The sequence below is a fragment of the Planctomycetota bacterium genome (assembly GCA_016125255.1).
In the GTDB taxonomy this organism is placed as follows: Bacteria; Planctomycetota; Phycisphaerae; order Phycisphaerales; family Zrk34; genus RI-421.
In genome coordinates this window covers 57,672-115,342 of the sequence record WGMD01000029.1, presented here as the reverse complement: position 1 = coordinate 115,342, position 57,671 = coordinate 57,672, and the positions used below count along the sequence as shown (strand labels likewise).

Sequence of the window (57,671 nt, the reverse complement as noted above, 5' to 3'; positions counted from 1 at the left end):
TACTTGGGCAGGTAACGGTCGATGTCCTTGAAGGGGTCTTCGCCGCGCGGATCACGGTCCTGCCCCTTGGTCATGACGATCAGGAGCCGCAGGTCTTGCGATCCGAGCCGGAAAATGCCGGCCGTCGGGGCGTAACCGTTGGCCCGCACCAGCACGCCAAGCTCGTAATCCAGCACGCCCGCCCCGAATTCCTGCACGGGAATCTGAAACTGCCCATCCCCATACGCGGCGTTCGTCGACAGCACCCGCCGCCCCAGACTCCGCGGATCGAGCGTCAACTCGATCGTCGCCGACTCCACGCCCGGCCCCGCAAGCCGCGGATCATCCGCCGGCACGATGCTCACCAGCGCCTCCGGCCCGGTGACGACCTTCCCGCGCAGCGTGTAACCCGACGAGCAGCCCGCCGAAAGCGCAGCCAGAGCGCTGATGAAAAACATCATCACCACGCATCGCATCATGGCTTGTTGAGTTCCTCCGCCTGCGGCAGATCTTTGAGCGTCGCGAGCCCGAAAACTTCCAAGAACGTCTTGGTCGTGCCGTACAACATGGGCCGACCCAGCTCCTCGGCGCGTCCGACGATTTTGACAAGGTGCCGGTCCATCAGCGTGCGGATCACTTCGCCGGCGCTGACGCCGCGGATCGTTTCGATGTCGGCCCGGAGGATGGGCTGCTTGTAGGCGATGATGGCGAGCGTCTCGAGCGCCGCGGGGGAGAGTTTGTTGTCGATCTTCGTCCGATGCAGCGCCGCGACCGTGTCCTTGTAGCGCGGGAGCGTGAGCATCTGATACCCGCCGGCGACCTGCTCGATGGTGAAACTGCGGTCGTGCTCCTTGTAGAAATCGTTGAGCGCGGCCAGCGCATCCTTGATCGGCTTGGTCGCCTCAAGCCCGCAGGCCTCGGCGATTTTGCCCAGCGTGATGGGCCGCTCCACACTCATGAGCACCGCTTCGACGTGCCGCTCGAGCGTCGGCATGTCGATCTCGCCGGCGGCGGCGTCAGGTTGTACTTCCGGGGCTTGCGGGGGTTCGGTCTGGTTTGTCATACGCTTCATTGTACACTTGGCAAAATGGCGATGCACGTTGCGATCATCACCGCCCCGTACGACCGGCTGATTCTCGAAGGTAAGAAGACCATCGAGTGTCGGCTGACGAAACAGGCGCGCCCGCCGTTCGGCTGCATCAAGCCGGGCGAACGCATTTTCATCAAGCGCTCCGGCGGACCGTTCGTGGCGGAGGCCGTGGCGGATCGCGTGTGGATTGCGGATCAAATGACGGCCAAGGGCATCGCCAATCTGCGAGAGCAGTTCGATGCACAGATTCATGGTGACGCGGGCTACTGGCGCAGTCACCGCGCCTGCCGCTACGCCACGCTGATCTGGCTGCGCGATGTGCGGCCCAGTTCGCACCGCCCGCTGTACAAGCCACAGAACATGCGGGCCTGGTACACGCTCGACGACGAGCCGGTGACGCTGGACGACCGCGGCGCGGCCTTCGATATCACCCTCACCGCCGGTTCGCTGCGGCAACATCAGGTGCGTCTCGCGACCGTGATGAACCACTTCGACCGCCGGCACATCGGCGGGGCGACGAAGCGGTCGATCGGCACGCCGCTGACGCTGCGACTTTTCGGCGGGGCGACGATCGAGACGGACATCGTCGGCGACAAGAAGATGTTCCGCTGGCGGGGGTGGAAACCGTGGTTTGAACAATGTGGCCTCTCGGCGGGGGATCGCTTACGATTCACGCCCCGCGGCGGAAGCATTTATGATGTGCGCCCCGTGCGGAGCGAATGAGCCGACCCACCATGAAGCGCAGCCAGCTTGCCTTTTCGACCAACGCCTTCAAGAAGACCGACGTCATCGACGCCGTGCGGACGATCGCGCGGATCGGATACGCCGGCGTGGAGATCATGGCGGATAAACCGCACATGCGCCCCGACACGTATACCGACGCGGAGGCCAACGAGCTTCGCAAGATCATCGAAGACGCCGGACTCGTCGTGTCGAATGTCAATGCGTTCACCGGGTTCTGCTTTTCCGACGGCGACACGTATCACCCGACCTGGGTCGAAGCGGACGCGAAGAAACGTCAGCAGCGGATTGATCACACCCTGCGGGCGATCGAGTTGACGGCTCGCATCGGGGGCAATCACATTTCGCTCCAGCCCGCCGGGCCGTACATGGGGCGGGATGTTGATGCGCTGTACGAAATGTTCGCGGAGGGGATCGACGCGTGTCTGAGTCAGGCGAAGGCATGCGGCGTGACGCTCGGCGTCGAACCGGAGCCGGGTCTGCTCATTGAGCGGTCCGATCAGTACGAGCGGCTCAAGCAGGGCTTTTTCGCGGATGAACCATTCGTGAAGATGAACAGCGACTTGGGTCATTTTTACTGCGTGCGGCAAGACCCGGTCACGGTGCTGCGCGAACATGCGGCGGAGATTCGGCATGTGCATATCGAGGACATCACCGCCGAGCGCGTGCATCAGCATCTTGTGCCGGGCGAAGGCGTGATGGACTTCGCGGCGATCTTCCGGACGATCGACGCGATCGGGTATCACGGGATGGTTACGGTGGAGTTGTATCCGTACACGACGTCGGCCGCGGACGTGGCCCAGCGGGCGTATGATTATCTTTCACCGCTGCTCACTGCCGATTGAGGCCTCCATGCAGACCCTGCCGACCGATGTCAATTCGCTGCCGCTGGATCAGGCGTTCGCCCGCCTTGTCGATCCGTCGGCGCTCGATGTGCTCATCGAGATGGCGGCGGCGGAGGACCTCGATCAGGCCGGCGACATCACCTCGATGGTCTGCATCGACGCATCGGCGAGCGCGACGGCGACGTTTCACGCCCGCAAGCACGGCCGCCTCGCCGGGGCGGTCCTGCTGGCACGCATTGCGCGGCACTATGGCGATCATCTGACCGTCACCGACTGGATTGCCGACGGCGAAGCGCTTTCGCCCGGCGACGCCATCGCTTCGATCTCCGGCCCGCTGCGCGATCTGCTCAGTGCCGAACGCGTCATGCTCAACTTCGTCTGCCGCCTGTCGGGCATCGCCACGCTGACCGCGCGGTATGTCGAAGCGGCAGCGGGCACGCGGGCGAGGATTTTCGACACGCGCAAGACGACCCCCGGCTATCGCGGGCTTGAAAAGTACGCCGTGCGCTGCGGCGGGGGGCACTGTCATCGCATCGGGCTTTACGATGCGGTGCTCATCAAGGACAACCACGTCGCGCATCTCGCCGCCGCGGGGTTCGACAAGCCGCTCGACGAGGCGATTCGCCGGGCGCGGGCGCTCAAACCCCCGCCGGCGTTCATCGAAGTCGAAGTCGATCGGCTCGATCAACTCCGCAGCGTGCTGACGAAGGACGTCGATATGGTGCTGCTGGACAATATGGATCGCGCCACGATGCGCGAGGCGGTGAAGAGGCGCGATCAGACGAAGCCGGGCATCGAATTGGAGGCGAGCGGCGGGGTGAACCTCGACACGGTGGGCGCGATCGCCGGGACGGGCGTGGACCGTATCTCCGTCGGCGCCCTGACGCACTCCGCCCCGGCGCTGGACATCGGATTGGACATGGCATGATTCACGTCGCCAAGGAATATACGCCGCAGCAGGAACATCGCATGCTCGCCATCGCGCGGCAGACGATCGTCGATGTGCTCAGCGGCCGCGACCCCGCCAATCCGCGGGTCGACGCGGCGACGGAGACGTACCTTGTCGTGCCGCGCGGCTGCTTCGTCACGCTGCGTCATCGCCACGGGCGGCTGCGCGGATGCATCGGGACGTTCGAGCGGAAGGAGCCGCTGTGGATGACGCTCATGAGCATCGCCGCTTCGGTGACGCGCGATCCGCGCATCGTGCGGACGAACCCCGTCGTGCTGGCGGAGGCCAACGATCTGGTCATCGAGATTTCCGTGCTCACGCCGATGCGCCGCATCGACGACCCGATGAGGATGCGGCTCGGGATCGACGGGATCTGCATTCAGTGTCCGGGCGATCCGGCGATCGGCAACGGCGTGTTTTTACCGCAGGTGCCGATCGAGCAGGGGTGGGATGTGGAGCGGACGCTCAATGAGGTGTGTCAAATGAAGATGGGTTTGCCGGCGGATGCGTGGCGGCATCGCAAGGATTTGGAATTTTACCTTTTCGAGTCGATCAAGTTCGCGGAGACGCCGACGGATGTGATGCGATGACCACCCCCGGAACCCCCGGAACCCCCGGAAACGAAGCAGGCATGTTGGCGCCGACGGCGGCGTTCACGCAGGGTTGTGCGACGATCGGCGTCGTGCTCCCCGATGAGCAGGTCGCGCTGTTGGGGCGATATCTGTTTGAGCTATTGGAGACGAACAAGCTGTTCAACCTGACGGCGATTCGCGAGCCGGAGGCGGCGTGGATGCGGCATGTGCTCGATTCGCTGTCGGTAGTGCCGCTGCTGGAGGGCGTGCATCGCATGATCGATGTGGGCAGCGGGGGCGGGTTGCCGGGCATGGTGCTGGCGATCGCCCGGCCGCAGGTGAAGGTCACGCTGCTGGAGGCGACGGGGAAGAAGGCGAAATTTCTTCGTGAAACCGCGGGGAAATTGGGGCTCGGCAACGTCGAAGTGGTGAACGAACGTGCGGAGACGGCGGGGCAGGACAAGCGGTATCGCGAGCGGTTTGACATGGCGGTCGCGCGGGCCGTCGGGCCGCTCAATGTGCTGCTCGAACTGACGCTGCCGCTGGTGCAGGTCGGCGGGCGCGTGGTGGCGATGAAGGGCAAGCGGGCGGAAGAGGAATTGCAGGCGGCGGGCGATGCGCTGATGGTGCTTGGCGGCGGCGAGGTCAATGTGTACGAAGCGCTGCCGGGGCTCGAAGATGATGCGGATCTGATCGAGGTGGTGAAGGATCATGCGACGGGGAAGACGTACCCGCGGAGGCCGGGGGTGCCGAAGACGGAGCCGTTGTGATGAACACTATCAAACAATTCCGACCGTCATCACCCGCGATCCTTTTCCAACTCACGTAAGCGGACGGACCACTCTTTTGCCTCTTCCAACCGGTTCAGTTTCCGGCAGATATATCCAAGTTTTCGGTATGCATCCTTATCACGGGGACGATGTTCATTTGCTCGCTTGTAGAACTCGTATGCTTGCGGGTACTCCTTGCGAACCGTTCGGTAGAAATCGCCAAGTTCAAGCAACAACAAATAGTCGGACTGCACCGCAATCGCGCGCTCGGCAACGTCACGCCATTCATCGGCCTTGTTCGACAACACGTCGGCCAACCCTTTAAGCGCTGCAAAATGATTTGGATTGACCTCCAACGCCCGGCGATAATACTGCTCAGCGCTGGCGCGATCGCCTTGAAAGACCAGCTTTAACGCTCCGCCCGCAACGTTGATCGGCTCCTTGATCGTATTGATGTTGAGGTAGCAATGGCCGATCTTCGCATATGCGGTTGCCGCCTCGTCCGGAACGGCATCGGCGTGACGGAGGTAGTGCTTGATTGCTCGTTCGTAATTCTTCGCGACGAACCACTGATTGCCGCGCTGCAAATGTGTGAATCGGCGAAAGAACCAGCCCATGTGCACCCGTTCTGATGGAGTTCGTGCCGAGTCAGCATGATATTGCAGTGGGCAATTTCGTCAAGAAAGTAGTTCGCTACAATCACGACATGACGCTGAATATTACGGATATGTTGGGGCCCGGCGGCGCGATCGCGCGGCGGTTGGGCGTCGGGTATGAGCCGCGCCCGCAGCAGATGGAGATGGCGGCGGCGGTGGATCGGACGTTGTCGCAGGGGCGGACGCTGGCGATCGAGGCGGGGACGGGCGTGGGCAAATCGTTCGCGTACCTCCTGCCGGCGATTCGGCGGATCGTCGAGCACAAGCAGCGCGTCATCATCTCGACGCACACGATCAGCTTGCAGGAACAGCTCATCGAAAAGGACATCCCGCTACTGCGGGCGGTGCTCGATCGCGAGTTCAGCGCGGTGCTCGTCAAGGGGCGGAGCAATTACGTGTCCGTCCGCCGGCTCGCGCTGGCGTCGACGAAGCAGGACCAGATGTTCCATCACGAAGCGGAGCTGCGCAGTCTGCATGAAGTCGAGGACTGGGCGTACGGCACGGACGACGGCACGCTGAGCAGTCTGCCGGTCATCGAACGCATGGGCATCTGGGACAAGGTGCGGTCGGATGTGGGCAACTGCATGGGTCGCAAGTGCCCGACGTATGAGATGTGCTTCTATCAGGCGGCGCGGCGGCGCATGGAGAACGGCGATCTATTGATCGTCAATCATGCGCTGTTCTTTTCGGATCTCGCGCTGCGGGCGGCGGGGGCGGGGCTGCTTCCGCCGTATGATTATGTCATTCTCGACGAGGCGCATACGATCGAAGACGTCGCGTCGGATCATTTTGGCGTGAACATCAGCGACTTTAGCGTCTATCACCTGCTCGGCACGCTCTACAACACGCGCCATCACAAAGGATTCCTCACCACCATTTCGCTCAAGGACGCGGCGGACCGACCGCTGGTGACGCGCGCGATCGAACTGGTGCATGACGCCACGACCGCCGCCGACTACTTTTTCAATGCCGTCCTGGACTATCAACAGCGCCGCGGCCGATCCAACGGGCGCGTCGATCAGCCGGACGTCATCGAGAACACGCTGGGCCCCGTGCTGCGCGAACTGGTCGTGATCATGCGCCTGCTCGCCGGGAAGGTCAAAAGCGAACCCGATCAGTATGAATTGAACGGCTACATGCAGCGCGGCGAAGCGATGAACGGGTCGCTGACGGCGTGGCTCGCGCAGCAGATTCAGGATGCGGTTTACTGGATCGAAGTCGAGGAGGGGCGGCAGCAGCATGTCAAACTCTGCTGCGCGCCGGTCGATGTGGGCCCGATCCTGCGCGAGCACCTTTTCAACAAGACCAACAGCGAAGGCGACCCCGTCGGCGTCGTGCTCACCAGCGCCACGCTCGCCACCGGCCAGGGTTTCGACCACTTCGCCAAACGCGTCGGCTGCGAAGAGGCGGACACGATGCAGCTCGGCTCGCCCTTCGACTACGCGCAGGCGGTCGAGCTGATGATCGAAGCGGACATGCCCGACCCCGCGGCGCCCCAGTACGCCAAGGCGCTGGGCCCGCGCGTGCTCGAACACATTGATGCGACGGACGGCGGCGCCTTCGTGCTGTTCACCAGCTACGCCATGCTCGGCAAGATCGCCGACTGGCTGCGCCCGCATCTGGCCGACCGGGGCATGCTGCTGCTTGTGCAGGGCCAAGACGGCCCGCGCTCGCTGCTCCTTAAAAAGTTCAAGGCCGACGGTCACGCCGTCCTGCTCGGCACCGACAGCTTCTGGGCCGGTGTCGACGTGCAGGGCGCGGCCCTTCGCAACGTCATCATCACCAAGCTGCCTTTCGCCGTGCCGGACCGCCCGCTGGTCGAAGCGCGGATCCAGCGCATCCGCGAAGCGGGGGGCCAACCGTTCATGGAGTATCAGCTTCCCGAAGCGATCATCAAATTCAAGCAGGGCTTCGGCCGACTCATCCGCTCGCACACCGACCGCGGCCGCGTCGTCGTCCTCGACCGCCGCATCGTCTCCAAGGCCTACGGCAAGATGTTCATCGAGGCGCTGCCCGAGCTGAACGTGCAGATCATCCGCCGCGATTCACACGCTGACGAATCGCCCTGAAGCGCGCCAGGGCGTCGGCATCGACGCGCTGAGCGAGCGTCGCTTCGTCGATCGACATACGCTGCACGATTTCCGAAATGTCATAGTCATCCTGCGGCCGGTCGGCGCGGAGCTTCATGGCGATCAGATCGTGCGCCTCCGCGACGCGCACGTCGCGTCCGGCAAGCTCGACCGACACCGCGCGGGCGACGATGCCTTCGACATGCTCATCCTTCCAGAGATCGATTTCGAGCCCGGAGTCATGGTAGAGTTTCCATGTGCATGACGGATCGAAATGATGGCGGCGCATCGCATCGGGATGTTGCTTGAGTGCCGCTTCGTGTCCGGCGGCGGCGACGAAGTCGATGTCCTCGGTATATCGCGCCCGGCCCCACACCATCGCCGCCACGCCGCCGATCAGCGCGTAGCCGATGTGAAGCTCATCGAAAAGAGCGACGGCGTCGAGCAGCGGGGCCGCGTAGCCGCCGAAACGATCGTCCGCTTCCATGCGCAGCTCCCGTGTGCGGCGTCGACCCCGATCCATGCGCGATAGACATCCGCGCAGGTCCGTCGCGCCGCTGTTGGACACCCGTCCCAAGGTCATGGCTTATTTTATCGGGTCGCGGGCGGGTGTCGATCAGACGTCCGGCCTTTTGATTGCCGCGCGGCGTTGGATTATCCTGTGCCCCGGACGCTCGAGTGAGATGGTTTCACCCGTTACCGGAAAGGACGCTGGCATGCTCAGCAAGGTTTTCAAGGCGTACGACATCCGCGGCATTTATCCCGATCCGCTCAATGAAAAAGTGGCGTGGAAGGTCGGCTATGCCACCGCCAAGTTCCTCAAGCAGAAACTCTCCGGCCGCGACGCCGTCGATCCGATGCTTCAGCACATCGTCGTCGGGCGCGACATGCGACCGCACTCGCCCAAGCTCGCCAAGGCCCTCATCGACGGCATCCGCGCCGCCGAGATGAACGTCTTCGACGTCGGCATGGTCGACACCAGCTTCATCTATTTCGCCATCAATCATCTGGGCTGCGGCGGCGGCATTCAGACCACCGCCAGCCACAATCCCATCGAATACAACGGCTTTAAAATCTCCGGCCAGCACGCCTCGCCCATCGGGTCCGCCACCGGACTCGTCGAAATCCAGCGACTCGCCGCCACGATCGAGGACACCAACATGAAGCCCGTCGGCCGCGTCGAAGAGCGCGACCTCTGGGCCGATTACGTTGCGCATGTCCGCAAGTTCCTCAACCTCAAGCGCCCGCTCAAGGTCGTCGTCGATGCCTCCAACGGCATGGCCGGCGCCTTCGTCCCGCGCATCTTCCAAGGCATCCCCGGACTCGAAATCATCCCCATCAACTTCGAGATCACCGGCAAGTTCACGCATGATCCCAACCCGCTCGTCCCCGAGAACATGCAGCCGACCGTCGACGGCGTGCTCAAACACAAGGCCGACCTGGGCTGCTGCTTCGACGGCGACGCCGACCGCTGCATCCTTTGCGACGAGAACGGCAAAATCATCGGCTGCGATCTGCTCGGCGCGCTCTTCGCCATTCACTTCCTCAAACAGTCGCCCGGCAGCGCGATCATCTACGATCTCCGTTCCAGCAAGGCGCTGGAGGAAACCATCAAAGAGCACGGCGGAAAACCCGTCCGCGGGCGCGTCGGGCACGTGTTCCTCAAACAGCTCATGCGCGAAAACGACGGCGTCTTTGGCGCCGAGCTGTCCGGCCACATGTACTACCGCGACAACTTCTACACCGACTCCGGCGCGATCACCTTCGCCACCGCCCTGAACATCCTCTCGCATTCGGATCAGACGATGAGCCAGCTCATCAAACCCCTCTCGCCCTACACGCAGTCGGGCGAAATCAATTTCCGCGTCGACGACAAGGACGCGGCGATCGACGCCCTGCGCAAGAAACTCGACGGGCGCGCCAAGTTCGATGAGCTCGACGGGATCACCGCCGACGCGTGGGACAAGGAGGGCTGGTGGCTCAACGTCCGAAAGAGCAACACCGAGCCGATGCTCCGGCTGAACCTCGAAGCCAGGACCCGCGACACGGAGCACAAGGTCTACGACGAAGTGCGCCCCATCCTCGGCGAGCCGGCCAAGGGGCATTGATCATGCGATGGGCGCTGCCGGCGATGTTGCTGCTCCTCGCGCTGGGCGGATGTCAGACGATTCCGCTCATGCCTGATGCGAAACTCTCCTCCGGTTACGCGCTGCTGTATGACCTTCTGGATCAGGAAGCGAATGTCGACAAGCTGCTGATCGTGCGCGACGCGTCGGAGCCGACCAAGACGCTGATCAAGAACATCGCCGAGGCCGCCCGCTCGGCGCGCGATCAGATCAAGCAGTTCGCCGACGCGGATGCGCATTTGTCGCTGGGCGATCCGGGCCTGCCGAGCGTCGAGTCGCAAACGCGCGCGGCGATCAAGTCGGAGATGACCAAAGAGCTTCTGACCGGCGACCATTTTGAATTGAACCTGCTTGTCGCGCAGGTCAAGGCGACGCAGTACGCGGCGTATCTGGCGCGGGTCCTCTCGAAGGCGGACGGCGATGCGAAGCGCAGTGCGTTTTTCGCCGACACCGAAAAGAAGTTCAACGACCTGAACCTCGCCGCGATGGCCCGCCTCGCACCGCGGTGAAGCAGGGGTTTGTGGTTGGGGGTCGGGATGAGTATTCTTTTGGCCGACACGATCGTTTAGCCGCGAGCCGAAGGCGAGCGTTTCCTTGAACGTCGCGCTCGCCTGCGGCTCGCGGCTAAACGGAGATTTTTACGAGGTAACCTTTATGGCCTTTCTGCTGGGCATCGATATCGGGACATCGGGGACCAAGGCGCTCGTCTGCGACACGAAGGGCAAAGTCCTGGCGACGGCGACGTCGGAACATGACATCGCGTCGCCCAAGCCCGGTTGGAGCGAACAGGATCCCAAACAGTGGTGGAGCGCTGTGTGTCTGGCGACGCGGGCGGTCCTCAAGAAGGCGAAGGTGTCCGCGGCGGCGTGCAAGGGCATCGGCCTGAGCGGGCAGATGCACGGCTCCGTCTTCCTCGATGACGCGGGGCACGAAACCGGCGAACCGCTGCGGCCGGCGCTTTTGTGGAACGATCAACGCACCGCCGCCCAGTGCGCGGAAATCGAAAAGAAAGCAGGCGGACGCACCAAGCTCATCGACATGGTCGGCAATCCCGCGCTGACCGGGTTCACCGCTCCGAAGATTCTCTGGGTTCGCCAACACGAGCCGGCGGTGTTCGAGAAGACCAAACACATTCTCCTGCCCAAGGACTACATCCGCTTCCGCATGACCGGCGAGTACGCCACCGAAGTCTCCGACGCGGCCGGCATGCTCCTGCTCGACGTCCGCAAGCGCCAATGGCACACGGGTCTGATGAGCAAACTCGGGCTGGATAAGAAGCTCTTCGCCCATTGCGTCGAGTCGCATATCGTCACGGGCAAGCTCACCAAGTGGGCCGCCGAAGCGCTGGGCCTCAAAGCCGGCGTGCCGGTCGTTGGCGGAGCGGGGGACAACGCCGCCGGCGCCGTCGGCAATGGCATCGTGCGGCACGGCGTGGCGATGGCGTCGCTGGGGACGAGCGGTGTCGTCTTCGCGCATGCCGACAAGCCCGTGCTCGATCCCAAGGGCCGGGTGCATACGATGTGCTCGGCGGTCGAGGGCAAATGGTGCGTCTTCGGGTGCATGCTCTCCGCCGGCGGATCGCTGCAATGGTTCCGCAATCACATGGCCAAGGACGAAACCGCCCGCGCCAAACGCAAGGGCGTCGACGTCTACGAACTGCTCATGAGCGAAGCCGCCGCCGCCGCCCCCGGAAGCGAAGGCCTCGTCTTTTTACCCTACCTGACCGGCGAACGCTGCCCGCACCCCGATCCGTTGGCGCGCGGCGGATGGATCGGCCTCACCGCCCGACACAACCGCGCCGCCATGATCCGCTCCGTCATCGAAGGCATCACCTTCGGCATGACCGACGCCCTCCGCATCATGCAGAACATGGGCATCGACATCCAAACCATCTGCCTCACCGGCGGCGGCTCCCGCAGCCCCTTCTGGCGACAGATGCAGGCCGACATCTACAACGTCCCCGTCGCATTGACCAACTCCCAGGAAGGCGCCGCCTACGGCGTCGCGCTTTTGGCTGGCGTCGGCACCGGCGTCTGGAAATCCGTCCCCCAGGCCGCCGCCGCCATCATCAAAGAAACCGAACGCCGCACCCCCGACGCGGATTCCGCCAAGTTCTACGCCAAAGCCCACCGCGTCTACGACGGCCTGTACCCCACATTGAAGACCACGTTCCCAAAACTCGCGAAGCTGGTGTAAACACGGAGGCGGGGAGACTTAAGTCTCCCCGCCGCGCGAAGGGCCGCTGGACCGATGCGACTACAGGACTCGCCGCCGCAAGGCGATGCCCGCCAGCAGTGCGAGTCCTGCGGGCAATGCCGCCGGCGTCGGGACCGGAGCGATGTACGTGAGGCGAAGCACCTGATCGCCGCTGTCGTCGATGATGCTGTAGGTGAATCCCATCCTGCCGGTCAGCGTCAATGCGCTCGCGTCGATCGTCGTCGCCCGCAGGACGTCGAACGTCGTCAGGTCCGGCGGAACGGAGGCGTTGAGGAACGAAAGATTCATCATGCCCGACAGCGTCGCCACGCCGGTGATGTCATAGAAATCGAAATCGACCCCCGCGACGCCGCCGATGCCGGCCAGTTCGACCTCGATCGTCCCGGCGTTGAGCGTGTAGTCGCCGGTGATGTTCATGATCCCCGGCGAGTTGCCCGCCGCGAGCGTCCCGCCGTTCTGGACGAGGTCGAAGTCGAACGTGCCCACGTTCTTGAGCGTGCCGCCCGTGAAGTTGAACGTGGCGGTGCCGCTGCCCTTGAAGATGTTGTTGCCCTGCATGTCGAGCATGCCGCCGAGCAGGTTAAGAGTACCGCTGCTACCTGGGTCGTATCCGATCTGTAGGGGCCCGCCAACATCGACGTGCCCGCCGTTTTGGATATTCAGCGTGCCGTTGCCGGAGTTGCCGATGCTGAGATAACCGCTGTTGGACCATGTCGCCGCGTCCACGGTCACCACACCCGTCGAGCCGTCTCCAATGCCCACCCAGCCGGCTTGATCTGAAACACTTGCGCCATTGTGGATGTTCAGTGTGCCGTCGCCAACGACGCCGACGTACAGGTTGCTGCTGTTGGTCCACGTCGCCGCGTCCACGGTCACCACGCCGGTCGAGCTGTTGTCGACGCCGATGTACCCTATAGTATTGGAAACACTCCCGCCGTTCTGGATGTTCAGCGTGCCGGCGCCGGAGTAGCCGACGGAGAGCCCAACATTGTTGGTCCACGTCGCCGCGTCCACGGTCACCTCGGCCGTTGAGCCCGCTCTGTAGCCCACGTATCCGTACGAATTGGTAACACTCCCGCCGTTCTGGATGTTCAGCGTGCCGTCGCCGGAGTAGCCGACGAAGACGCTCCCACTGTTGGTCCACGTGGCCGCGTCGACGGTCACCATGCCCGTCGAGCCCGCTTTGTAGCCGAGGTAGCCATCTGTCGAGTTCAGGGCGAGCCCATCGGCGATCGAGAGCGAACCCGCCGCCGCGTAGCCGGCGCCCATCGCGGCAGTGCCGTCAACCTGGAGGTTGATGCTGATGGTCTGGCCCGGCTCCGAGTTGAGCACGACCGTCTGCGTCAAGCCGTGGGTCGCGTCAAAGACAAGATCGGTGTCCGTGACGAGCCCGTGCGCGTTGATCGTGCCGACGCCGGTGAGGTTCGCCGCAGGGGCAAGCAGGCCGCGCGTGGTGAGCGTGCCGTTATCGAAGTCGATGAGACCTGCTCCCCCGGCGTATCCGACCCATGTATCGCCCGCAACATTGACTTGACCGCCGTTCTGGATGTTCAGCGTGCCGGCGCCGGAGTCGCCGACGAATAGGTTGGCGCTGTTGGTCCACATCGCCGCGTCCACGGTCACCACGCCGGTCGACCCGCCGCCATAGCCGATGTATCCGTATGAATTGGAAACGCTCCCGCCGTTCTGGATGTTCAGCGTGCCGTCGCTGGTGTTACCTATGGTAAGGTCGTTGCTGTTGGTCCACGTCGAGCCTTCGCCGTCCACGGACACAATGCCGATGGAGCCACCGATATATCCAACTTGGGAATATGAATTACTTACATGGCCCCCATTCGTGATGCCGAGTGTGCCGTCGCCGAAATAGCCGACAATGATCTCGTCGTGGTTCGTCCACGTCGAGCCGGTGCCGTCGACACTCACCATCCCGGTGGAGGAACTGTTGTATCCGACATAGGTGTAAGAATTGCTGACCTGGCCCCCATTCGTGATGGCGAGAGTGCCGTCGCCCGAGACACCGACGTAGAGGTAGTTAGAAGATGATGTGAGCGTCGGGTCGTTAAGGACGTCGCCGTCCCATCCGACGGTCCGGCTGAAGTGCCCGGAGAAGGTTACCCCGAAGGTGTCGTAGCCGGCGTTGAAGCCGTCATTGGCGCTCGAGGCGGCCCCGGCGCTATCGTCGGCGAAGGTGAAGCGAGCGAGACGGTTTTTGTTGCCGCTGGTTTTGTCGTTCGAGACAAACAACTCGCCCCAGGGCGACACCGCGATGAATACCGGAAGGTCAAGCCCGTTGCCGGTGATCGTCGATCCGGCCGCAGCGCTGCCCGACGTGGTATCCGATGAGAAGGTGAATCGCGAGATGCTGTTGGCTGCGTAATTGACGACAAACAACTCGTCATCGCGGAACGCAAGCCCGTGCGGACTGTCGCCGACCGCGATTGTCCCGTTGGCGGTGAACCCGCTACCCGTATCGATGTAGCGGTGGACCTTGTCGCTGGCGAAATCGGACACGAAAAGCTCGCCCCACGGACTGACCGCCACCCCGCGAGCGGCGAAGCCGAGGCTGTAGCTGTACGACACAGACGCTCCGGAGGCATTCGGCGCCAGACGCACAAGATTGTTGCTCTCGTTGTTCTCGGAGACGGCGTAGAGGCCGGTGTTCACGCCGAGCGCCCCCGTAGAGGTCACCCGGGCCGCGGCAATGCCCAGCGGCGTGTGAACGCCGGAGCCGGCTTCGCCAGTGTCGATCTGGGCGGATGTATTAAACGTCGGCGAGGCGGCGGTCAGCGCGTTGGGCACGCGCCCGATGATGATGCTGTTGCCGTTCCATTCATCGGCGACGAACAGATCGTTGCTGGTATAGGCGCTGATGAACGCCATCCCCGCGGCAATACGGATTTCCGGATCGCCGACGATCGAAGCCGTCTGCGTGAGGGTGCCGCCCTCGGTGATCTCGTAGCGGTGGACGGAGGCGTGATCGGCATCTCCGACGAAGATCAGCGATGCCCGGGCCGACCCCGCAGCGAGGATCACCAGCGCGGCTGCCAGGCAGCGTAAGCCGCTTCGTTTGACCGGGACGAAGTTTACGACTGATCGCGCAATACCGACGGTGCATACGGATCGAATAGAGTCCATAACCACCCCAAGAGCCCATGGCTCTAAAAGAGATTCCCTTGGCGCACGCAAACACCGACGTTTGCCGCAAACGATATGTATTCGCGAGTGGGAACGGCCCCGAGGGGCACCGGCGCCTTAAACCGGACAACTGCCCAACTGCTCCTCGCGTTCTGCGTCTTTTGCCAAACCTAAAACGATGGCAGTCGGCAGTCAAGCGAAAATTCGATTATTTTTTAGATTTGTTTTCACGGCGATTTGGTGTCGCCTGACAAGACAATGGGGCGGGAGCCGATCGATAGGTATTGAGAGGACGAATCGCGCACCGGGTTGGCCGAATCGCGCACCGGGTTGACCAAAGCGCGCATGGCGGTGGCGCGCGCCCTTGCTCAGGGTTCAAAAACGGGGGTGAAGTTGGCGATTTTTGCCTGTGGGGTGCGCACGGGGCGCGCAGGGGCGGGCGCAGGGGAATGCAAGTGAGGTGTTAACAACGATGGGCCGTCGCGAGGGGATTGACCATCGCCGTGCGCGGCTTTGCGGGATGCGACAGGGGCGAGCGCGGGGGGCGGTCAGAACGCGATGGAGACGGAGACGACGACGGCGTTGGACCCGCCGAATTCGGGGGAGAGTTCGGGGAAGAAGCCCCACTGGTAGGCGATGTCGATGGTGAGCCAGTCGTTGGGATAGATGCCGATGCCGGTCGTCGCGCTGAGGTTTCCTCGGGCGTCGACGGCTCCGCCGAGGCGGCCCCAGAGGCCCTTCATGAATTCATGATCGACGCCGCCGTGGAAGCTGTGCTCGGTGAGGTGGCCGGTCGAGTCCCAGAAGCGGGAGTAGTGATAGTCGAAATAGATCGCCGAGTCGTTGGTCTGCGGGTCGTCGGCGTATTCGTAGGACACGCCGGCTTTGGTGGTGAATTGCCAGGTGGTGTCGTGGGCGCTGGTGTTGGCGCCGCCGAAGAGGAAGTTGCGGGTGTCGGTGAGTGTGCGGGTCCATCCGCCGTCGAGGGTCAGGCCGACGAGCCAGTGGTCGGCGGGGGCGTGCAGGACGCCGGCGCGGAAGTTGTACGCATCGGAGTGTGCGTCGATGAAGTCGAAGGTGGCGAAGTCTTCGCTCAGGTCCGACTGGGAGGCGGCGAAGGCGAAGCCGACGGCCCACTGATCGTCGAGTTTCTTGCCCCACTGGATCTGCCCCAGGTACAGGTCGTAATCGAAATCGAGCTTGTTTCGCAGGGCTGTTTCGTTGGAGAAGGCCTGTGCGAGTGCGGGCTGAATCGAGCCGAAGTCGCCGAGGTCGATGGTCAGGGATTGAGCGGTCACGTAAAGGTTAGAGCCCTCATCGAAGGCGATGGCGGCGAACTGGGGGCTGAAGGAGACGGTCTTGTTGTCGCCGATGGGTTTCCAGTCGGTGGAGGCGGGGTTGACGGAACTGGACCACTGGCTGCCGGCGGAGGCGCCGCCGACAGAGGCGACGTCGGCGTAGGACGAGAAGCGGGACAGGGCGGAGCTTAGCCGCAGGCCGAAGCCGATCTTGTCGAAGTCATCGGCGCTTGCCGGGCGAGCGACGAGGCCGGCAAGGATGACAACCAGACCGACACCGATCCATCGAGACGCATTGATCATGATCGTAACCTCCGAGCGCATGTTACCGGTCGCTTTCGAGGGTCGCAAACGGTCGGGCGCTTTGAGTGGTATCGGCTGATTGTGAAGGCGGCATGGGCTCGGCGCGGGCGTATTGGGAGTAATACGCGCATAAAAAAAAGGCCGGACGGTTGAACCGTCCGACCTTTTGATTGTTGCCTTGCGGCTTAAGTCTTTTGGAGACTTAGGCGGCGCGACGCTTGCGGCCGAGGCCGATCAGGCCCAGGAGACCGAAGCCCATCGAGGCAGCGCCGGGCAGCGGGGCGATGAAGCCGCGGGCCGGGTCGTTGCTCGTGACGAGCCAGTCAGAGGGGGCGGGGATGTTCGTGGTGAACTGAACATGCAGGTCGGACAGACCGCCGTTCTGCTTGTTGGTGTCGAAGAGGGAAGCCCAGGTCGCATCGCTGTTGCCGGCGTCGACGCTGAAGAATGCGTTGCCGGTGCCGCTCGTGGAGGCGTTGAAGAAGGTCTGGAAGGAGTCGCTGGTGAGGCTCAGGACCTTCGTGCCGGTGGTGACGTTGGCATAGGTGTTGCCGGAGCGGTCAGCGGAGCCGTTGGGGGCGAACTGGCCGGCGGTGAAGGGGTTCGTCGTGGTCAGGTAGACATCCATGACGACGCCCGCGGTGGCCGTGATCTGGAAGGGAGCGGTGACGCTGTTGACGGTGGCGCTGGCCAGGGTCGTGGAGGTGTCATGGCCGCCATGGAACATGATCGTCAGGAATTCGCCGCCGGCACCGAACACATAGTCCGGGGTGCCGTTGTCATTGGCGTCGATGACGGTCACGTACGCCACGCCCCAGGTGTCTTCGTCGCCGATGGCGTTGAAGTTGTAGGTCGTGCCCATGTCACGGTTGAAGTAGGTGAGCACGATGTTCGCATCGCCGGACGACTTGATGACGTCGAGGATGCCGGCGTTGGCGTTGGAGATCAGGCCGGTGCCGATGCAGGCGCCGAACGCGAGAGTCTTGATCATCTTGGAGAGCTTCATAACAATTGTCCTTTCGATCCTGTTTCTTGTTTCCGAATCGCCAGAGATCATTCCGAATCGCTGGCATTTGTTTTTGGGAAGATCGAACATCGACCTTTCCCCTGCCTTTTGAGACTTGGGCGTTGCGTTCCCGAGTCTCGTTTGAATGCTTTTGGAAGCACTCGATTTCCACCGTCAGACTTCACACCATCAACTTGTCTCCTTTCGTGGTTCGGGGTTCGGGAAAGCGTGGAAATCGTTGCTTTCCGAAGTTCCGTGATTGCCTTTCGACGAGCACGGAACTGTCTAACTCCCTTGAGCGGTCCAGGCCGCTCATTTGGTTCCCTCAGGCCGCGACCGTGGAGTTCACGGTCACGGTGTTCTTGCTGCGACGGGCCGCACGCGGGCTCGTCATGTCAATGGAGCGGCGCTCCAGTTCGTTTTTCACAGTCGAGCGTTCACGACGGTCCCCGAAGATCGCCATCAGAAGCAGCTCTTCGCCGCTGGTCTGGTGGATGTTGCGTGTGAGAGTGGGCATGGTCGACTCCTGGTGGTTGGCACCACCGCGTTTCTCACTGGGGCTGGGTCGGGACGATGATCGGGTTGGTGCGCGACGTTTCGGCGGCGGGCACGCGACGGTCGATCTGACGCTGGGTCTTGGACGGGCTGGACGCCTGAGCGGCGAAGTTCGCCAGAAGCTGAGTGACCGACTGTTCGATCAGATCCGCATCGGCGTCTTCCGGCAGGTAGCAGCTCACGCCGGCGGCACGCATCGCACGCTCGGTTTCGTCCGTGTGCTGCGAAGCGATCGCCACCACACCCGGACGTGGCGGATAGGTACGAAGGAAGCGGACCAGGCGGGCGGCTTCCTGAAGGATCATCACCGAGCCGTCGACCTGAACGATCAACACCTGCGGACGGATCAGACGAATGTTCTTGAGAGCCTTGCCGGCACTGGGCTGACGAAGCACCGGCCAGCGGTGCGTGTTGGCCGCTTCGTTGAGGCCCGGAACGACCGAGTCGTCCATCAGGACGACGAGCACTTTGACTGTCAGAGGAATCGGGATCGGCACGGTTCGTTCCTTTCAGAAAAGGGGAATTGGGTCAGTCCGTTTCTTGTCCCCTTGCACGTTGTCGTAGGACCCATTAACGAACCGCGTGCCAAACGTGAAAGCTTGTTCGTATGCTTTTGCAACACCAGATAAATCAATGCGTTACGTGCAAGATCTGAAATCTTGTCCGCTGATCGTGCCTCTGAAAATTCTGTACCAATATGGACACCGCGGCCCCGTCGAATATCCGTAAGCTGTGAAATGAAATAGGTTTGAAGAAATGTGGACCATTATGGAACAACCGAGGGCTAAAGTCGGGTTCCACAATGGACCGGCACGGAATTCCCGATGACCCTTGCAATGTGGCGATTTCAGGTCAGAAATGACGATCACGCCTGTGCGGTCTGTATCAGTTGCGCCGATTGATGTTCGATGTGAACGCGGGCGGTGTCCGAATGTCGACAGGTGCCAACGGTTGGTGGGCGATCGCAATGGCATGTCGGAGACGCCGACGAGGCGACTTGACGAGTCCGCAAGCGCAGCGTTAACATGCGTAAAGAAGGGCCGCCAACACTTCTCGAGGTCTGGCGCCGCTCGTTGGGAACAATCGGCACGTGCTGGCGACTTGAAGGCCGCGCGTGAACCGTTAAAGAGTCTCCGAATGGAGACGCCCTTATCCAAGGGACGAATAGATTGAACTTACAACACACACGATTCATTCAAAGACAGACCGCAGGCAAGCGTGGGCCGGACGTTACGAACAATTCAGCACCGGCCGGTGTGACCATGTGTGGATTCGAGCAGTACGGGGCGTTTATCGCTGCGCGCTGTCCGGATCAAGTTTCATCGTTCAATCGATTCGTCGATTAATGGTTTGCGCCTCAGCCGGCGTGTGGGTCGGCTGACGATCGCCCAGTACGTGCCTCTTTAACCCGGCCGCCCGGCGTCCTCGCACCGCAGATGCGATGACCCCGCAAGCGGTATACGAAAGGGGCACGCCATGACGCACCTTCTGCAGTTCCCGCTCTCCCTGGCCGCCATCGAGACCGGCACCTTCATTCTCGGGTTGCTGGTCGCCGCCATCGCCGGTGGAGCCGTTTCATTCGTCCTCGTCGGCATGCTCGGCGGCAAGACCCTCGCCGCCGCCCGCACCGAAGCCGAGTCGATCGTGTCCGAAGCCCGCCGCGAGGGTGAAACATCCAAAAAGCAGATCGAACTGGACTTCCGCGAGGAACTGTCCGCCAAGCGCGACGCCTTCGAAAAGGAGATCGCCGCGACGCGGGACGAGATGAAGGAAACCGAACGCCGGATCGCCAAGCGTGAGGACAATCTCGACCGCAAGCTCGATGTGCTCTCGACCAAGGAAAAGTCCCTCGACCAGCTCGAAGCACGCCTCAAGGAACGCAACGCCACCATCGAAAACAAGGAAGCCCAGATCGACGACCTGCTCGAACAGCAGCGCAATCAGCTATTGAATATCGCCGGGTTGAGCGTCGAGGACGCCAAGCGTCTGCTTCTGGAACGTGTTGAAACCGAATGCAAGCACGAAGCGGGGCGGATCGTGCAGCGTGAGATGGCCAAAGCGGAGGAGGAAGCCAAGGAAAACGCTCAGAAGATCACGCTTCAGGCCATCCAGCGCTTCGCCGCCGAGCACACCTCCGTCTCGACCGTCTCCGCCGTGGACATCCCCTCCGACGACATGAAAGGCCGGGTCATCGGCCGCGAAGGCCGCAACATCCGCGCCTTCGAGAAGGCGACCGGTGTGGACGTCATCGTCGATGACACGCCCGGCGTCGTCATCGTCTCCTGCTTCGACCCCGTCCGCCGCGCCGTCGCCGCCGAGTCGCTTCAGCGCCTCATCGAAGACGGCCGCATCCATCCCTCCCGCATCGAGGAAATCGTCGAGCAGGTCAACAAGGAGATGGAGGAACGACTTGTCAAGTTCGGCAAGGAAGCGTGCATCGAAGCGAACATCCAGGGCCTGCATCCGAAGATCAGCGCCATGATGGGGCGCCTCTATTACCGCACCAGCTATGGGCAGAACATTCTGCGCCACTCCATTGAAGTGGCGTACCTCTGCCAGGTCATCGCCGACGAGTTGGGCCTTGACGGCACGATCGCCCGCCGCTGCGGATTCCTGCATGACATCGGCAAGGCGATGGACCACGAAGTCGAAGGCGGCCACCCGCAGATCGGCATGGACTTCGCCCGCAAGTTCAACGAATCTGAAGCCGTGCTCAACGCCATCGGCGGGCATCATGGCGACATCGAATCCACCACGCCGTACACCCCGATTGTCATGGCCGCCGACGCCATCAGCGGCGCCCGCCCCGGCGCCCGCCGCGAGACGCTCGAGCGTTACGTCAAGCGGCTCGAACAGCTTGAAGGCATCGCCACGAGCTTCGACGGCGTCAAGGAGGCCTACGCCATTCAGGCCGGCCGCGAGGTCCGGGTCATCGTCGACGCCAAGCGGATCGACGACGCCCTGTCCGCCAAGGTCGCCCGCGACATCGCCAATCGGGTCGAACAGGAAATGACCTACCCCGGCGAGGTGCGGGTCACGGTGCTTCGCGAGACGCGGAGTGTGGAATACGCCCGCTGATCAAGCCGCTTTGGGCTTGGTACATCTGCGATTCTCGGATTGACACCCGCATGGGAGTGGGTTATCTTACGTGGAATCGGTGGTTTACCGTTTGGAGAGCGGTCCCCGCACGAGGCCGCCGGCAACTCAGGGAAATCTCAATGACGCGCACGCATCTCTTCCTCGCGGCTACGGTGGTCTACGCAGCTTTTTCGTTTTCGCCTCTGATGGCGCAGGATGCGGTGACGGGTGTCGCCGGCGAAGCCACGCCGCTCAAGCCCCGCGATGCCGAGTCGCTTCCGCCCGATCTCAAGAAGGCGCTGGATCTCTGGGAGGATTACATCCACTACCTCCGCGTCGCCAACCTTGAGATGGCCAACACCGCCGGCTCCGGATTCCTTGGCCTCAACCTCCCCAGCGAACAGATCCTCACCGTCATCGAGGAAATCTCCTCCTACACTGACTACGACGAAACCCTGCAGCGCACCGAACGCATGGGCGGCGCTCCCAGCGATCTGGCCAAGAAAGTCTCCGAACGCATCAACGACGCCCGCCTCGACGTCGCCCGCGAAGGCAAACGCATCCGTGAATCGATCACTTCGCTCGACGATGGTCTCCGCGCCCGGCTCAATGCACAGACGCGCCTGAAGCGCGCCGGTGAGTATGCCGCCCCGCAGTTGCTCGCCGTCATCCTCAGCGTCGATCACGAAGATCAGATACTCCGCCCCTATGTCATCGAGACGATGGTGACGCTCGGCCGCCCGATGGTCGCCCCGCTCTGTGAAGCCCTGCATGATCTGCCCGATGTGCCCAAGCAGCAGGTCGGCGAAGTGCTCTCGCGCATCGGCTACCCGCTGGCCCTGCCGTACCTCAAGGCGGAGCTCGATCGCAAGGATGTCAGCGACGACACCAAGAAGGTCCTCAAACTCGCCTACGACCGCATCGTCGATCGCACCGGCGTCCCCGTCGAAACCTCCTCCGACCGACTGTTCTTCATGCTCGGCGAAGACTACTACGCCCACCGCGAAAGTCTCATCATGGAGCCCGATGCGGACTTCAACCTGATGTGGACCTATGACTCGGGCACGGGGCTTTCGTTCCTGAAGATTCCCACGCCGATCTTCGCGGATGTGATGACCATGCGGGCCTGCCGCCGGGCGCTGCAGATCAACCGCGGACTCTCGCCGGCGTTCAGCTTGTGGATCGCCGCCAATTTCCGCCGCGAGAACCATCTGCCCGCCGGAGCCGAGGACCCCAGCTACAGCGCCAAGATGCAGAGCCCGCACTTCTATGCGACGCTCGCCGGCCCCAGTCATCTTCAACCCGTCCTTCAGCGGGCGCTCGCCGACATGGACCCCGACCTGGCCCTGGATGCAATCTCGGCTCTGAGCTCTACCAGCGGGGCGATCAGTCTGCTCAACGTGCAGGGCAGCATTCAGCCGCTCATCGCCGCCATGAACTACCCCGATCGACGCGTCCGCTTTGAGGCCGCTTTCACGATCGCCCGCTCGCTGCCCCAGACCGACTTCAGCGGGTCGCAGCGCGTCGTGCCCGTCCTCTCCGAAGCCGTCCGTGAATCCGGCAAGCTCTACGCCGTCGCCATCGCGCCCGATACCGAAGCGATCAACAGCGTGACGCAGCTCATCGAGGGCGCCGGCCAGTACCGCATGCTGCTGGGCAACTCCATCGACGTCGCCATGGCGCAGGTCGCCACCGCGCCCGGCGTCGACCTGATCGTCGTCAATCAGCCGATGGATCAGGCCCTGGCGACCGTCGCCAACGCCCGCCGCATCTCCAAGCTCGCCGCCACGCCCATCGTGATCCTCGCCGGTTCCGGTGAAGTCATCTCGATGACCCGCATGGTCGACGACAAGCCGATGGTCTACGTGACCGATCGCGAAGCTGGCAAAGACAAGATGATCGAAGCGCTCAAGCAGGCCGCCGCAGCCGCCGCCGGCGGAACGCTCAGCGATGATCAGGCCCAAACCTACGCCCTCACCGCGCTGGGCATCCTCAAGGACCTGACCTTCGCCAACAGCACGATCTTCCACGTCGCCGACGCCAAGCCGGCCCTGCTCGAAGCGCTCAATGACACGCGCGACCCTGTGACGCTCGCCGCCGCCGATGTGCTCGCCCTCATGCCCCAGCCCGAAGCGCAGGTCGCCCTCGCCGACGCCGCCCTCGCCGGCAAGCGCGGCGCCGCCATGCAAGTCCAACTCCTCCAGGACCTCGCCCACAGCGCCCGTGCCAACGGCAATCAGCTTTCGGACCTGCACCTTCGCAAGATCCTCGAGCTTGTCGACTCCGCCAAGGGCCCCGTCGCCGACGCCGCCGCCGACGCCCACGGCGCCCTCAACCTCCCGACTTCCAACGGCGTCGAACTCATCGTCGGCAACTGACCCGTCGCCTTCCGTCAAACCCCCGGAACCCACGGTGTCCCACCGTGGGTTTTTCACTTTCATCTGCGTGACTCATCATTAAGCTCCTTTCGAGCTGTGATGTTAAGCGGCTGTGCCGCAGGTGTGATTTCAGCCGGTGAGCCGCATCAATGATGTACTGCGGCAGACTCATGACACTGCTCCTGCCTCATGGCTTCCAGGGGTTCGGGGCGGGGTGTTCTGCGTCAGGCGGGCGAAGTCGACGCGGCTGATGGTCTTCTGAATATGCTCGGGGCGCGGATGAAGGCACGCGCGATGATCATGTGTCGAAAGGAGTCGTTGCGGGCGGGTCAATGCGGTTGGATGTTGTCGGCCATTGAGGGAGCGCTGAGGCCGGGCGGGTTCAATAGAAGTAGGTATCGCTGGCGCCGCCGCGGACCCAGCCGAGCCCGACGTTGAGGGCCTGCATGGCGGCGGGGTCGTACTCGGCGCCGTCTTTCCATTTGACGCTCAGGTCGCCGTAGAGTCGGTTGACGCCTTCGAACTGCGGCGGACCGTAGTCGGTGTAGGCGAAACCCATCGCGGAGTAATGTCCCGATGCGGCGACTTTGCCGTCGTTGTAGGACCATCCGCCGTAGGTCCATTTGTAGAGGATGTCGCTCATCATGATCTGCGCGGCGCCGCCGGGTCGTGTGCCGACCAATTCGCGTTGGGCCGTCGCGCTGGCGGCGGCGGACCATTGATCGACGCCCGTCAGGATGTTGTAGCGGAGATTGACGTACCCATAAGTTGCGCCGACGTTCAGCCAGTACGTGTCATATGTGGTCAGGTTGCAATCGGCCGATGCGGACGGGCAACGCCACACGCCGCCGATCACCTTCGCATTCAGATCGACGCCCGGCAGATAGGACGCAAGCAAGGGAATCGACCACTCGTCGGAGTACGGATTGGCGTACCAGACATTGGCGGCATTGCGCATGTTGGGATTGGAGCCGCCGCGGGTGGATTGGCGCAGTTTGCCGACGTTGTCAGCCGACGTGCTGAGCAGCGCCACGCCCCACTGATGCAGATTCGACATGCACACCACGCGTCGCGCGGCGATCTTCGCCTGCCGCAGCGATGGAAGCAGGAGCGCCGCCAGCAGCGCGATGATGCTCACGACGACCAAAAGCTCGATCAATGTAAAGGCGCGTCGGCGCATAAGCAGCATTTGCTCCGGGAAAGCTCAGGGATGGCCCTCCCTGAGCTATTGAGGTCAGCGCTTGCGGCGCATCAGCAGAGCGCCCATCAGCGAAAGTCCCGCGGGCATCGCGGCGGGGACGGGGATCGTCACCAGATTCAGATTCAGACTCCCCTGCGAAAAGTAGGCCTTGCGCCCGCCGCCGAGGTCGAGGGCGTTGGCGAAGCCGAAGTTCTCGATGTTGCCGGAATTGAACGTGGCGGATGTATTGAGCAGCTTGTAGACGCCGTCGGCGATCAAAGCCCAGTTCATGGCGGACCCGTCGGCGGCGACGAGATTGTCGACGCCGAAGCTGGCGTCCCATGTGAATGTGCCGCTGACGGTCAGTGCATTGGCGTTGACGTAGGCGAGATCGAAGACGAAGTTGCCCGTTCCGAGGGCGAGATCATTGCTGATCGTGCCCTTGCCGCCGACGGCCGCATTTGTGGCGACGCTGACGCCGCTGGAGGCGAGGGAGTTGTTGATGAGCAGTTCGCCGCCGTTGACGGCGGTCGCGCCGGTGTAGAGGTTGGCGCCGCTGAAGATCTGCGTGCCGGCGCCGTTCTTGGTGAGGACGAGGGGGCCGGAGCCGGAGCCGTTGTAGATGATGCCGGCGAAGTCGCCGTCGTAGGCGCCGGTGATGGTGATGGCTCCGGTTCGGTTGTCGAAACCGATGTAGGTCCCGCTCTGAGCGCCGGGATTGGAAGCGGGGTTGCCGCCGTCGAGGGCGCCGAAGGAGATATTGGTGGACGAACCATTGCCGGCGGCGATGTAAACGTGGCCGGTCGTGGGCAGGACGACTTTGGCGTTGGCGAAGAAGGCCTGGAAGGTGGAGGTGGTCAGGCCGATTTGGCTGTGGTTGGAGCCGGTCGCGCCGATGATGTTGACGGTGCCGGTGGGGCCGCTGGCGGAGTTGATGATGAAGCCCTTGTAGGTGGTGTCGACGTTGGACATGTCGAGCGTGAGCGTGCCGGCCATGGCGGTGTAGTTGCCGGTGAGCGTGGTGTTGGTCGCGCCGGTCATGCGCATCGTGCCGGACTGGCCGGAGGCGATGGTGACATTGTTGCCGAGGGTCATCGACGCGGAGGTTTCGAGGACGGCGTTGTTGGTGAAGGACAGGGCGCTGGAGGAGGAGAGGTTGGAGAGTCGCAGGACGCCGCCGTTGATCTGGGTCGAGCCGGTGTAGGTGTTGGTTCCGGCGAGGACCTGCGTGGCGGTGCCGTTCTTGATGAGCGAGAGGTTGGCTCCGCCGCCGCCGCCATTGGTGACGTTGCCGCTGTAGGTGGTGGTGGTCAGGGTGTTGTTGTTGGTGCCGATGACGAGGGTGTTGGCACGGTTGTCGGAGGAGACGTTGTTGGAGGTGCTGTTGCCGGCGAGGGAGCGGACCTGGATCTGATTGCCGCTGGCACCGTTGCCGAGCTGGAAGTAGACGGTGTTGAGCGTCACATCGGTGTCGATGAGGGCGTTCTGAGCGGCGGCAAGGTTGATGCCGAGCTGGGCCTGCCCGGTGCCGGAGGTGTTGGTGACGCTCAGCGACCCGCTGTAGCTGCCGACGGCGTTGATGGCGATGCCGGAGAAGACGGGGTTGGTGCCGTTGACGGTGACGGCGATGCTGCGGTTCGTGCCGGTCAGTCCGCCGCCGAGGTTCAATAGACGCTGGGCGGTGACATTGGAAATATTGATGTTGGCGTCGCTGGAGAGGATCAGCGAGGAATTGATCGTGGCGGCGACGTTGTCGAGTGTGATGGTCGGCGTGGCGCCATTGAGCGTCAGGGAATTGCTCTGAATGACATACGTGCCGCTGGTGTTGTTGAAGGTGATGTCGTTGGCGGTGACGCCGCCGGCGGCGATGGAGACGGTTCCGGCGGCGGCGCCGAAGACGGCGTCATTGTCCGTGCCGGAGCCGGGCCATGCGACGTTGTTTGCGCCGGCGTCGGTGGTCCAGTTGCCGTTAGTCGTATTCCACGTGCCGGTGCCGCCGGTGATGGTGCCGTTGCCGGCGCCGATGGTGCCGGGCGATGTGTCCCATGTGTAGACGTCACCGCGCGTCAGCGACGGGCCAAGAGCGATGACCAACGCGGCGGTGATGGGAAGCGTCTTGCGAATCATTTGGAATTCTCCTTCTGTTCAGGCAATGTATTAAGTGGGCCATCCGCCGTTGAATGGTTCGGCGAATCCGCCAGGGATGGTGCCGGGTCGTAGTCCGCATCGAGACGAGCAATCCGAATGCTGTAAATCTGTCCATTGAAGTCCTGATCGAGATTGGCGAAGCCGCCGATGCTGAATTCGCCGGCGGCGGGGCGCGGACCAGCGGACGACTGCGCGGCCAACTGACCGTCGATGTACAACCGGGTCATGCCGCCGCGTCGCGCCAGCGCCAGATGGACCCATTGGTCCGCCGCAATCGGTTCGGCGTCGCGCAGGATCGTCACGCCGCCGATCAACCCCGCCCAATGATTGCCAGACCGGAGGATCCCGAAGCCCGAGCGCGACGGGTCGCCGTTGTAGGCGACGATGCCGTTGCGTATTTCGCCCGCCGGTCGCGCCCATGCTTCGATGATCCAGTCGTCCGTCGCATTGGTAACGGGCGCACCTTGGGTAGATACACCGCTCCGCAGCCGGTTTAGCGCCACACCAATCGACAGCGGGTCGGCCTCGGGCATGGCGGGATTGAACCACACCATCGCCAGCGGATTCATCGCCGGCGGCGTCTGCGAAGCCCGCACCCACCGCCCATTCGCATCCGCCACGATCCATTGACCGATGGTCATCTCGCGTGAGTCGCCCCGAACATCACTCGAATCGATGCGACCTTTTCGGACCAGCGCAAGCGTGCCTACACCCCGCGCTGTCGACACATCGAACTCCGTGCCGAGGTCCGTGAATCGCACGCCGTTGGGGGTTTCGATCACAAAGCCGCGCGCCGCCGCCGGCACGAAGGCGTGCAACTGACCGCGTGTCAGCCGGCCGCGGTTGACGTCCGTCACTTCAAACCGACATGGGCCGGTCATGTCGACGACGGCGGTGGAGTTGAACATGATCTGTGCCGTGCCGCTGTCGAGCGACACCGTCCCGTTCGCAAGCGTCTCGCCTAGCCTCGGCGAGACGCCGTTGGCCATGTCCATGAACTGCGCGTCGTCGGAGACATCGGTCAGTGTGGCGAAGGCCGGCACGCGTGCGAAGCGCGCAGGCGCGTCAGATGATCGCTCGTTGAAATAAAGGAACCAGACGCCGACCGCGATGGCGATCACCGCCGCGACCAGCCAACGATACGACCTCACCAACCGACGCTCCGCACCGTAGATGCGAACCGGGGCACTCTGCTGCTCACCCGTCGGTTTCAACGAGGAGCGAACCCGACCGGACAGCCAGTCCAGCGACGCGTGCAGAACGACCATGCGTGCATACATCCGCCGCAGCTCCGCATCGCTTCGCACCATCTCCTGAAGCGCCGATCGGCCCGCCGCTGTGATTTGCCCATCAAGCATGGCTTCGATCAGCGATTCAAATTCATGATGACGATCCGCCGCCGTGCTCATGGATGTTCCTTCCGCCCCGTCTCAGCGGTCTCCATGCACTCCAGCAGCGCCACCCGCGTGCGATAAAGCAACTGCGTCGTCGCGGTGACCGACCGGCCGATCAGTTCGGCGATCTGCCCCAATGACTTGCCGCCCTCGTACCGCGCGGTCAGCGCCTTGCGGGCATGCTCCGGCAGCGTCTCGATGCAGTGTTTGAGCTGTCCGATCCGTCCGCCGGTCTCTTCCGCCGCCCGCACCGCTTCCGTGCTGATCAGATCCAGCATCGACGCGTCGAACACCAGCCGATCGCGACCCTTCCGCTGTGCGTAGGTGAGCACCTTATGCCGCGCCACGCCGTACGCCCAAGCCGTGAAACTCCCCGCCCCCATCGCCTGTTCCCATTTTTCCCAGAGCACCAGGTTTGTATCCTGCAGAATGTCCCCCGCCGCGTCCGCATCGCCGACGCTCGTGAGAATATATGCATAAAGCCTGCTCTGATGATCTGTTAGCAGGCGTACGAACAACTGCATTTTCTGATTGATGGTCATGTGGGTCGCCTTTAGCTCGTATATATGTCACAGATTCACGGCAAATCTAACACGATGTCCCGCGGGATTTGCAGATCACCGCGGGCTGCCCATGCGTGGGACCCACCGAATTGACAAGAATGAGTCACTACATATCGATTCGCTGATGCCTTGCGCCTCAGTCATGAGAACATGCGAGCAACGCCCCGCGGTGTCCCACTGCGGGCCTTTTGATACCTTTTCCATCCCCCGCGGCAGCCGGTATCATACCCCCTTCGCTCCGGCCCACTCGCCTTTGAATGAGACCTGCGTGTCCAGAAAGTCCTACGATAAACTGCCGCGCGTCGAGAGTTTCGACCTTCGCCCCGGTCGCAAGATCGGCTCGCGCTACGAAGTCGTCGCGCTCCTGGGCAAAGGCACCGAAGGCGAGGTCTATCAGATTCAGGAAGTCGGCACCGGCATCCACCGCGCCGCAAAACTCTACTTCCCGCATCGCAATCCCGATAACCGCTCCACCATCTGGTACGCCCGCAAGATCAACGCCCTGCGTCATTGCCCGATCGTTCTTCAATATCATCACACCGAGATGCTCACCGTCCGCAAGCACAAAGTGCTCTGCCTCGTGTCCGATCTGGCGCGGGGCATGCAGCTTGAGCAGTGGATCGCGCAGCACCGCGGCAAGCGTCTGACGCCGTTCCGCGCCCTGCACGTGCTCTACCAACTCGTACGCGGCCTCGAAGCCGTACACGCCGTCGGCGAGTACCACGCCGACGTACACAGTCAGAACATCCTCATCGAGCCCATCGGCGTCAGCTTCAATATCAAGCTCGTCGACTTCTACAACTGGGGCAAGCCCACGCGCTACAAGCAGCGGCAGGACATCATGGACTGCGTCACCGTCTTCCACGAATGCCTCGGCGGCCGCGAACACTACCACCGCCAGCCCCCCGAAACCCGCGCCATCTGCATGGGCCTCCAACGCAGCAAAGTCCTCAAGAAATTCCCCACCATCATCACGCTCCGCCGCCACCTCGAATCCTTCGAGTGGACCACGCTCCTCTGAGCCGCTTGCGGCTTAGCACTCCGCGTCACATCAAACTGATCGGGTCCACATCCACCGCCGTCCGCGCGTCGGAGCGCAGCAGGTCGGCCGAGCGCGCCGCGGCAAGCAACTGCTGAATCACCGCGGCGTTCTCGGCGGCGATTTCGATCTGCTGCCGGTGATATCCGCCGATGCGGCTGATCGGGGCAGGGGTCGGGCCGACGATGCTCGCTTCGAGATTCAGATCGTCCTTCACCGCCCGGATCACCCCCGCGAGTTTCGTCGCCTCCGCCTGCGCTTTTTCAAGCGCTTCATCGCGCACGATGAGGCGTGCCATGCGCGTGATCGGCGGCAGTTTCGCCCGCTTGCGGTGCGCCAGTTCGTCGGCCGCGAATTTCACGTAGTCGTGCATCGCCGCCAGCGCGATCGCCGGATGCGCCGGCGTGAAGGTCTGAATCACGACGCGCCCGCCCGCGGTGCTGCGCCCGCTGCGGCCCGCCACCTGGCACACCATCTGAAACGTCCGCTCCGCCGCGCGGAAGTCCGGCAGACTCAGCGCCGTGTCCGCGCTGATGACGCCCACGAGCCGCACGTTCGGAAAGTCCAGCCCCTTGGCGATCATCTGCGTGCCGACGAGCAGGCGAATCTCCCCGCGCTTGAAGGCGTCGAGCACCTGGGCGTAATCGGTCGCGGTGCGCATGGCGTCTGAGTCCATCCGCGCGAACTTCACATCCGGGAATTTGCGTTCGATCTCCAGCTCGACGCGCTGCGTGCCGAGGCCGAACATCGTGACCTTCCGCGAACAGACCGGGCAGACCGTCGGCTGACGATTCTCAAAACCGCAGTAGTGGCAGCGCACGAGTCCGCCGCTGGGGATCGCGGCGCTGACGTGGTAGACCATGTTCGCATCGCAGTGCTCGCACTTCATGATCCACCCGCACCGGTGATCGGGACACGCGATGTAGTTGGCGAACCCGCGCCGGTTGAGCAGCAGCATCGCCTGCCCGCCGTCCTTGAATGTCTGCCGCAATAGTTGTTCGAGCTTGACGCTCAACAGATGGATGCCGCCTTTGCCGGTGTACTCGCTGCGTTTGCGCCGCTCGTCGAGCAGATCGACGATCTCGACGCGCGGCAGGGGTTGTTGCGAGACGCGCTTGGGCAGGGACAGCAGCTTGTACGCGCCGCGCGTGGTGGCGTTGTAATAGCTTTCGAGGGCGGGGGTGGCGGAGCCCATGAGAACCGTCGCGCCGAGCATCTGCGCCCTTTTGACCGCCACATCGCGCGCGTGATAGCGCGGGGCGTTGTCCTGCTTGTAGCTGCCGTCGTGTTCTTCGTCGACGACGATCAGGCCGAGGTTATCGACGGGCGCGAAGATCGCCGACCGTGCGCCGACGATGACGTTGGCCCAGCCGTCGCGGATGAGCGTCCATTGCTGATGGCGCTGCGCCGCCGTCAGACCCGAGTGCAGCACGGCGACATGCTTGAACCGGCCGATGAACCGGCCGACCGTCTGCGGCGTCAGTGCGATTTCGGGCACGAGCACGATCGCCCGCTTGCCGCGCTTGACGACCTCTTCGATCGCGCGGATGTACACCTCGGTCTTGCCGCTGCCGGTGACGCCGTGCAGCAGCAGGGCGGCGAAAGCGCCGTCGAGGGAAGCGGCGATGGCGTCGAGGACTTTTTGCTGATCGTCATTGAGCGTCAGGTGCTTGTTTTCTTCGACGGCGTGTTCGGCCCAGATGGCCTGCACTTCGGTTTTGACAATCTGTTTGAGCAGGCCGCGTTCGATCAGGCCGGTGACGGGCGAGATGCTTTTGGCGCCGGCGGCATGGGCGAGTGTTTTGGGGTCGACGGGCATCTTGCCGAGGCGCGCCATCTCCAGCGCGACGCCGAGCACGTCGGCCTGCTTGCCTTTGAGACCGTGCTCGTGCACGATCGACGCCAGCGCGATCGTGGCGATCGGGTCGTGCAGATCGACGTAGGTTTTGCGCACGAGGCCGATGCCTTTTTTGACCGCGGCCGGGAGCATCGTGGCGAAGACCATGCCCAGCGGGCAGCAGTAGTACCGGCTCACCCAGCGGGCCAGCTCCACCAGATCGTCCGGCAGATTGACGGCGAGCCGATCCTTGGACGCGATCGCCTTGAGCTTGAGCGGATCGACGTCGGCGTCGTCGGAGATGTTGAGCACGTAACCGCTGACGGGGCGATCGTTGCGGCCCAGCGGCACGATGACACGGTCGCCGACGCGCAGATCATGCAGCGTATCGGGAATCAGATAGGTGAGCCCGCCGGGTTTTTCGAGGCCCTGTTCGAGCGCGACATGGGCGTAGCGATGCGACTCGCCGGCGATGCGGGCTGTGAAGAGACTGCTCATGTCAGCAGTATCGTATCCGGTTCGCGCTGCACCGCGCCGGCGGAAGTCGTGACGGCCATTGTGAATCCGCGCCGCAGACAACCGGAGGCGCATTCGCCGGCGGGCGTCATCGCCATGAAGCCGACCTGATGCTCCTCGCGCAGCGCGTACTCATCACGGATACGCTGGAGCGATTCGACGATCGCCTGCAGCGGGGAAGCGCCGCGGCGCATCGCATCGACGATCGCATACGATCCGCACACGCCCATCACCAGTTCGCCCGTTCCCGTCGCGGCGGCGGCGCCGAATTTGGGATGGACGTACAGACCATGCCCGATGATCGGCGAGTCGCCGACGCGGCCGTGCATCTTGTACGCCAGCCCGCTCGTCGAACACGCCCCGGCGAGTCGCCCGGCGCGGTCACGCGCGAGGACGCAGACCGTGTCGTGATTCTCCTCGATGTTCGCCGGCGTGACGTAGTCGCCGGTCGGGTGCGCCGCTTTCCATGTTTCATATTTCGCGCGGGCGACGTCGGTCAGCAGGGCGGTCGGCGTGAACCCTTCGCGCGCGGCGAAGTCCTCGGCGCCTTCGCCGGCGAGGAGGATGTGGCGCGTTTTTTCCATGACGCGCCGGGCGATCGAGACGACGTGCATGTACCGGCGGACGAAGCACACGGCTCCGCGCCGGGCGGGCGAGGTCATGATGCATCCGTCGAGACTGACTTCGCCGGTTTCGTCGGGCAGGCCGCCGCGACCGACGCTGGCGACTTTTTCGTCGGCCTCGACGGCGCAGCAGCCGGCTTCGACGGCGTCGAGGCACGACCCGCCCGCGTCGAGCAGCGGAAAGGCGGCGGCGTTGGCGATCGCTCCGAACGACCATGTGGCAATCACAACCGGTTCATCCATGCCCGCATTGTCGGGTTCGGCGCGGCCGGGTGCAATGTGCCGAGCGTGTTATGATGACAGGCATGATTCGCCGGACGGTGCGATACAGCGGGCATGTGCAGGGCGTGGGGTTTCGATACACGGCCGCCCGCGCCGCCGGGAACTTTTCGGTGACGGGTTACGTCAAAAATCTCGTCGACGGCCGCGTCGAACTCGTCGCCGAAGGCGAGCCGCGCGAGGTCGAGGCGTTTGTCGCCGAGGTGGCCCGGCTGATGGGCGATAAGATTCGCAAAGCCGCCAGTGACGACACGGCGGCGAGCGGCGAGTTCGGCGACTTTTGCATTCAACATTGAGGACATCGCTGATGCGAAATTGGCTTTGGGTATGGATCATCTGCGGGTGGATCGCCGGCGTCGCCTCGGCGCAGAGCGGGCCGACGCAGCAGCGCGTCATCAGCGATCAGAAATACGCGGTGCACGGCGTGGCGTTTTCGCCGGACGGGAAGTATCTGGCGATAGGCGAGGGATTGTTGAGCGAGACGCGGGCGGTGGGGAAGCTGCGGGTGCATCGGCTTGAGGATCAGAAGGTGGTGGCGATTTTCGACGGCGACGGACCGTTCGCGACGATGGGGTTCACGGCGGACGGGGAGAATCTCGCAGCGGCGGCGCTGAGGCAGGTGCGCGTGTACAACCTGCCGGATCATCGGATGGTGACGATGTTCTCCGACGGCGACCGGGATTTTCCGACGATGGCGCTCGACGGGGCGGGAGGCGAAGTGATGTCGCCGAGCCGGGGCGGGTTCGGGCCGCACGGAATGTATGTGTGGCAATTGAAGGACCACAAGTTCGTGACGCGCGTCGACGGCGAATTCATGTCGATCGCGCGGGCGGGGTCGATGATCGCACTCGGCGGGCGGGACGGGCGGGTGTCGATCGTGGATGGCAAGACATGGAGGATCGAGCGGACGCTTGGGGAGGAGCGGCGGGGGCGCGAGGTGAGCGTGCTGGCGGTGTCGCCGGACGGGAAGCGGATATTTGCATGGGCACGATTCGGCAAGGCGCAGATTTGGAACGTCGCCGACGGGACGACGAGCGAGATCGAGGGCGAGGTGGCGGACTTGAACGCCGCGGCGTTCAGCCCGGATGGCAGGACGCTCGCGCTGGCGGGCGACGATCTGCGGATCTACGACGCGACGAACCTCAAGCTGCGCTCGACGACGAAGGCGCATAACCACGGCGTGCTGTGCCTGGCGTTCAGCCCCGACGGCAAGACGCTCGCCACGGGCGGGAATTATGATGCGACGGTCATTCTCTGGTCGGTTCCGTGAATGAGCGTGAAAGCAGGCCGCGAGCGGCCTCGCTAAACGGCTGACGCGCTGATCTTTGCGTGGTGCATCTTTTTCGGCTATCTTTACGGTCTTTTCAACCCCCGAAGATTCGATTCATGGAGACTTTCGCGATGGCCACCGCCAGCAAAATCAGCATGTCCGCCGACGGCAAGCTTCAGGTTCCCGATCATCCGATCATCCCCTTTATCGAAGGCGACGGCACAGGGCCGGACATCTGGCGGGCGAGCGTCCGCGTGTTCGATGCGGCGGTCGAGAAGGCGTACGGCGGCAAGCGCAAGATCGCATGGCAGGAAGTGCTCGCTGGCGAGAAAGCGTTCAACCAGACGGGGAATTGGCTGCCGGACGAGACCGTCGCGGCGTTCCGTGATCTGCTCGTGGGCATCAAGGGCCCGCTGACGACGCCGGTCGGCGGCGGCATCCGGTCGTTGAACGTGGCGCTGCGCCAGCTTCTGGATCTGTACACTTGTCTGCGCCCCGTGCGCTACTTCACCGGCGTGCCGTCGCCCGTCAAAAAGCCCGAAGAAATCGACATGGTCATCTTCCGTGAGAACACCGAAGACATCTACGCCGGCATCGAGTTCCAGGAAGGGACCGACGACGCGAAGAAATTCGGCGAACTGCTCAAGGCGAATTTCCCGGATCGCTTCAAGAAGGTGCGCTTCCCCGCCAGCGCCGGTTACGGCATCAAGCCGGTCAGCCGCGAAGGCACGCAGCGCCTCGTCGATGCGGCGATCCAGTACGCCATCGACAACAATAAGCCCAACGTGACGCTCGTGCACAAGGGCAACATCATGAAGTTCACCGAAGGCGGCTTCCGTGACTGGGGCTACGAGCTGGCCAAGACCAAGTACAAGGGCCAACTCATCGACGGCGGCCCCTGGACGAAGATCACCGCAAACGGCCGCGACATCATCATCAAGGACGTCATCGCCGACGCCTTCCTCCAGCAGATCCTCACGCGCCCCGCCGAGTACAGCGTCATCGCCACGCTCAACCTCAACGGCGACTACATCTCCGACGCCCTGGCCGCGCAGGTCGGCGGCATCGGCATCGCCCCCGGCGGCAACATCAACTACCACACCGGCCACGCCATCTTCGAAGCCACCCATGGCACCGCCCCCAAGTACGCCGGCAAGGACCAGGTCAACCCCGGCTCCGTCATTCTGTCAGGCGAAATGATGTTCCGCTTCCTGGGCTGGACCGAAGCCGCCGACCTGATCATCAAAGGCATGGACGGCGCGATCGGGGCGAAGACCGTGACCTACGACTTCGAACGCCTCATGGACGGCGCCAAGCTGCTCAAGTGCTCCGAATTCGGCGACGCGATCATCAAGCACATGAAATGACAACTCTGAAGCCCGCGGAGCTACGGCGGGGACTTCTTCAACCTGCGAGCGACATGCAATACGAATCCAAACTTCCGTATCACACCAAGCGCATGCACGCGGCGGCTCTCTATTGTTCAGACGGGCGCGTGTGCGAGCAGTATGATGACTTTCTGCAGAACGGGCTGAAATTGCCGCGGTATGATCGCGTCGCGCTCCCGGGGGGGCCGGCGTGTCTGGCGGGGTATTCGGCGGCGCGGCTCGAAGAGGCCGGCGTCCTCGATGAACTCAAGTTCCTCGTCGAGGCACACGAGCTGAAGCGCGTCGTGCTCATTCAGCACGAAGACTGCGCGTTCTACAGCGTGCGGCTCAATGCGACCAAAGCATCGATGGAGCAGTTGCAGAAAGCCGACCTGGTCCGCGCGGCGTACATGATCCGCCAGAACATCGGGTCGCTGGACGTCATGGGATATTTCGCGCGCAAGGCGGAAAGCGGCGTGATCTTCGAGCCGGTGCGTATCGAGTAGATGCGGAAAGCTCAGGGATGGCCATCCCTGAGCTTTCAGATTTCGCGCCCAACTCACATCGCGGCGGGTATCATGTGGGAACATTTTCACAGGAGTACCGCGATGTTCAACGCCTACGCCGCGCCCAAGCAGGGCGCCCCGTTCCAGAAGTTTCAGTACGATCCGGGCCGGCTCAACGCTGACGAAGTCGAGATCAAGGTCGCCTACTGCGGCATCTGTCACAGCGACCTGTCGATGCGCGACAACGAATGGGGCATGACGCAGTATCCGTTCGTCGGGGGGCACGAAGTGGCGGGCACGGTCGCGGCGGTCGGCGAGCGCGTGCCGCATCTGAAGGTCGGCGACACGGTCGGCCTCGGATGGTTCAGCCAGTCGTGCATGCACTGCGACTACTGCATCAGCGGGCGTCACAATCTCTGTGCGACAGCCGAAGGCGTCATCGTCGGAAGGCACGGCGGATTCGCCGATCGTGTGCGGGCGCATTGGGGTTGGGTCACGAAACTCCCCGCCGGCGTCGATCCCAAAACCGCCGGCCCGCTTTTCTGCGGCGGGATCACCGTGTTCAACCCGATCGTGCAGCATGACCTGGCTCCCACCGCGCGTGTCGGCGTCATCGGCATCGGCGGACTGGGGCACATGGCGATCAAGTTCCTCGACAAATGGGGCTGCGAAGTGACGGCCTTCTCGACTTCCGCGGACAAGAAGGCCGAGGCGATGAGCTTCGGGGCGGACGAATTCGTCAACACGAAGGATGCGGGGGCGCTGGAGAAAGTCAAAGGCAAGTTCGACCTGATCATCAACACGACCAACGCCAACCTCAACTGGCAGGAATACGTCGGCGCGCTGGCCAGCGGCGGAACATTGCACACCGTCGGCGCGGTCACCGGCAACTTCGGCGTCATCGGTTTCTCGCTCATCGCCGGGCAGAAGTCGCTGGCGGGCAGCCCGCTGGGCAACCCGGCGACCGTGCGCAAGATGCTCGACTTCTGTGCGAGGCACAAGATCGAACCGATCACCGAACACTACAAGATGTCGCAGATCAATGACGCGTTCGAGAAACTCGAACACGGCAGCCCGCGCTACCGGCTGGTGCTTGAGGCGGATTGATCACAAATCTGGAGGCTGCGTTCGTGGGTGATCTGTGGCATGGCCGCCCTCGACCGTGCGAATGATGCGGATATGAAAGCACAGCCGGGGGCGGCTGTGCCACAGCTTTGATGATGGGCGTCAATCTTTCTTGTTGGGCTTTTTACCGGGCTTTTTCGCCGGTTTGGACTCGGCGGGTTTGGCCGGTTTGGCGTCGGAGGAGGACGCGGCGGAATCGGATTTAGTTTCGGACTTCGTTTCCGACTTGGGCTTTTCCGCGTCGGCGGCTTTTTTGTATCCCTCGGAGCGATAGTCGGTCTGCCAGAAGCCGTCGCCCTTGAAGAGCACGCCGGCGCCGGTGCCGATGAGGCGTTTGAAGGTGTTCTTGCCGCACTCGGGGCATTTGCGGAGCGGCTTGGCGGTGATCGACTGGAACACTTCGACTTCGTGCCCGCAGTTGTCGCAGCGGTAATCGTACGTCGGCATGGCGGTTCCTTACGACTGAGGCACGACGGCGACCTTCGCCGGGCGGAGCGTGCGCTGGCGGAAGACGTAGCCGGGCGAGAACGTGGCGGCGATGTGATTGGGCGCGACGCCCTCGGCCTTCTGCTGAAGCATCGCTTCGTGACGATGCGGGTCGAACGGCTCGCCGACCGTCGGCTCGAACCGCTCGACGCCCGCCTGCTCGAGCACCTTGATCAGCTCATCGCGCACGATGCGCACGCCTTCATAAAGCGCCTTGCCGTCGTCGGACTTGGGCGCCATCGACAGGGCGGTGTCGAAGTGATCGAGTACGGGGAGGAAGAGCTTGAGCAGGTCGCCGCGCGCGAATGCGATCGAGTCGCCGAGGTTTGCCTCGGCGCGTCGCATGTAGTTCTGGTAATCCGCCGAGACACGCTGGAGCCGGCCGTATAGCTCATCGCGCTCCGACTGGAGTTTGGCGAGCGGATCGGACGCCGGCGCGCCGGGCGCGGGGGCCTGCGACATGTCGTCCGCGGGATTCACCGATTCGTCATGTGTTTGTTCTTCGCTCATCGTTATCCATCACCACTGAGGTAACTTTTGATCTTATCCAGAAAACCCGTGCTCTGCGGCATGACCTGCTTGTTTTCCGTTTCGGCGAACTCGCGCAGCAGGGCGGCCTGCTTCTCGCTGAGTTTGCGGGGAATCTCCACGAGAATCTGCACGATCATGTCGCCGCGCCGCGGGCTGCGCAGATTCGGCAGACCTTCGCCCGAAAGCGTGTACGTCTGCCCATGCTGCGTGCCCGCCTTGAGCGTCAAGAGCGTCTGGCCATCGAGCGTCGGCACATCGACCTTCGCGCCCAGCGCCGCCTGTGTGAAGCTGACCGGCATGCGCAGGACGAGGTCGTCGTTGTGCCTCTCAAAAAGCTTGTGCTGCTGCACGCGGACGACGACATGCAGGTCGCCGCGTGGCGCTCCGGGCGAACCGGGTTCGCCTTCGCCGCCGACACGGATGATCTGCCCATCGTGAATGCCCGCGGGGATTTTCACATCGAGCGTCCGCGCCAGCGGCTTTCGGCCGGACCCGTGACAGTCGAGGCACTTGTCCTTAACGATGCTCCCCGCGCCGCCGCAGTCGGGGCAGGGGCGCACCATCTGAAAGAATCCCTGCCGCATGGCGACCTTGCCCTGTCCGCCGCAGGTGGAGCAGGTGGCGGGCGTGGTGCCGGGCTTGGCGCCGGAGCCGGTGCATGTGCCGCACAAATCCTGTCTCGTGAATTGGACCTGTCGCGTCGTGCCTTCGAGCACTTCGTGCAGTTCGATGTCGATCGAGGTTTCAAGATCGTACCCGCGCGCCGAACGTCCGCGTCCGCCGCCGAAGATGCTGCCCAGATCGAAACCGGCGAAGGCCTCCTCGAACATCGACATGATGTCGTTGGCGTTCATGCCATGGAAATCATGCATGCCCTGGCCGCGCAGGCCTTCGTGCCCGAAACGGTCGTAGCGCTGCCGCCGCTCCGCATCGCCGAGCACTTCAAACGCCTCGGCGCATTCCTTGAACTTCGCCTCGGCCTCCGCATCGCCCGGGTTGCGGTCCGGGTGATACTTCATGGCGCAGCGGCGGTAGGAGCGCTTGATGTCCTCGGAGCTGGCGGTGCGCTCCACGCCGAGGATTTCGTAATAGTCGCGCTGGGCGGGCATGGTCATCCTTTGAACACGAAGCCCACGGATTCAATCCGTGGGCTTCATGAGTCAACTCACAGATCGAAGTCGGCTGCGGACATCAGGCGATGGCGCCTTCATTGACCTTTTCATCGTCCTTGAGCTCGGTGATCATGACGTTCGTCGTGAGCATCAGCGCGGCGACGGAGGCGGCGTTCTGGAGCGCGGTCCGCGCCACGAGCGCCGGGTCGATGATCCCCGCCTTGACGAGGTCTTCGTACTGGCCGGTCGCGGCGTTGTAGCCGAAGTGGCCCTTGCCGTCCTTGACGGTCTCGACGACGACATCGCCGTCGACCCCGCCGTTTTCGGCAATCTGCCGCGCCGGGGATTCGAGCGCCGCGGCGATGATGTCAAAGCCGAGGCGTTCATCGCCCTTGGCCTTGCCGCGGGCGTCGTTGACGGCCGTGATCGCACGCAGCAGGGCGACGCCGCCGCCGGCGACATAGCCCTCCTTCGCCGCCGCGCGGGCGGCATGCAGGGCGTCTTCGACCAGGTCCTTGCGGGCCTTCATCTCGACTTCGGTCGCGGCGCCGACATTGATGACCGCCACGCCGCTCGTCAGCTTCGCCAGACGTTCGGTGAGCTTTTCCTTGTCGTAGTCGCTGGTGGACTTTTCAAGCTGCATGCGAATCTGATCGCAACGGGTCTGAAGATCCTTCTTCTTGCCGAGGCCTTCGACGATCGTCGTGTTGTCCTTGTCGACGATGATCTTCTTGGCCTGGCCGAGGTCGCTGAGTTCGACCTTGTCGAGCTTGATGCCCATGTCTTCACTGATGAACTGCCCGCCCAGCAGCGTGGCGATGTCGCCCAGCAGGGCGCGACGGCGGTCGCCGAAGCCAGGGGCCTTGACGGCGCAGACATTGAGCGCGCCGCGGAGACGATTGACCACGAGTGCGGCGAGCGCCTCGTTCTCAACGTCCTCGGCGATGATCAGCAGGGGACGCCCGCTGGTGGCGATCTTGTTGAGGAGCGGGAGCATCTCCGGCAGACTCGAAAGCTTCTTCTCGTGGATCAGGACGTATGCGTCTTCAAGCACGCACTCCTGCGTCTTGGTGTCGGTCATGAAGTAAGGCGAGAGGTAGCCCTTGTCGAACTGCATGCCTTCGACGTAGTCGAGGGTCGTGACGGAGGCCTTGCCCTCTTCGATCTCGACGACGCCCTCGGCGCCGACCTTGTCGATCGCGGTGGCGATCAGGTCGCCGATGTCGGGATCGTTGTTGGCGGAAATGGTCGCGACTTTCTTGAGGTCATCGCGGTTCTTGACCTTGATGGAGGCGTCGCGAATCGCTTCGCCGGCGACGTCGGCGGCGGCGAGGATGCCGCGCTGCAGGACGGTCGGATTCGCGCCGGCTGTCACATGACGCAGTCCGCTGGTGAAGATCGCCTGCGCGAGGACGGTCGCGGTGGTCGTGCCGTCGCCGGCCTTGTCTGCGGTCTTGCGGGCGACTTCGTTGACCATCTTGGCGCCCATGTTCTGAAACTTGTTGGGCAGCTCGACTTCCTTGGAGACGGAGACGCCGTCCTTGGTGACGGCGGGGCCGCCGTAGGACTTATTGATGACGACCTGCCGCCCGGTCGGGCCCATCGTCACGGCGACGGCGCGGGCGAGCTGATTGAGACCCTTTTTCATTTCGACGGCGGCGTTGGCGTCGAAGAGCAGTTGCTTGCTGGACATTTGGTTCAATCCTTTTGAGCGGGTCACGCCCCGCAGAAGCGGGGTGTGCCGAATGAGTGTGTTTTAGTCGACGCGGGCGAGGAGTTCGGACTCGCGGAGGATGACGACTTTTTCGCCGTCGATTTCGACTTCGTTGCCGGAGTACTTGCCGTAGACGACCTTGTCGCCTTTCTTGACGGTCAGGGGCGTGCGCTCGCCGTCTTCGTTCATCGCGCCCGGGCCGGCGGCGATGATGATGCCGACCATCGGCTTTTCCTTGGCGGTCTCGGGCAGGTAAAGCCCGGCGGCGGTGCGCTCTTCGGCGGCTTCGGGTTGAACGATCACGCGGTCGCCGATCGGCTTGAGCGTCGTGCGGGGTGCGGTCTTGGTTGCCATCTGTGTGAGTCTCCGTGAATGAATCGTCTTTGAAGTATTGCGGGAAATTACATCATGCCCGGCATGCCACCCATGCCGCCCATCCCACCCATTCCGCCCATGCCACCCATGCCGTGGTCATGGTGATCGCCGCCGCCTTCTTCCTCGTCGTGGGGGGCTTCGGTGATGATGCAGTCAGCGGTCAGCAGCAGGGTCGCGACGGACGTCGCATTCTCAAGCGCGACGCGGTCGACCTTCGCCGGCGTGATGATGCCCTTGTCGAGCAGGTCGCCGTACTCGAGCTTCAGGGCGTCGTAGCCGAAGCTGCCCTTGCCCTCGCGCACCTTGGCGACGACGACGGTTCCTTTGACGCCCGCGTTGTCAGCGATCGTCTGCGTGGGCACCGCCAGCGCCCGGGCGACCAGATCGGCGCCGAGCTTTTCGTCACCATTGAGCGACTTGGCGAGCTTCTCGACATGTTCGATGGAGCGCACGAAGCTCACGCCGCCGCCGGGCACGATGCCCTCGGCCACGGCCGCGCGGGTCGCATGCAGCGCGTCTTCGATGCGTGCCTTCTTCTCTTTCATTTCCGCTTCCGACGCCGCACCGACGTAGACCTGCGCCACGCCGCCGGCGAGCTTGGCGAGCCGCTCCTGGAGCTTCTCGCGATCGTATTCGCTGGTGGTGCTGCTGATTTCGTTGCGGATCTGTTCGATGCGGCCTTTGATGGCCTTGGTGTCGCCGGCGCCTTCGACGATCGTCGTGTTGTCGCCGTCGATTTCGACCTTCTTGGCCAGACCCAGATGGGCGAGTTCAACCTTGTCGAGATCAATGCCCAGGTCCTTCATGATCGCCGTGCCGCCGGTGAGGATGGCGATGTCTTCGAGCATGGCCTTGCGGCGGTCGCCGTAGCCCGGGGCCTTGACGGCACAGACCTGCAGCACGCCGCGCAGTTTGTTGATCACGAGCGCCGACAGCGCTTCGCCTTCGACATTCTCCGCGATGATCAGCAGCGGCTTGCCCGCCTTCTGAATCTTCTCGAGCAGCGGAATGAGCTTCTGCACGTTGTCGAGCTTCTCTTCATGCACGAGCACGAAGCACTTTTCGAGTTCGACCTTCATCTCGTCCTGATTCGTGATGAAATTCGGCGAGAGGAATCCGCGGTCGAACTGCATGCCTTCGACGACATCGACGTAGGTTTCGAGTCCCTTGCCTTCCTCGACCGTGATGACGCCGTCCTTGCCGACCTTCATGAACGCATCGGCCATGATCTTCCCGATCGCCGCATCATTGTTCGCCGAGATGGTGGCGACGTTGGCGATGTCGGTCTTGGCCGTAGCGTCGATCGGCTTGGCGAGTTTCTGGATATTGTCGACCGCCGTGCCGACGGCCTTGCGCATCCCGCGGACGAGCGCGTTGGCGTCGGCCCCGGCCGTGATCATCCGCAGGCCTTCCTTGAACAGCGCCTCGGCCAGCACGGTGCTGGTTGTCGTGCCGTCGCCGGCCTTGTCGGAGGTCTTGCTCGCCGCTTCCTTGACGAGTTTGACGCCCATGTTTTCGTTCTTGTCGCGGAGTTCGATTTCCTCAGCGACGGTCACGCCGTCCTTGGTCACGTTGGGAGAGCCCCAACCCTTATCGAGCACCGCATTGCGCCCGCGGGGGCCCAGCGTGCTCTTGACCGCACTGGCGAGCTTTTGAACGCCGGCCAACAAAGCGGCCCGTGCCTCAGCGTCAAAGGCGAGAATCTTGGACATGAAAAAGTCTCCAGAGTTCTGATCGTGAATCTATTGATACCGTCACACGTCACCGGACATGGGCAACTCCCATGCCAGACACCCCGGAACATGCCTCGCCGGACTGCAATCGTAAACATCGCTTGAGTCATGCATTACGGAAGCGATGGGACTTAAGTCCCACTGTCTTGCCCACGCGAACCTGTCAGCGTGGCAGTCCGCCGTTTTGTGCCTGCCATGACGGGCGCGGCGATCGGGGTGGGCGAATCGTGTTAAACTCCGTTCATGACCGCCGGGATGTCATGGCACTCCATCCAGTCGCTCGCGACCGCAGCTTTGATCGGCTACGGATGGGTGATTGTGCTGCTGATCGGCGTGGCCTGCGGCCTCGGGCGCAAGACGTGGCCTGCGGCCGGATGCGTCATGCTGGCGCTGGCATGGCTCGTCATGTTGATCACAATCGACATAAATAGCGACCGTGCATTTCAACAGGTTGTGCGGAACTTCAGCAAGGTGACGAAGGGCATGCATCAAGCCGAGGTGCTGAACTTGCTGGGGAGGCCGACATCCACCACAGATCACGTGACCGACCACAGCGGCCTCTTGATCGAGGACTACAGGGTGCTCTATTACTCGCCGCCGACGAGCGCTTTTGCGCTTCCGAATAGTGACAATGCATCGATCGAGGATATCGAAGAAACCTATGTGGACCAGACATATCGCGTCTATTTTGATCATACTGGGCGCGTGACATCTGTAGTCCGCGCGGGAACGGTCAGTGATTCGATACTCACCCCTGCGGACAACTGAACCAGCAAGACACCAAGGTCACCACGGAATGCTCTGTTGTGTAAAGACCCCTCACTTCCCCTTGGTGTTCTTGGTGCCTTGGTGGTTATTGCGAGTCAGGTGGACAGCCCGCAGCGCTCGCGCTAAAATCACCACAGCAGGCAACGACATACCAGGATGCACGGACGCATCGGCGATTCCTCATCGCGATGCGCCCGGGCATGCTGGTGCGAAAAATCGGTCCCCCGCCAACCGACCGAACGAAAACCCTCAGTCGAGGTCTGCTCATGTATTTGAATCGATGCACATGGATCACGGCGCTTGTGGTGTATGGCTGTCTCGTCGGCGGCTCGATCGCCCGCGCCGCCGACCCCGGTGATCGCATCACCTTCAATCAGGACATCCGTCCGATCCTCTCCGAAAACTGCTTCCAGTGTCACGGTCCCGATTCGCATCAGCGCAAAAAAGACCTGCGCTTCGACGTGCGCGACGTGGCGATCGGCGAGCGCGAAGGCGGACCCGCCATCGTGCCGGGGCATCCCGAAAAAAGTCAGATGATCCGCAAGATCAGCGCGACTGATCCGAAGGATCACATGCCCCCGGCCTCGACGCACAAGCAGCTCACGCCCAAACAGATCGAAACGCTCACGCAGTGGATCGCCGACGGGGCGGAGTATGAAAAGCATTGGGCTTTCATCGCGCCGGTCGAGCCGGCAATGCCGAAGATCAGCGACCCGGCTTGGGTGCGCAATCCGATCGACACGTTCGTCCTCGCCCGGCTCGACAAGAACGGGCTCAAGCATTCGCCCGAAGCGGACAAGCTGACGCTCATTCGACGCGTGACGTTCGATCTGACCGGCCTGCCGCCGACGCTGGCGGAGATCGACGCGTTCATGGCGGACGAATCGCCCGAGGCGTATGAGAAGCTCGTCGATCGCCTGCTCGCTTCGCCGCATTACGGGCAGCACATGGCGCGCTACTGGCTCGACGCGGCGCGCTATGGCGACACGCACGGCTTGCACCTGGACAACTATCGCGAAGACTATCCGTATCGCGATTACGTCGTCCGTTCGTTCAACGCCAACAAACATTTCGACCGTTTCATCCTCGAACAGATCGCCGGCGACCTGCTGGAGAATCCGACGACCGACGACCTGATCGGCTCCGGATTCAACCGCCTGCATGTGACGACCAACGAAGGCGGCGCGATCAAGGAGGAGTTCTATGTGCGCAACGTGCTCGATCGCGTGAGCACGACGGGGACGGTCTTTCTGGGTCTGACCGTCGGTTGCGCCGAGTGTCACGATCATAAGTTCGACCCCATCACGCAAAAAGACTTCTACTCGATGTTCGCGTTCTTCAACAACCTCGACGCCGACCCGATGGACGGCAACAGGAAGGACCACGCTCCTGTGATCCGCGTCGCCAGCGAGCAGCAGCAGCGTGACATGGATGCCCTCAACAAGCAGGCCGCGGATCTGGATGCGAAGATCGATGCGGAAGTGGCGAAGATCGACTACACCGATCCCTTCGAGAAGTCGCTTCCGGCCGACCTCAAGTACAACCACATCGTCTGGGTCGATGACGAATTGCCCAGGAACGCCAACGTGCAGGGCGACGGGCTGGTCTGGGTCGAAGGCCCCGATCATCCGGTGCACTCGGGTAAGCGATCGATGCAGCGGACGAGCCAGGGCAACCAGCAGCACTTTTTCGACAACTGCGATGAGAAGATTCACGTGGGCCCCGGCGATAAGCTCTTCGCATGGGTGTACCTCGATCCGAAGAACCCGCCCAAGGAGATCATGCTTCAGTACCACACCGGCGAGTGGCTGCACCGGGCGTACTGGGGCGAGAATCTGATTCCCTACGGCAAGGACAATTCGACCGAGCGCGCCCACATGGGCAAACTGCCGCCGACCGGTCAGTGGGTCAAGCTCGAAGTCCCCGCCGGGAAGATGGGCCTGAAGCGCGGCGACGTGATTCAGGGCATGGCGTTCACACAGTACGACGGCACGGCTTACTGGGATGAAGCGGGCATCGACACGACCGCTTCGCAGGAGCCGACCGATTTTGCATGGATCGACGACGACGCGCCCAGCGGCGCAAAGCTCGCGGGCATTGGCGCGTCATGGCAATGGGGCGGGGCGAAGGATCAGCCCGTTTTCAGCGGCCTGCGGTCGCTTCATCGCGCCATGGGCGATTCGGTGAACCAGGACTATTTCACCGGTGCGTCGCCGCTTGTGCTCAGCGATGGCGACAAGCTTTTCGCCTACGTATATCTCGATCCGAAGGATCCGCCCAAGGGCGTTCAGCTTCAGTTCAATAACGGCAATTGGGAGCACCGCGTGCGATGGGGCGAGGGCGTGTATGCGCCCGGTCGCAACGGCGCGGCGGATTTTGTGGCGGGCCCGCTGCCGCAGACGGGCAAATGGGTACGCCTGCAAGTCGATCTGGACAAGGTTGGTCTCAAGCCCGGCGACAAACTCAATGGCTGGGCGTTCTCACAGAACGGCGGGTCGGTGTATTGGGACAAGGCGGGGATCAACACGTTCTTCGCCCCCGATGATCGCTTCCGCACGTCGCAGCTCGTCTGGGAAGGTCAGTTGGGCGACGATGCGAACGTGCCCGAGGACATCCGCAAGATTATCAAGATGCCGCGCGACAAGCGGTCGGCGGATCAGGCGTCGGACGTCAAGGCGTACTACCTGCGGTTCGTGTACAGCGGATCGCAACAGATTGTCGATCCGCTCAACGATCAGATCGCCGAGCTTAACAAGCAGGTCAAGGCGATCGAAGCCGCCACGCCGACGATGCCGGTGATGAAGGAGCGTGCGACGCCCCGCGAGGCGTGGGTGCTTAAGCGCGGGCAGTACGATCAGCACGGCGACAAGGTCGAGCGGGTCACGCCCGCGGCGCTGCCGCCGATGGCGTCGGACCTGCCGCGCAATCGGCTGGGTTTCGCCAAGTGGCTCATCGACCCGGCGCAGCCGCTGACGGCTCGCGTGACGGTCAACCGATTCTGGCAGCAGTGCTTTGGCGTCGGACTCGTCAAGACCAGCGAGGACTTCGGTTCGCAGGGCGAGCCGCCGAGCCATCCGCTGTTGCTCGACTATCTGGCGGTGCATTTTGAGCAGAGCGGATGGGACGTGAAGGCGCTGATGAAGATGATCGTCATGTCATCGACGTATCGGCAGGCGTCGAACACCCGACCCGAACTGCTCGAACGCGACCCGGAGAATCGGCTCTTGGCGCACGGGCCGCGCTTCCGCCTCGATGCGGAGGAAATCCGCGATCAGGCGCTGATGGTCAGCGGGCTGCTGGTGGATGATTTTGAAGGGCCTTCGGTGAAAGTGCCCCAGCCGGCGGGGCTTTGGGAAGCGGTCGGCTACACGTCGTCGAACACCGCGCGGTTCAAGGCGGATACCGGCGAGAAGATTTACCGCCGCAGTCTGTACACGTTCTGGAAACGCACGTCGCCCCCGCCGCAGATGGTGACGTTTGATGCGCCGTCGCGTGAGTCGTGCATCACGCGCCGGGAGCGGACGAACACGCCGCTGCAGGCGCTGATCATGATGAACGAGGAGCAGATGGTCGAATCGGCGCGCGGGCTGGCCCAGCGGGCGATGACCGAAGGCGGGGCGTCGGACGACCAGCGGGCGACGTACATCGTCCGCATGCTCACCGGTCGTCCGCCGGCGGAGGCGGACATGAAGATCGTGCTCGACGCTCACAAGGATTTCCTCGCCGAGTTCAAGCGCGACACCAGCGCCGCACGCAGTCTGATCGAGTACGGCCAGACCAAGCCCAATGCGCAGCTCGACCCGTCCGAGCTGGCGGCATGGACCATGGTCGCCAACACGGTGTTCAGCTTCGACGCCTCGATGAACAAGAACTAATCACGAAAGGTCAACCTCATGGACCTCTTTGATCTGACCAGGCAGTACATGTCCCGTCGCCATTTCTTCACGCGCTCCGCCGTAACGCTCGGCGTGCCGGCGCTGGCGACGCTCATGGGCGACTCGATCGCCAAGGCGTCCGTCGCCGGGTCGCCGACCGTGTCCGCGGCGGGGGGCCTGCCCGGCCTGCCGCACTTCGCCCCCAAGGCCAAGCGCGCGATCTATCTGTTCATGGCGGGGGCGCCCTGTCAGATGGACCTGCTCGATTACAAGCCGAAGATGGACGAATGGTACAACAAGGACCTGCCCGAATCGGTGCGAAAAGGCCAGCGGCTCACCACGATGACCAGCGGGCAGTCCCGCTTTCCCATCGCGCCCAGCAAGTTCAAATTCGAGCAGTGCGGCAAGAGCGGGGCGTGGGTCAGCGAGCTGCTGCCGTATCACAAGAAGATGGTCGACGACATCGCCATCATTAAAACCGTCCATACCGAAGCGATCAATCACGACCCCGCCATCACCTTCATCTGCACCGGCAATCAGCTTCCGGGCAAGGCGAGTCTGGGCGCGTGGCTCAGCTACGGGCTCGGCTCCGAGAACCACAATCTGCCCTCGTTCGTGGTGCTCACCAGTTCGTGGACCGGGCGAAAGGATGCGCAAGCGCTTTACAATCGGCTGTGGGGCTCCGGGTTTTTGCCGAGCAAGTATCAGGGGGTTGCCCTGCGCTCCGCCGGCGATCCGGTGCTCTTTCTGACGAACCCGCCGGGCGTCAGCGCCGCCATGCGCCGGCGGATGCTCGACGCCGCCGATCAGGTCAACGCCAATCTGCACGCCCAGGTCGGCGACCCCGAAACGCTAGCGCGCATCGCGCAGTACGAGATGGCCTTCCGAATGCAGAGCTCCGTCCCCGAACTGACCGACGTCAGCGGCGAGTCCCCGGCGACGCTCGAGATGTACGGCCCCGAAGTCACGCAGCCCGGCACGTTCGCTTCGCACTGCCTCCTCGCCCGCCGCCTCGCCGAACGCGGCGTGCGGTTCACGCAGATTTTCCACCGCGGTTGGGACCAGCACGGCAACGTCGGCGGCGATCTGCCCAAGCAGTGCCATGACGTCGATCAACCCGCATGGGCCCTCATTCAGGACCTCAAGCAGCGCGGCCTCCTCGACGAAACCCTCGTCATCTGGGGCGGGGAATTCGGACGGACCGTCTACTCCCAGGGCGCCCTGAGCCACGAAAACTACGGCCGCGATCACCACCCCAAGAACTTCTGCGTCTGGATGGCCGGCGGCGGCATCCAGGGCGGCCTCGTCCATGGCGAAACCGACGATTTCTCCTACAACATCGTCAAGGACCCCGTCCACATCCGCGACCTCAACGCCACCATCCTCCACCAGCTCGGCATCGATCACGAAAAACTCGCCTTCAAATTCCAGGGCCTCGACCAACGCCTCACCGGCGTCGAAACCGCCTTCCCCGTCGAAGCCATCATGTCCTGACCCCGCCCGCGCCATCCACACCCCGACTCCCCGTTCAGCGACGCCGCGGTTTTACCGTGAGCCCGTCGAACGGGCGGCGTGCTTCTGACCCATCCGCGCACCGTCGCGCACCATGGCGCACGCGCCCGATGATGCTTCGCATGCCTCCGCATCCCCATAAAACCCACCCCGATCCGCACCTGCCGCGCGCACGGGCGCGCCCGTGCGCACCGCCAAGGCAATTTCGGCGCGTCCTCTGCGCGATTAAATAAGGACTTACAGAATCACGTGCGCACACCGGAGGCGATTTTGCCATCCCGGTGCGCGAATTGCGAAATGGCTATGCGCGAAGTGGGTGAAATGACCCAATGGAAGTGTGTGGATAGTCGGAGTGGCCTCAGTCAACACCTTCCCAATACCAGTAGGCAAGGCCGTGCTTGGCGGAGCCGTCGGTCGTCGGGGCTGTCGTCATGATCGTGTGGTTGAATTCGGCACGGGATTGACTGAGCAGAGCCCCGTCGGCCATAGCTACATTCTGCCAGTCCACGAGCCCATCGGCGGCGGGGTGGCAGGTCGAATACAACCATGCGTTCGCCCATCCGTTCCAATCGACGGTGTCGGCGACGAGAACGCGATCGGCGATCTGCGGGTCGCTGGCGCGTCGGGCCGGGGGGTGCTTGCCACCGCCAATGTAATTATTGGCGTTGACGATAAAGGCATAGTCGAACAGGTAATACTGTCTACCATCATCGGTCACCGGGTCGTAGGACTGCTTCATGGCGGTGTGCGATCGGTTCCAGCGGTAATTGTCTGGCGGAGGATAGTTGGCGATGATCGGCTCCAACGCCTTGACGCGCTGACTGCTGGGGCAGCGTGTGGCTTTCTCGCCCAGGCCGTACGCATCCCGCAGCACCCGGTAATCCGTACCGGCCGAATATTGGACATCACCCTTTTCCACGATCAGATTCAGATGCGTCCAACCGGCCCAAACTGTGGCGGTGGGATACCTGCCGGAGTTATCGCCAGCGTAGTTGATGCAGGCCAGGCCCCACTGATGAAGGTTCGCTGCGCACACGGTGCGGCGCGACAGTTCGACCGCGCGGTTTATCGAAGGCATGAGCAATGCGATGATCACGGCGATTGTCGCCATCACGACGAGCAGTTCGATGAGCGTAAAGGCGCGATGTCGCATGGCGAAAGTCCCTGATAGCCGCCGCTCAATAAGCGGCGCGCGATCCGTTGATCGCGACTTTCCAAGACGTCCGATCAGCTTGCGCTCATCGAACGCTTCTTCCCGATCGGCCGCCGGTTCGATTCGTCGAACCCGCACCCGCCAGAGTGTTCGAACGCGGCCGAACGAAAAATGCTGCTGTCGATCCAATGCGTCGCATCGACTTTCGCCGACGCGACGCAAGCAGGCAGACACCCGATTCATAAAGCTCAGGGATGGTCATCCCTGAGCTTTCGTAGTTCAGTGGCGCCGGCGCGCCGCGAGCATGCCGATCAACCCCAGACCGGCGGGTAGTGTCATCGGCGCGGGGACTGAGACGACGGTCTCGATGTTCAGATTCAGACTGCCCTGCGAGAAATACGCGATACGACCTCCACCGAGGCTGAAGGCGTTGACGACGCCGAAGTTTTCGATGTTGCCGCTGTTGAACGAGGCGGAGGTGTTGAGGATTTTGTAGACACCGTCGGACACGGAGGCCCAGTTGACGGCCGACCCGTCGGCGGCGACGAAGTCATCGACGCCGAAGCTGCTGTTCCATGTGAATGTGCCGCCGACGGTCAGGGCGTTGGCGTCGACATAGTTGAGGTCAAAGACGAAGTGAGCGCCATTGGCGAGCGTGAGGTTGTTGGAGATGATACCTTTGCCGCCGATGGCCGCGCCGCTGGCGACGGTGACGGTTCCGGAGCCGGTGGCGGAGCCGGACGTGTTGGTGACCAGAAGCGTGCCGCCGTTGACCTTGACGCCGCCGATGAAGGAATTGCCGGTGGCGCGGGAGAGATTGAGTATGCCGGCGCCGGTCTTGACGAGAATCGCGCCGGTGAAACTGGCCAGATCGCGGATGGAGCCGGAGAGGTTGAGCGTATTGCCGGTAGCGGTGTCGATGGCCACGTCGGTCGGCGCGGCGGTCTTGACGAGGATCAGACCGGCGGACCAGAGGTTGGTGACTGAGCCGGTGGAGTTGATGGTGCTGGCCCCCGCCAGAGCGCGGAGAGCGGAGTCGGGGCGGCTGATGGCGGTGTAGCCCCGGACGGTGGCGAGCGTGCCGTTGGCGGAGCTGAGGTTGACCGTCTTGAAGTAGGTCGTGTTGGCTTCGGTGCTGGACTCGTTGAACTCCATGATGCCGCCGCCGTTGATCTGGAAAATGCTATCGTTGGACGAGGTCGAGAATAGGTTGACGCCGTTGACGACGACGAGCATGGCGCCGTTGTTGACGGTGATAGTGCCCGGGACGGTCGAGACGTTGAAGCTGGCGTTGCCCTGGAGTTGAACGGTGCCGGCGTTGACGGTCAGACCGCCGGAGATCGAGTTGGAGGCGAAGAGCGTCAGGTTGCCGGTGCCTTCCTTGACGAACCCGCCGGAGCCGGCGATGACGGAGTGGATGTAGTCCGAGACGGACCCGTTGACGGTGAGTGTGGGCGTCGTGCCGTTGAGCGTGAGGGTCGCGCCCGCGATGTCGTAGGTCCCGGAGGCGTTGTTGAAGGTCAGGTCATTGGCGGTGACGCCGCCGGCGGCGATGGTGACCGTTCCGGCGGTTCCACCAAAGACGGCATCGTTGTCCGTGCCGCTGGTGGGCCATGCGATGTTGTTGACGCCGCCGTCGGTGGTCCAGTTGCCGTTGGTGGTGTTCCACGCGCCCGTGCCGCCGGTGATGGTGCCATTGCCGACGCCGACGGTGCCAGGGCTGGTGTCCCATGTATAGGTCGCCGCGTGCGTGCGGGCGACTGCGAGGGCGACGATGAGCGTCGCCGCGAGGCGAAGTTTAAGATTTGCCATGCGTCTATTATCCTTTCTCAATTCTTCGGATCGATCTTGAGCTCCGGCGGAACAGCCGTCGGGGCCTTGTCCAGACGCGGATGGTCTATAGTTCCATCCGATGTCGGGGTGTCTTGCGTTTGTGGCTGGGCGAAGGGGCTGTCGGCGATCAGTTGGAGGCCGTTGCACATGTAAGCGTGATCGTCCGGCGCGCTGACCGTGATCTCGATGCGGCCCGCGGCGGGATGAATGCCGACGAAACGCACGTAGTTGACGCTCTCTATGAAGGAATCGGTGCGCTCGCCATCGGCTCGGCGGGATTCACCGGCGATGGTGAAGGTCGAGCCCTGATGGTTCGCCGTCGCCGTATAGATCACCAGGTCGTAGCTACGCGTATCGTCGAGGTCGTCGAGTCGAATGGACCAGGGACCCTGACGCTCGTGATTGAAGGCGTAATCGTTGAAGAGCGCGATGGACTGACCGGGCAGTCTGCCTTCGAGGACAGCGGCGGTGGTGGTGATGGTGATGTTTGTGGCGGTTTGGCCGTCCGCCGTGATGAGGTGATTGGCGGTTCGAGTGGGCATGTGGTTCCAATAGCGGGCATCGTGGGCGGCGACGCCGGGACCCTCGTAGGGCGAAGCCTGTCCGAAGTCGATGCTGATCACCTGAGCGGGCGGCGCTTCGGCCAGGTCGCGATTGTCGATGACGAGCCGGCCGTCGATGAACCGAGCGAACTGACCAGCCGACAGATCATACGGCTCGACGATGGCGTGCGCCGGGTTATGGCTCACCTGAACGCGGCCCTCGATGACATGCACCTCGGCGTCCCCGCGGCGATCGATTTCGACGTTAAAGCGTGTGCCCAGATCGACGACGCGCACGCGGTTCGGCAGATCGACAGTGAAACCATGCGCTTCGGGGCGGCAGAATGCTTCAAGTTTGCCGGATGTGAGCCGCCCGCGATTAGGTCCGGTCATTTCAAATTCGCAAGGGCCGGTCAGATCGACGACGGCGGTGGATTTGAACATGAGTTGGGCGCGGCCGGCGGTGAGTTGGATCGGGCCGGACAGGTCCGAGCCAAGGGCGTACTCGGCATCGGAGAACTGTGCGTCGGGAGAGACGTCCGAGAGCATGGCGAAAGATGCGGGGGCGTCGGAGTGGGGAGTGGGGAGTGGGGAATGGGGAGTGAAAGGCAGGAAGAAGTAGATCAGCGTGGCGGCGAGGGCGATGAGGGCGGCGAGGGCCAGCGCGGTTGCGGCGGCAGGGCGGCGGCGCGGCGCGGTCGGGGCCGGTGTTTCAAGCGGGGGGAGGGGCAGGGGCAGGTTGTGCGTCGTCGGCTGACGACGCAGGACGCGGGCGATCATGGACTGCGTGCAGACGAACTGGACATAGGCGCGGCAGGCCTCGGGGTCGCTTGCCAGCCGGTCGAGCAACGCGGCGCGTTCGGCGCTGCCGAGTCGATCGTCGAGCAGGTCGGCGGTCAGTTGCTCAATGGTCATCGGCTGCTCGTTCATGCGCGCTGTTCTCGATTGAGGAACCGATCGACGCATTGGCCAAGCTGAAGGCGCACGCGGCGCAGCGTCTGGTACAGCGAATCGACCGGCCGGCCGATCCGCGCGGCGTAGTCGTTGAGCGAGGTGTCGGACTGGTAGCGGGCGTTGAGAAGATCGCGCTGGCTGTCGGTCAGCTTCGAGAGGCAATCGATCAGGGCGCGATGGCGGTCGGGCGCGGTGACGGAAATCCGCTCGGCCTGCTCGGCGATGTTGGCGACGATCGCATCGTCAAACACCAGCCGCTCGCGCGATCGGCGCTTGCGCCATGCGAGCACTTCGTAATAGAGAATCCGACAGGCCCAGGCGCTGAAGTCGGTGCCGGGAACAAATTGTTTCGCCTCGCGCCAGATCACCAGATTCGTCTGCTGAACGAGATCCTCCGCGATCGCCAGCGAACCGACCATCGCGGCGGCATAGGCGCAAAGCCGGTCCTGGCAGTCGATTAAGCTCTGAACAAACAGGGCATCTGGCGGATGATCGTTCATCGGTGCGATTCCTTCACCCTTATACAGCCCAACTTCGATCGATCTGAGCAACTATTTTCTGAATCCGCCGTGCGGTGCCGCATCCGGCCAAAGCGCCGGGGGATGAACGGAGCGACCCATCCGTCATGCGATCGCCGCCGGCTGACGCGCCGGCTCAGTCAATGAATCATGGACCCCATGTGGCGGGGCGCGATCAGCGGGGCCTTGTCACGCGGCGCGGGACCGTCATCGGCGGCGGCGCATGGACAGAAGCGTCAGCAGCGTCAGGCCGGCGGGCAGGGCGGCGGGGGTGGGCAGGAGACTGATGTGGATGTTGTCGAGGACGGCGTCGAAGGAAATGGTGCCGGTGGAGGCGTCCGTGAAGCGAAGGGTGGTGAGGGAGCCGGTGGCGGTGAAGTTGTAGAAGAAGGTGTTGAACTCGGTGGCGATATTGGTGTAGGTGCTGTCGAAGACGGGATCGTTGACGAAGGGTGAGCCGATGCCGGTGAGGTAGTCGTAGACGAGCGTTTGGATGCCGGCGGAGCCGCCGCCGGAGCCGAACTTGCCGAAGTCGAAGGTGACGCGGTAGGAGCTTCCGGGATTGGTGGCGAAGGTCTGTTCGACGAACCCGTTGACGGCGGCGTTTCCGCCGTTGAAAACGAGGGCGTGTGTTCCGTCGGTGGTTCCTTCGCTGGTGGAGAGGCCGAGGTTGCCGGAGGCGGACCATCCTTTGAGCGTCAGCGGGCTGGACGCTTCGAAGGAGCCGTTGGCGAAATCGGAGCCGTTGATGTAGGACAGATCGGAGACGGAGAAGGCGCCGGTGGTGAAGGTGAAAACGCGCAGTTCGTCCATGGCGCCGTTCCATGTGCCGGTGATTCCGCCGGGCTGGACGGCGATATGGACGCCGGAGGCGGATGTGGTGGGAGCGGTGGTAGTGGTGCCGCCTTGTTTGACGCCGTCGATGTAGAAGGACGAGACGCCGCCGTCGCGGACGATGGCGAGGTGGATCCATTCGTTGGCGGTGACGGCGCCGCTGACGCCGTTGGTGGGGCCGATCCATGAGACGCCTTGATAGCTTGCGGCGAGCGCGGTGCCGAGCTGGGTGAACTTGAGGGACTGGGAGTTGTAAGAGTTGGTGACGAAGATGTCCTTGCTCTGAGCGAGGTCGGCGGTCTTGACCCACAGCTCGATGCCGAAGTTGTCGGTGGGGAAGGCGGTGCTGACGCCGTAGAAGCCCTTGCCGGAAGGGACGACCAGATCGGCGGTCGAGTCACCGGGGGCGGGGTCGGCGGTGTCGACGCTTGTGCCGGTGCTGAAGTTGTTGGTGAAGTTGTTGCCGGAGACGCTGTCGATGGGGCGGTTGTTGGTGCCGAGCGATCCGGCTTCGCCCAGGTGATACACGTACAAATCAGTCACGGCGGCGCGTGCTGGCGCGGCGACCAGTGCGGCGGCGAGTGCAAGCGAAGCGAGCGCGGTGCGGGCGGTACGGTGCATCGACATGGTTCTGCCTCCTGTTCGTCGATGTGCGGCGGATGGGACGTTTCTGGCGGGAAACGACGCCATCGAAACACATGACGGGTGTTCTCTCAATCGGGACAAAATGTGCTGAATCTCGTTCTGCCAATACGCTTTTTCATCACCTCCAATTTAACGGATCGCGGTCCAAACACCAACGGAAAAATGCCGAAAACGGCAGATTTTCTTTCGCGATAAGGAGGGCAGGGGAGCGGATTTAAAATGGTCGGGCGGTCAGCGGGGCATCGCTTGGCCCAGTTGTTCGATCAGTTCGCGGGGGACGCCGATGTCGGTCACGGTGACATCGCCGAGGTAGGGCCTTGCCGAGGCGGTCAGGAACCCGCGCTTGACGCCGACGAACGTCACGGTGGCGGTCGCGCGGACGGCGCATCCGAGGGGCTCGCCGCTGTCGCAATCGAGGCCGGAGGGGATGTCGATGGCGAGCACGGGCGTGTCCTGTTCATTGACCCATGCGATGACCTTGTCGAGCGGCGGTCGGACGGGGCTGGCGAGCCCGGTGCCGAGCAGGCCGTCGATGATCAGATCGCACGGCGGCTCATGGACGAGCGCGGCGAGCGGATCGTCGGCGGCCTCGACGATGTTGAGGTTCATCATGCGGACGATGTTGAGGTTGATTTCGGCGTCGCCCTTGTAGGAGCCGAGGTCATGGGTCAGGACGATGGTCAGGCCGATGCCGGCGTTGTGCAGATGCCGCGCGGCGGCAAGTCCGTCGCCGCCGTTGTTCCCGCCGCCGCAGAGAATGAGCACATGCGCCTCGGGCCGAATGTCCGGCCAGCCGAGCATGCGAAGCGCTTGCAGCGCCAGCCCGCGCGAGGCGTTTTCCATCAGCACGATGCCGGGGATGCCATAGTGCTCCATCGCCGCGCCGTCAATGCGGCGTGCCTGCTCGCGGGTGAATACCATCGGGTTCGCTTCGGGGGCCATGTCAGACGTGCTGCTTATGCTGGCTGACGATGCGGCAGGCCTCGCTGACCGCGGCGTCGAGTTTTTCGTTGATGATGAAGTAATCGTACGCTCCGCACTCGCGGGCCTGTTTCATCTCGCGCTTCGCCTCGCTGAAGCGCCGCTGAATCACCGTCTCGTCCTCCCGCGCACGGGCGCGCAGGCGACGGAGAAGCTCCTCCTCGCTGGGCGGGTTCACGAAGATGCACAGAGCTTCGGGCAGGGCGGCCTTGATCTGGATCGCGCCTTCGACGTCGATCTCGAGAATGACATCCCGACCGGCGGCGAGGTTCTCGACGACCGGGCCGCGCGGCGTGCCGTAGTAGTTCGTGAACACCTTCGCATGCTCGAGCAGTTCGCCGTCCATGATCGCCTTCTCGAAGCGCGGCAGATCGACGAAGTAGTAATCGACGCCTTCGGTGTCGGCGGCGGTCTTGGGCCGCGTCGTCATCGACACGCTGAACACCGCCCCGAGGTGCTCGACGAGCTTGTGCGTGATCGTGGTCTTGCCC

General features: G+C 63.2%; 48 protein-coding genes (2 of these 48 cut by a window edge). 20 read left to right on the top strand and 28 right to left on the bottom strand.

Features of this window, described 5'->3' with window-relative positions:
- On the bottom strand, positions 1-458 hold the 5' portion of the coding sequence (locus tag GC162_18510; protein MBI1370635.1) for a hypothetical protein. The gene continues 1 nt to the left of window position 1, outside the view; 458 of the gene's 459 nt are visible here — the first part of the coding sequence; it begins with the start codon at positions 456-458; the stop codon is cut by the window's left edge — 2 of its three bases fall inside, at positions 1-2.
- Positions 455-1,528 carry an SMC-Scp complex subunit ScpB gene (gene scpB, locus GC162_18505; protein MBI1370634.1) on the bottom strand — a complete coding sequence of 358 codons (1,074 nt, stop codon included), beginning with the start codon at positions 1,526-1,528 and terminating at the stop codon, positions 455-457. Before scpB ends, GC162_18510 begins: the two co-directional genes overlap by 4 nt.
- Before the next feature lie 3 nt (positions 1,529-1,531).
- Between scpB and GC162_18500 the strand changes: the two genes are divergently transcribed.
- The 5 genes from GC162_18500 to rsmG all read left to right on the top strand — a co-directional run bounded on the left by GC162_18500 (position 1,532) and on the right by rsmG (position 4,946).
- Positions 1,532-1,792, top strand: coding sequence for a hypothetical protein (locus GC162_18500; protein MBI1370633.1), 261 nt, complete (start codon positions 1,532-1,534; stop codon positions 1,790-1,792).
- Positions 1,789-2,655 (top strand): TIM barrel protein, encoded by an 867-nt coding sequence (locus tag GC162_18495; protein ID MBI1370632.1) that lies wholly within the window; start codon positions 1,789-1,791, stop codon positions 2,653-2,655. Before GC162_18500 ends, GC162_18495 begins: the two co-directional genes overlap by 4 nt.
- A 100-nt stretch (positions 2,656-2,755) precedes the next feature.
- On the top strand, positions 2,756-3,583 hold the full coding sequence (gene nadC / locus GC162_18490) for a carboxylating nicotinate-nucleotide diphosphorylase (GenBank protein MBI1370631.1): 828 nt from the start codon (positions 2,756-2,758) through the stop codon (positions 3,581-3,583).
- Positions 3,580-4,194: an AmmeMemoRadiSam system protein A gene (gene amrA, locus GC162_18485; protein MBI1370630.1), complete on the top strand. Its 615-nt coding sequence runs from the start codon at positions 3,580-3,582 to the stop codon at positions 4,192-4,194. The genes nadC and amrA overlap by 4 nt, the downstream gene beginning before the upstream one ends.
- Entirely contained in the window at positions 4,191-4,946 is a 756-nt protein-coding gene (rsmG, locus tag GC162_18480) for a 16S rRNA (guanine(527)-N(7))-methyltransferase RsmG (protein MBI1370629.1), read from the top strand. The genes amrA and rsmG overlap by 4 nt, the downstream gene beginning before the upstream one ends.
- Positions 4,947-4,975: 29 nt before the next feature.
- Here the strand turns inward: rsmG and GC162_18475 are convergent, their stop codons facing one another.
- A complete protein-coding gene (locus GC162_18475; GenBank protein ID MBI1370628.1) occupies positions 4,976-5,563 on the bottom strand; it encodes a tetratricopeptide repeat protein in 588 nt (195 codons plus the stop codon).
- 89 nt (positions 5,564-5,652) lie between these two features.
- Here GC162_18475 and GC162_18470 point away from each other — a divergent pair, with 89 nt between their 5' ends.
- The gene (locus tag GC162_18470; GenBank protein ID MBI1370627.1) at positions 5,653-7,671 is read left to right on the top strand and encodes a DEAD/DEAH box helicase; all 2,019 of its coding nucleotides are present in this window, start codon (positions 5,653-5,655) and stop codon (positions 7,669-7,671) included.
- On the opposite strand, the gene GC162_18465 is transcribed toward GC162_18470, so the two are convergent.
- On the bottom strand, positions 7,634-8,254 hold the full coding sequence (locus tag GC162_18465) for a hypothetical protein (protein ID MBI1370626.1): 621 nt from the start codon (positions 8,252-8,254) through the stop codon (positions 7,634-7,636). The two genes, GC162_18470 and GC162_18465, sit on opposite strands and share 38 nt — an antisense overlap.
- Between GC162_18465 and manB the strand changes: the two genes are divergently transcribed.
- From manB to xylB, 3 genes are all read left to right on the top strand, one after another.
- Positions 8,157-9,779, top strand: coding sequence for a phosphomannomutase/phosphoglucomutase (manB, locus tag GC162_18460; GenBank protein MBI1370625.1), 1,623 nt, complete (start codon positions 8,157-8,159; stop codon positions 9,777-9,779). The two genes, GC162_18465 and manB, sit on opposite strands and share 98 nt — an antisense overlap.
- 2 nt (positions 9,780-9,781) lie before the next feature.
- Positions 9,782-10,306 (top strand): hypothetical protein, encoded by a 525-nt coding sequence (locus tag GC162_18455; protein MBI1370624.1) that lies wholly within the window; start codon positions 9,782-9,784, stop codon positions 10,304-10,306.
- A gap of 145 nt (positions 10,307-10,451) precedes the next feature.
- Positions 10,452-11,993, top strand: a complete 1,542-nt coding sequence (xylB, locus tag GC162_18450) for a xylulokinase (GenBank protein ID MBI1370623.1) — start codon at positions 10,452-10,454, stop codon at positions 11,991-11,993.
- 60 nt (positions 11,994-12,053) lie between these two features.
- Here xylB and GC162_18445 read toward each other — a convergent pair whose 3' ends face one another.
- The 5 genes from GC162_18445 to GC162_18425 form a co-directional block, all read right to left on the bottom strand.
- Complete coding sequence (locus GC162_18445; protein ID MBI1370622.1) at positions 12,054-15,200, bottom strand: hypothetical protein; 3,147 nt, start codon at positions 15,198-15,200, stop codon at positions 12,054-12,056.
- A 497-nt stretch (positions 15,201-15,697) separates the two neighbouring features.
- Entirely contained in the window at positions 15,698-16,750 is a 1,053-nt protein-coding gene (locus tag GC162_18440) for a hypothetical protein (protein MBI1370621.1), read from the bottom strand.
- 202 nt (positions 16,751-16,952) lie between these two features.
- Complete coding sequence (locus GC162_18435; protein ID MBI1370620.1) at positions 16,953-17,756, bottom strand: hypothetical protein; 804 nt, start codon at positions 17,754-17,756, stop codon at positions 16,953-16,955.
- Between the two features lie 325 nt (positions 17,757-18,081).
- Complete coding sequence (locus tag GC162_18430) at positions 18,082-18,273, bottom strand: hypothetical protein (GenBank protein MBI1370619.1); 192 nt, start codon at positions 18,271-18,273, stop codon at positions 18,082-18,084.
- Between the two features lie 34 nt (positions 18,274-18,307).
- Entirely contained in the window at positions 18,308-18,808 is a 501-nt protein-coding gene (locus tag GC162_18425; protein ID MBI1370618.1) for a hypothetical protein, read from the bottom strand.
- A 979-nt stretch (positions 18,809-19,787) separates the two neighbouring features.
- Here GC162_18425 and rny point away from each other — a divergent pair.
- Together rny and GC162_18415 are read left to right on the top strand one after the other, a co-directional pair.
- Positions 19,788-21,389 (top strand): ribonuclease Y, encoded by a 1,602-nt coding sequence (gene rny, locus GC162_18420; protein MBI1370617.1) that lies wholly within the window; start codon positions 19,788-19,790, stop codon positions 21,387-21,389.
- A gap of 140 nt (positions 21,390-21,529) precedes the next feature.
- Positions 21,530-23,767: a hypothetical protein gene (locus GC162_18415; protein MBI1370616.1), complete on the top strand. Its 2,238-nt coding sequence runs from the start codon at positions 21,530-21,532 to the stop codon at positions 23,765-23,767.
- 382 nt (positions 23,768-24,149) lie between these two features.
- Here the strand turns inward: GC162_18415 and GC162_18410 are convergent, their stop codons facing one another.
- Genes GC162_18410 through GC162_18395 form a run of 4 tightly spaced genes read right to left on the bottom strand, consistent with a single transcriptional unit; the run spans position 24,150 to position 29,031 of the window.
- Complete coding sequence (locus GC162_18410; GenBank protein ID MBI1370615.1) at positions 24,150-24,956, bottom strand: prepilin-type N-terminal cleavage/methylation domain-containing protein; 807 nt, start codon at positions 24,954-24,956, stop codon at positions 24,150-24,152.
- Positions 24,957-25,001: 45 nt separating this feature from the next.
- Positions 25,002-27,074: a hypothetical protein gene (locus GC162_18405; GenBank protein MBI1370614.1), complete on the bottom strand. Its 2,073-nt coding sequence runs from the start codon at positions 27,072-27,074 to the stop codon at positions 25,002-25,004.
- Positions 27,071-28,504 carry a hypothetical protein gene (locus tag GC162_18400; protein ID MBI1370613.1) on the bottom strand — a complete coding sequence of 478 codons (1,434 nt, stop codon included), beginning with the start codon at positions 28,502-28,504 and terminating at the stop codon, positions 27,071-27,073. Before GC162_18400 ends, GC162_18405 begins: the two co-directional genes overlap by 4 nt.
- Complete coding sequence (locus GC162_18395) at positions 28,501-29,031, bottom strand: sigma-70 family RNA polymerase sigma factor (GenBank protein ID MBI1370612.1); 531 nt, start codon at positions 29,029-29,031, stop codon at positions 28,501-28,503. The genes GC162_18400 and GC162_18395 overlap by 4 nt, the downstream gene beginning before the upstream one ends.
- On the opposite strand from GC162_18395, the gene GC162_18390 reads away from it, so the two are divergent.
- Positions 29,024-30,073, top strand: coding sequence for a protein kinase (locus GC162_18390; protein MBI1370611.1), 1,050 nt, complete (start codon positions 29,024-29,026; stop codon positions 30,071-30,073). The genes GC162_18395 and GC162_18390 overlap by 8 nt on opposite strands.
- 25 nt (positions 30,074-30,098) lie before the next feature.
- Here GC162_18390 and priA read toward each other — a convergent pair whose 3' ends face one another.
- Complete coding sequence (priA, locus tag GC162_18385) at positions 30,099-32,519, bottom strand: primosomal protein N' (protein ID MBI1370610.1); 2,421 nt, start codon at positions 32,517-32,519, stop codon at positions 30,099-30,101.
- Entirely contained in the window at positions 32,423-33,310 is an 888-nt protein-coding gene (locus tag GC162_18380) for a glycosylasparaginase (protein ID MBI1370609.1), read from the bottom strand. Before GC162_18380 ends, priA begins: the two co-directional genes overlap by 97 nt.
- A gap of 62 nt (positions 33,311-33,372) precedes the next feature.
- Here GC162_18380 and GC162_18375 point away from each other — a divergent pair, with 62 nt between their 5' ends.
- The 5 genes from GC162_18375 (at position 33,373) to GC162_18355 (ending at position 37,596) form a co-directional block, all read left to right on the top strand.
- Positions 33,373-33,642, top strand: a complete 270-nt coding sequence (locus tag GC162_18375) for an acylphosphatase (protein MBI1370608.1) — start codon at positions 33,373-33,375, stop codon at positions 33,640-33,642.
- An 11-nt stretch (positions 33,643-33,653) separates the two neighbouring features.
- The gene (locus GC162_18370) at positions 33,654-34,616 is read left to right on the top strand and encodes a hypothetical protein (GenBank protein MBI1370607.1); all 963 of its coding nucleotides are present in this window, start codon (positions 33,654-33,656) and stop codon (positions 34,614-34,616) included.
- Positions 34,617-34,747: 131 nt separating this feature from the next.
- Entirely contained in the window at positions 34,748-35,983 is a 1,236-nt protein-coding gene (locus GC162_18365) for an NADP-dependent isocitrate dehydrogenase (protein ID MBI1370606.1), read from the top strand.
- Positions 35,984-36,036: 53 nt separating this feature from the next.
- Positions 36,037-36,489, top strand: a complete 453-nt coding sequence (locus GC162_18360) for a hypothetical protein (GenBank protein ID MBI1370605.1) — start codon at positions 36,037-36,039, stop codon at positions 36,487-36,489.
- Positions 36,490-36,591: 102 nt separating this feature from the next.
- Positions 36,592-37,596 carry an alcohol dehydrogenase catalytic domain-containing protein gene (locus tag GC162_18355; GenBank protein MBI1370604.1) on the top strand — a complete coding sequence of 335 codons (1,005 nt, stop codon included), beginning with the start codon at positions 36,592-36,594 and terminating at the stop codon, positions 37,594-37,596.
- 120 nt (positions 37,597-37,716) lie between these two features.
- Here the strand turns inward: GC162_18355 and GC162_18350 are convergent, their stop codons facing one another.
- From GC162_18350 to groL (GC162_18325), 6 genes are all read right to left on the bottom strand, one after another.
- Complete coding sequence (locus GC162_18350; protein ID MBI1370603.1) at positions 37,717-38,061, bottom strand: zinc ribbon domain-containing protein; 345 nt, start codon at positions 38,059-38,061, stop codon at positions 37,717-37,719.
- A gap of 9 nt (positions 38,062-38,070) precedes the next feature.
- Positions 38,071-38,610 carry a nucleotide exchange factor GrpE gene (grpE, locus tag GC162_18345; protein MBI1370602.1) on the bottom strand — a complete coding sequence of 180 codons (540 nt, stop codon included), beginning with the start codon at positions 38,608-38,610 and terminating at the stop codon, positions 38,071-38,073.
- Between the two features lie 2 nt (positions 38,611-38,612).
- Complete coding sequence (gene dnaJ / locus GC162_18340; GenBank protein ID MBI1370601.1) at positions 38,613-39,740, bottom strand: molecular chaperone DnaJ; 1,128 nt, start codon at positions 39,738-39,740, stop codon at positions 38,613-38,615.
- An 82-nt stretch (positions 39,741-39,822) separates the two neighbouring features.
- A complete protein-coding gene (gene groL, locus GC162_18335; protein MBI1370600.1) occupies positions 39,823-41,436 on the bottom strand; it encodes a chaperonin GroEL in 1,614 nt (537 codons plus the stop codon).
- 63 nt (positions 41,437-41,499) lie between these two features.
- Positions 41,500-41,811: a co-chaperone GroES gene (locus tag GC162_18330; GenBank protein ID MBI1370599.1), complete on the bottom strand. Its 312-nt coding sequence runs from the start codon at positions 41,809-41,811 to the stop codon at positions 41,500-41,502.
- A gap of 47 nt (positions 41,812-41,858) precedes the next feature.
- Positions 41,859-43,544: a chaperonin GroEL gene (groL, locus tag GC162_18325; protein ID MBI1370598.1), complete on the bottom strand. Its 1,686-nt coding sequence runs from the start codon at positions 43,542-43,544 to the stop codon at positions 41,859-41,861.
- A gap of 264 nt (positions 43,545-43,808) precedes the next feature.
- Here groL (GC162_18325) and GC162_18320 point away from each other — a divergent pair, with 264 nt between their 5' ends.
- The 3 genes from GC162_18320 (at position 43,809) to GC162_18310 (ending at position 49,702) form a co-directional block, all read left to right on the top strand.
- Complete coding sequence (locus tag GC162_18320; protein MBI1370597.1) at positions 43,809-44,333, top strand: hypothetical protein; 525 nt, start codon at positions 43,809-43,811, stop codon at positions 44,331-44,333.
- Between the two features lie 188 nt (positions 44,334-44,521).
- The gene (locus GC162_18315) at positions 44,522-48,208 is read left to right on the top strand and encodes a DUF1553 domain-containing protein (GenBank protein MBI1370596.1); all 3,687 of its coding nucleotides are present in this window, start codon (positions 44,522-44,524) and stop codon (positions 48,206-48,208) included.
- An 18-nt stretch (positions 48,209-48,226) separates the two neighbouring features.
- Positions 48,227-49,702, top strand: coding sequence for a DUF1501 domain-containing protein (locus GC162_18310; GenBank protein ID MBI1370595.1), 1,476 nt, complete (start codon positions 48,227-48,229; stop codon positions 49,700-49,702).
- A gap of 376 nt (positions 49,703-50,078) precedes the next feature.
- Here the strand turns inward: GC162_18310 and GC162_18305 are convergent, their stop codons facing one another.
- The 7 genes from GC162_18305 to GC162_18275 form a co-directional block, all read right to left on the bottom strand.
- Positions 50,079-50,873, bottom strand: coding sequence for a prepilin-type N-terminal cleavage/methylation domain-containing protein (locus GC162_18305; GenBank protein MBI1370594.1), 795 nt, complete (start codon positions 50,871-50,873; stop codon positions 50,079-50,081).
- Between the two features lie 279 nt (positions 50,874-51,152).
- Positions 51,153-52,685 carry a hypothetical protein gene (locus tag GC162_18300; protein ID MBI1370593.1) on the bottom strand — a complete coding sequence of 511 codons (1,533 nt, stop codon included), beginning with the start codon at positions 52,683-52,685 and terminating at the stop codon, positions 51,153-51,155.
- Between the two features lie 17 nt (positions 52,686-52,702).
- Positions 52,703-54,163 carry a hypothetical protein gene (locus GC162_18295; protein MBI1370592.1) on the bottom strand — a complete coding sequence of 487 codons (1,461 nt, stop codon included), beginning with the start codon at positions 54,161-54,163 and terminating at the stop codon, positions 52,703-52,705.
- Positions 54,164-54,174: 11 nt separating this feature from the next.
- Positions 54,175-54,702, bottom strand: coding sequence for a sigma-70 family RNA polymerase sigma factor (locus tag GC162_18290; protein ID MBI1370591.1), 528 nt, complete (start codon positions 54,700-54,702; stop codon positions 54,175-54,177).
- Between the two features lie 225 nt (positions 54,703-54,927).
- Positions 54,928-56,244 carry a hypothetical protein gene (locus tag GC162_18285; GenBank protein ID MBI1370590.1) on the bottom strand — a complete coding sequence of 439 codons (1,317 nt, stop codon included), beginning with the start codon at positions 56,242-56,244 and terminating at the stop codon, positions 54,928-54,930.
- Between the two features lie 186 nt (positions 56,245-56,430).
- Positions 56,431-57,141, bottom strand: a complete 711-nt coding sequence (locus GC162_18280; protein ID MBI1370589.1) for an NAD(P)H-hydrate epimerase — start codon at positions 57,139-57,141, stop codon at positions 56,431-56,433.
- Between the two features lies 1 nt (position 57,142).
- A protein-coding gene (locus GC162_18275) for a guanylate kinase (GenBank protein ID MBI1370588.1) crosses the window boundary here: on the bottom strand, positions 57,143-57,671 show its 3' portion. The gene runs 80 nt beyond the window's last position; 529 of the gene's 609 nt are visible here — the last part of the coding sequence; the start codon falls outside the window, past its right edge; it ends in the stop codon at positions 57,143-57,145.

Coding starts and splice junctions, on each gene's coding strand:
- GC162_18315 (MBI1370596.1), top strand. CDS start 44,522: ATGCGCCCGGGCATGCTGGTGCGAAAAATCGGTCCCCCGCCAACCGAC.
- GC162_18370 (MBI1370607.1), top strand. CDS start 33,654: ATGCGAAATTGGCTTTGGGTATGGATCATCTGCGGGTGGATCGCCGGC.
- GC162_18290 (MBI1370591.1), bottom strand. CDS start 54,702: ATGAACGATCATCCGCCAGATGCCCTGTTTGTTCAGAGCTTAATCGAC.
- GC162_18400 (MBI1370613.1), bottom strand. CDS start 28,504: ATGAGCACGGCGGCGGATCGTCATCATGAATTTGAATCGCTGATCGAA.
- GC162_18495 (MBI1370632.1), top strand. CDS start 1,789: ATGAGCCGACCCACCATGAAGCGCAGCCAGCTTGCCTTTTCGACCAAC.
- GC162_18305 (MBI1370594.1), bottom strand. CDS start 50,873: ATGCGACATCGCGCCTTTACGCTCATCGAACTGCTCGTCGTGATGGCG.
- GC162_18330 (MBI1370599.1), bottom strand. CDS start 41,811: ATGGCAACCAAGACCGCACCCCGCACGACGCTCAAGCCGATCGGCGAC.
- priA (MBI1370610.1), bottom strand. CDS start 32,519: ATGCGCCTCCGGTTGTCTGCGGCGCGGATTCACAATGGCCGTCACGAC.
- GC162_18280 (MBI1370589.1), bottom strand. CDS start 57,141: ATGGCCCCCGAAGCGAACCCGATGGTATTCACCCGCGAGCAGGCACGC.
- amrA (MBI1370630.1), top strand. CDS start 3,580: ATGATTCACGTCGCCAAGGAATATACGCCGCAGCAGGAACATCGCATG.
- groL (MBI1370600.1), bottom strand. CDS start 41,436: ATGTCCAGCAAGCAACTGCTCTTCGACGCCAACGCCGCCGTCGAAATG.
- GC162_18350 (MBI1370603.1), bottom strand. CDS start 38,061: ATGCCGACGTACGATTACCGCTGCGACAACTGCGGGCACGAAGTCGAA.
- xylB (MBI1370623.1), top strand. CDS start 10,452: ATGGCCTTTCTGCTGGGCATCGATATCGGGACATCGGGGACCAAGGCG.
- GC162_18395 (MBI1370612.1), bottom strand. CDS start 29,031: ATGACCATCAATCAGAAAATGCAGTTGTTCGTACGCCTGCTAACAGAT.
- GC162_18415 (MBI1370616.1), top strand. CDS start 21,530: ATGACGCGCACGCATCTCTTCCTCGCGGCTACGGTGGTCTACGCAGCT.
- GC162_18365 (MBI1370606.1), top strand. CDS start 34,748: ATGGCCACCGCCAGCAAAATCAGCATGTCCGCCGACGGCAAGCTTCAG.
- nadC (MBI1370631.1), top strand. CDS start 2,756: ATGGCGGCGGCGGAGGACCTCGATCAGGCCGGCGACATCACCTCGATG.
- GC162_18320 (MBI1370597.1), top strand. CDS start 43,809: ATGACCGCCGGGATGTCATGGCACTCCATCCAGTCGCTCGCGACCGCA.
- GC162_18360 (MBI1370605.1), top strand. CDS start 36,037: ATGCAATACGAATCCAAACTTCCGTATCACACCAAGCGCATGCACGCG.
- GC162_18430 (MBI1370619.1), bottom strand. CDS start 18,273: ATGCCCACTCTCACACGCAACATCCACCAGACCAGCGGCGAAGAGCTG.
- scpB (MBI1370634.1), bottom strand. CDS start 1,528: ATGTTGCCGCAGCGAACCGGCGGTGAGGGTGATATCGAAGGCCGCGCC.
- GC162_18405 (MBI1370614.1), bottom strand. CDS start 27,074: ATGATTCGCAAGACGCTTCCCATCACCGCCGCGTTGGTCATCGCTCTT.
- GC162_18435 (MBI1370620.1), bottom strand. CDS start 17,756: ATGAAGCTCTCCAAGATGATCAAGACTCTCGCGTTCGGCGCCTGCATC.
- rny (MBI1370617.1), top strand. CDS start 19,788: ATGACGCACCTTCTGCAGTTCCCGCTCTCCCTGGCCGCCATCGAGACC.
- GC162_18380 (MBI1370609.1), bottom strand. CDS start 33,310: ATGGATGAACCGGTTGTGATTGCCACATGGTCGTTCGGAGCGATCGCC.
- grpE (MBI1370602.1), bottom strand. CDS start 38,610: ATGAGCGAAGAACAAACACATGACGAATCGGTGAATCCCGCGGACGAC.
- GC162_18310 (MBI1370595.1), top strand. CDS start 48,227: ATGGACCTCTTTGATCTGACCAGGCAGTACATGTCCCGTCGCCATTTC.
- dnaJ (MBI1370601.1), bottom strand. CDS start 39,740: ATGCCCGCCCAGCGCGACTATTACGAAATCCTCGGCGTGGAGCGCACC.
- GC162_18300 (MBI1370593.1), bottom strand. CDS start 52,685: ATGGCAAATCTTAAACTTCGCCTCGCGGCGACGCTCATCGTCGCCCTC.
- GC162_18410 (MBI1370615.1), bottom strand. CDS start 24,956: ATGCTGCTTATGCGCCGACGCGCCTTTACATTGATCGAGCTTTTGGTC.
- GC162_18440 (MBI1370621.1), bottom strand. CDS start 16,750: ATGATCAATGCGTCTCGATGGATCGGTGTCGGTCTGGTTGTCATCCTT.
- GC162_18285 (MBI1370590.1), bottom strand. CDS start 56,244: ATGGCGTCGTTTCCCGCCAGAAACGTCCCATCCGCCGCACATCGACGA.
- manB (MBI1370625.1), top strand. CDS start 8,157: ATGCGCAGCTCCCGTGTGCGGCGTCGACCCCGATCCATGCGCGATAGA.
- GC162_18470 (MBI1370627.1), top strand. CDS start 5,653: ATGACGCTGAATATTACGGATATGTTGGGGCCCGGCGGCGCGATCGCG.
- GC162_18465 (MBI1370626.1), bottom strand. CDS start 8,254: ATGACCTTGGGACGGGTGTCCAACAGCGGCGCGACGGACCTGCGCGGA.
- groL (MBI1370598.1), bottom strand. CDS start 43,544: ATGTCCAAGATTCTCGCCTTTGACGCTGAGGCACGGGCCGCTTTGTTG.
- GC162_18455 (MBI1370624.1), top strand. CDS start 9,782: ATGCGATGGGCGCTGCCGGCGATGTTGCTGCTCCTCGCGCTGGGCGGA.
- GC162_18295 (MBI1370592.1), bottom strand. CDS start 54,163: ATGACCATTGAGCAACTGACCGCCGACCTGCTCGACGATCGACTCGGC.
- GC162_18475 (MBI1370628.1), bottom strand. CDS start 5,563: ATGGGCTGGTTCTTTCGCCGATTCACACATTTGCAGCGCGGCAATCAG.
- rsmG (MBI1370629.1), top strand. CDS start 4,191: ATGACCACCCCCGGAACCCCCGGAACCCCCGGAAACGAAGCAGGCATG.
- GC162_18355 (MBI1370604.1), top strand. CDS start 36,592: ATGTTCAACGCCTACGCCGCGCCCAAGCAGGGCGCCCCGTTCCAGAAG.
- GC162_18375 (MBI1370608.1), top strand. CDS start 33,373: ATGATTCGCCGGACGGTGCGATACAGCGGGCATGTGCAGGGCGTGGGG.
- GC162_18390 (MBI1370611.1), top strand. CDS start 29,024: ATGGTCATGTGGGTCGCCTTTAGCTCGTATATATGTCACAGATTCACG.